General features: G+C 48.8%; 63 protein-coding genes and 6 tRNA genes (2 of these 69 cut by a window edge). 4 read left to right on the forward strand and 65 right to left on the reverse strand.

Annotated features, from left to right (window positions below):
* The 62 genes from ACZ52Z_RS07400 to ACZ52Z_RS07705 all read right to left on the reverse strand — a co-directional run.
* Positions 1-28: the 5' end (the start) of a DNA-directed RNA polymerase subunit alpha gene (locus ACZ52Z_RS07400; protein ID WP_464270114.1), read on the reverse strand. Its footprint begins 1,013 nt before the window's first position; the window shows 28 of its 1,041 coding nt (coding positions 1-28); its start codon is at positions 26-28; its stop codon lies beyond the left edge, outside the window.
* 20 nt (positions 29-48) lie between these two features.
* Positions 49-678, reverse strand: coding sequence for a 30S ribosomal protein S4 (gene rpsD / locus ACZ52Z_RS07405; RefSeq protein ID WP_464270115.1), 630 nt, complete (start codon positions 676-678; stop codon positions 49-51).
* Positions 679-758: 80 nt separating this feature from the next.
* Entirely contained in the window at positions 759-1,157 is a 399-nt protein-coding gene (gene rpsK, locus ACZ52Z_RS07410; protein WP_464270116.1) for a 30S ribosomal protein S11, read from the reverse strand.
* Between the two features lie 45 nt (positions 1,158-1,202).
* Entirely contained in the window at positions 1,203-1,571 is a 369-nt protein-coding gene (gene rpsM / locus ACZ52Z_RS07415) for a 30S ribosomal protein S13 (protein WP_464270117.1), read from the reverse strand.
* A gap of 39 nt (positions 1,572-1,610) precedes the next feature.
* Positions 1,611-1,724 carry a 50S ribosomal protein L36 gene (gene rpmJ, locus ACZ52Z_RS07420; RefSeq protein WP_464270118.1) on the reverse strand — a complete coding sequence of 38 codons (114 nt, stop codon included), beginning with the start codon at positions 1,722-1,724 and terminating at the stop codon, positions 1,611-1,613.
* A gap of 27 nt (positions 1,725-1,751) precedes the next feature.
* A complete protein-coding gene (infA, locus tag ACZ52Z_RS07425; RefSeq protein ID WP_464270119.1) occupies positions 1,752-1,988 on the reverse strand; it encodes a translation initiation factor IF-1 in 237 nt (78 codons plus the stop codon).
* Positions 1,989-2,110: 122 nt separating this feature from the next.
* A complete protein-coding gene (gene map, locus ACZ52Z_RS07430; RefSeq protein WP_464270120.1) occupies positions 2,111-2,899 on the reverse strand; it encodes a type I methionyl aminopeptidase in 789 nt (262 codons plus the stop codon).
* 10 nt (positions 2,900-2,909) lie between these two features.
* A complete protein-coding gene (secY, locus tag ACZ52Z_RS07435; protein ID WP_464270121.1) occupies positions 2,910-4,214 on the reverse strand; it encodes a preprotein translocase subunit SecY in 1,305 nt (434 codons plus the stop codon).
* Positions 4,215-4,218: 4 nt separating this feature from the next.
* Positions 4,219-4,653, reverse strand: coding sequence for a 50S ribosomal protein L15 (gene rplO / locus ACZ52Z_RS07440; protein WP_464270770.1), 435 nt, complete (start codon positions 4,651-4,653; stop codon positions 4,219-4,221).
* Between the two features lie 6 nt (positions 4,654-4,659).
* Positions 4,660-4,839 (reverse strand): 50S ribosomal protein L30, encoded by a 180-nt coding sequence (gene rpmD, locus ACZ52Z_RS07445; protein ID WP_464270122.1) that lies wholly within the window; start codon positions 4,837-4,839, stop codon positions 4,660-4,662.
* 28 nt (positions 4,840-4,867) lie between these two features.
* On the reverse strand, positions 4,868-5,380 hold the full coding sequence (gene rpsE / locus ACZ52Z_RS07450) for a 30S ribosomal protein S5 (RefSeq protein ID WP_464270123.1): 513 nt from the start codon (positions 5,378-5,380) through the stop codon (positions 4,868-4,870).
* A gap of 41 nt (positions 5,381-5,421) precedes the next feature.
* The gene (gene rplR, locus ACZ52Z_RS07455; protein ID WP_464270124.1) at positions 5,422-5,787 is read right to left on the reverse strand and encodes a 50S ribosomal protein L18; all 366 of its coding nucleotides are present in this window, start codon (positions 5,785-5,787) and stop codon (positions 5,422-5,424) included.
* 43 nt (positions 5,788-5,830) lie between these two features.
* Positions 5,831-6,370, reverse strand: coding sequence for a 50S ribosomal protein L6 (gene rplF, locus ACZ52Z_RS07460; RefSeq protein WP_464270125.1), 540 nt, complete (start codon positions 6,368-6,370; stop codon positions 5,831-5,833).
* 30 nt (positions 6,371-6,400) lie between these two features.
* Positions 6,401-6,799 carry a 30S ribosomal protein S8 gene (rpsH, locus tag ACZ52Z_RS07465; RefSeq protein ID WP_464270126.1) on the reverse strand — a complete coding sequence of 133 codons (399 nt, stop codon included), beginning with the start codon at positions 6,797-6,799 and terminating at the stop codon, positions 6,401-6,403.
* Positions 6,800-6,891: 92 nt separating this feature from the next.
* Entirely contained in the window at positions 6,892-7,077 is a 186-nt protein-coding gene (locus tag ACZ52Z_RS07470) for a type Z 30S ribosomal protein S14 (RefSeq protein WP_464270127.1), read from the reverse strand.
* Positions 7,078-7,138: 61 nt separating this feature from the next.
* A complete protein-coding gene (rplE, locus tag ACZ52Z_RS07475; protein ID WP_464270771.1) occupies positions 7,139-7,681 on the reverse strand; it encodes a 50S ribosomal protein L5 in 543 nt (180 codons plus the stop codon).
* A 27-nt stretch (positions 7,682-7,708) separates the two neighbouring features.
* Entirely contained in the window at positions 7,709-8,047 is a 339-nt protein-coding gene (gene rplX / locus ACZ52Z_RS07480) for a 50S ribosomal protein L24 (RefSeq protein ID WP_464270128.1), read from the reverse strand.
* Positions 8,048-8,097: 50 nt separating this feature from the next.
* Positions 8,098-8,466: a 50S ribosomal protein L14 gene (gene rplN, locus ACZ52Z_RS07485; RefSeq protein WP_464270129.1), complete on the reverse strand. Its 369-nt coding sequence runs from the start codon at positions 8,464-8,466 to the stop codon at positions 8,098-8,100.
* 59 nt (positions 8,467-8,525) lie between these two features.
* Complete coding sequence (gene rpsQ / locus ACZ52Z_RS07490) at positions 8,526-8,780, reverse strand: 30S ribosomal protein S17 (protein ID WP_464270130.1); 255 nt, start codon at positions 8,778-8,780, stop codon at positions 8,526-8,528.
* A gap of 47 nt (positions 8,781-8,827) precedes the next feature.
* Complete coding sequence (rpmC, locus tag ACZ52Z_RS07495; RefSeq protein ID WP_464270131.1) at positions 8,828-9,013, reverse strand: 50S ribosomal protein L29; 186 nt, start codon at positions 9,011-9,013, stop codon at positions 8,828-8,830.
* The gene (rplP, locus tag ACZ52Z_RS07500) at positions 9,010-9,426 is read right to left on the reverse strand and encodes a 50S ribosomal protein L16 (RefSeq protein WP_464270132.1); all 417 of its coding nucleotides are present in this window, start codon (positions 9,424-9,426) and stop codon (positions 9,010-9,012) included. The genes rpmC and rplP overlap by 4 nt, the downstream gene beginning before the upstream one ends.
* 72 nt (positions 9,427-9,498) lie before the next feature.
* The gene (gene rpsC, locus ACZ52Z_RS07505) at positions 9,499-10,149 is read right to left on the reverse strand and encodes a 30S ribosomal protein S3 (protein WP_464270133.1); all 651 of its coding nucleotides are present in this window, start codon (positions 10,147-10,149) and stop codon (positions 9,499-9,501) included.
* 54 nt (positions 10,150-10,203) lie between these two features.
* Entirely contained in the window at positions 10,204-10,536 is a 333-nt protein-coding gene (rplV, locus tag ACZ52Z_RS07510) for a 50S ribosomal protein L22 (RefSeq protein ID WP_464270134.1), read from the reverse strand.
* Positions 10,537-10,569: 33 nt separating this feature from the next.
* Positions 10,570-10,845 carry a 30S ribosomal protein S19 gene (gene rpsS / locus ACZ52Z_RS07515; RefSeq protein WP_464270135.1) on the reverse strand — a complete coding sequence of 92 codons (276 nt, stop codon included), beginning with the start codon at positions 10,843-10,845 and terminating at the stop codon, positions 10,570-10,572.
* 18 nt (positions 10,846-10,863) lie between these two features.
* The gene (rplB, locus tag ACZ52Z_RS07520) at positions 10,864-11,685 is read right to left on the reverse strand and encodes a 50S ribosomal protein L2 (protein WP_464270136.1); all 822 of its coding nucleotides are present in this window, start codon (positions 11,683-11,685) and stop codon (positions 10,864-10,866) included.
* A 53-nt stretch (positions 11,686-11,738) separates the two neighbouring features.
* Positions 11,739-12,029 carry a 50S ribosomal protein L23 gene (locus tag ACZ52Z_RS07525; RefSeq protein ID WP_464270137.1) on the reverse strand — a complete coding sequence of 97 codons (291 nt, stop codon included), beginning with the start codon at positions 12,027-12,029 and terminating at the stop codon, positions 11,739-11,741.
* Positions 12,026-12,649 (reverse strand): 50S ribosomal protein L4, encoded by a 624-nt coding sequence (gene rplD, locus ACZ52Z_RS07530; protein ID WP_464270138.1) that lies wholly within the window; start codon positions 12,647-12,649, stop codon positions 12,026-12,028. The genes ACZ52Z_RS07525 and rplD overlap by 4 nt, the downstream gene beginning before the upstream one ends.
* Positions 12,650-12,679: 30 nt before the next feature.
* Positions 12,680-13,312 carry a 50S ribosomal protein L3 gene (rplC, locus tag ACZ52Z_RS07535; RefSeq protein WP_464270139.1) on the reverse strand — a complete coding sequence of 211 codons (633 nt, stop codon included), beginning with the start codon at positions 13,310-13,312 and terminating at the stop codon, positions 12,680-12,682.
* A gap of 75 nt (positions 13,313-13,387) precedes the next feature.
* The gene (gene rpsJ, locus ACZ52Z_RS07540; protein ID WP_028585188.1) at positions 13,388-13,699 is read right to left on the reverse strand and encodes a 30S ribosomal protein S10; all 312 of its coding nucleotides are present in this window, start codon (positions 13,697-13,699) and stop codon (positions 13,388-13,390) included.
* Positions 13,700-13,712: 13 nt separating this feature from the next.
* Positions 13,713-14,903, reverse strand: coding sequence for an elongation factor Tu (gene tuf, locus ACZ52Z_RS07545; RefSeq protein WP_464270140.1), 1,191 nt, complete (start codon positions 14,901-14,903; stop codon positions 13,713-13,715).
* Between the two features lie 29 nt (positions 14,904-14,932).
* On the reverse strand, positions 14,933-17,011 hold the full coding sequence (gene fusA / locus ACZ52Z_RS07550; protein ID WP_464270141.1) for an elongation factor G: 2,079 nt from the start codon (positions 17,009-17,011) through the stop codon (positions 14,933-14,935).
* 125 nt (positions 17,012-17,136) lie between these two features.
* Positions 17,137-17,610 (reverse strand): 30S ribosomal protein S7, encoded by a 474-nt coding sequence (gene rpsG, locus ACZ52Z_RS07555; RefSeq protein WP_464270142.1) that lies wholly within the window; start codon positions 17,608-17,610, stop codon positions 17,137-17,139.
* Positions 17,611-17,640: 30 nt separating this feature from the next.
* Positions 17,641-18,012, reverse strand: a complete 372-nt coding sequence (rpsL, locus tag ACZ52Z_RS07560) for a 30S ribosomal protein S12 (protein WP_464270143.1) — start codon at positions 18,010-18,012, stop codon at positions 17,641-17,643.
* Between the two features lie 107 nt (positions 18,013-18,119).
* A complete protein-coding gene (rpoC, locus tag ACZ52Z_RS07565) occupies positions 18,120-22,184 on the reverse strand; it encodes a DNA-directed RNA polymerase subunit beta' (RefSeq protein ID WP_464270144.1) in 4,065 nt (1,354 codons plus the stop codon).
* Between the two features lie 81 nt (positions 22,185-22,265).
* A complete protein-coding gene (rpoB, locus tag ACZ52Z_RS07570) occupies positions 22,266-26,339 on the reverse strand; it encodes a DNA-directed RNA polymerase subunit beta (RefSeq protein WP_464270145.1) in 4,074 nt (1,357 codons plus the stop codon).
* Between the two features lie 203 nt (positions 26,340-26,542).
* Positions 26,543-26,926: a 50S ribosomal protein L7/L12 gene (gene rplL / locus ACZ52Z_RS07575; RefSeq protein ID WP_464270146.1), complete on the reverse strand. Its 384-nt coding sequence runs from the start codon at positions 26,924-26,926 to the stop codon at positions 26,543-26,545.
* A gap of 66 nt (positions 26,927-26,992) precedes the next feature.
* Positions 26,993-27,511, reverse strand: coding sequence for a 50S ribosomal protein L10 (rplJ, locus tag ACZ52Z_RS07580; RefSeq protein WP_464270147.1), 519 nt, complete (start codon positions 27,509-27,511; stop codon positions 26,993-26,995).
* A 248-nt stretch (positions 27,512-27,759) separates the two neighbouring features.
* A complete protein-coding gene (gene rplA, locus ACZ52Z_RS07585) occupies positions 27,760-28,467 on the reverse strand; it encodes a 50S ribosomal protein L1 (RefSeq protein ID WP_464270148.1) in 708 nt (235 codons plus the stop codon).
* A gap of 69 nt (positions 28,468-28,536) precedes the next feature.
* On the reverse strand, positions 28,537-28,962 hold the full coding sequence (gene rplK / locus ACZ52Z_RS07590) for a 50S ribosomal protein L11 (RefSeq protein WP_464270149.1): 426 nt from the start codon (positions 28,960-28,962) through the stop codon (positions 28,537-28,539).
* Between the two features lie 28 nt (positions 28,963-28,990).
* On the reverse strand, positions 28,991-29,557 hold the full coding sequence (nusG, locus tag ACZ52Z_RS07595) for a transcription termination/antitermination protein NusG (RefSeq protein WP_464270150.1): 567 nt from the start codon (positions 29,555-29,557) through the stop codon (positions 28,991-28,993).
* 15 nt (positions 29,558-29,572) lie between these two features.
* On the reverse strand, positions 29,573-29,845 hold the full coding sequence (gene secE, locus ACZ52Z_RS07600; protein ID WP_464270151.1) for a preprotein translocase subunit SecE: 273 nt from the start codon (positions 29,843-29,845) through the stop codon (positions 29,573-29,575).
* Between the two features lie 45 nt (positions 29,846-29,890).
* Positions 29,891-29,967 (reverse strand) — tRNA-Trp (locus ACZ52Z_RS07605).
* A 5-nt stretch (positions 29,968-29,972) separates the two neighbouring features.
* Positions 29,973-30,122 (reverse strand): 50S ribosomal protein L33, encoded by a 150-nt coding sequence (gene rpmG / locus ACZ52Z_RS07610; RefSeq protein ID WP_464270152.1) that lies wholly within the window; start codon positions 30,120-30,122, stop codon positions 29,973-29,975.
* 95 nt (positions 30,123-30,217) lie between these two features.
* Positions 30,218-31,408 (reverse strand): elongation factor Tu, encoded by a 1,191-nt coding sequence (gene tuf / locus ACZ52Z_RS07615; protein WP_464270153.1) that lies wholly within the window; start codon positions 31,406-31,408, stop codon positions 30,218-30,220.
* A 66-nt stretch (positions 31,409-31,474) separates the two neighbouring features.
* A tRNA-Thr gene (locus ACZ52Z_RS07620) sits at positions 31,475-31,549 on the reverse strand.
* A gap of 48 nt (positions 31,550-31,597) precedes the next feature.
* Positions 31,598-31,673 (reverse strand) — tRNA-Gly (locus ACZ52Z_RS07625).
* Between the two features lie 54 nt (positions 31,674-31,727).
* A tRNA-Tyr gene (locus tag ACZ52Z_RS07630) sits at positions 31,728-31,812 on the reverse strand.
* 72 nt (positions 31,813-31,884) lie between these two features.
* A tRNA-Thr gene (locus ACZ52Z_RS07635) sits at positions 31,885-31,960 on the reverse strand.
* Positions 31,961-32,212: 252 nt separating this feature from the next.
* The gene (gene qmoC, locus ACZ52Z_RS07640) at positions 32,213-33,421 is read right to left on the reverse strand and encodes a quinone-interacting membrane-bound oxidoreductase complex subunit QmoC (protein WP_464270154.1); all 1,209 of its coding nucleotides are present in this window, start codon (positions 33,419-33,421) and stop codon (positions 32,213-32,215) included.
* Positions 33,422-33,538: 117 nt separating this feature from the next.
* The gene (locus ACZ52Z_RS07645; protein ID WP_464270155.1) at positions 33,539-35,803 is read right to left on the reverse strand and encodes a hydrogenase iron-sulfur subunit; all 2,265 of its coding nucleotides are present in this window, start codon (positions 35,801-35,803) and stop codon (positions 33,539-33,541) included.
* 11 nt (positions 35,804-35,814) lie between these two features.
* Positions 35,815-37,065: a CoB--CoM heterodisulfide reductase iron-sulfur subunit A family protein gene (locus tag ACZ52Z_RS07650; protein ID WP_464270156.1), complete on the reverse strand. Its 1,251-nt coding sequence runs from the start codon at positions 37,063-37,065 to the stop codon at positions 35,815-35,817.
* Between the two features lie 187 nt (positions 37,066-37,252).
* Entirely contained in the window at positions 37,253-39,268 is a 2,016-nt protein-coding gene (gene aprA, locus ACZ52Z_RS07655) for an adenylyl-sulfate reductase subunit alpha (RefSeq protein ID WP_464270157.1), read from the reverse strand.
* 63 nt (positions 39,269-39,331) lie between these two features.
* Positions 39,332-39,757: an adenylyl-sulfate reductase subunit beta gene (gene aprB, locus ACZ52Z_RS07660; RefSeq protein WP_464270158.1), complete on the reverse strand. Its 426-nt coding sequence runs from the start codon at positions 39,755-39,757 to the stop codon at positions 39,332-39,334.
* Between the two features lie 393 nt (positions 39,758-40,150).
* A complete protein-coding gene (locus ACZ52Z_RS07665; RefSeq protein WP_464270159.1) occupies positions 40,151-42,304 on the reverse strand; it encodes an FtsK/SpoIIIE family DNA translocase in 2,154 nt (717 codons plus the stop codon).
* 245 nt (positions 42,305-42,549) lie between these two features.
* Complete coding sequence (nusB, locus tag ACZ52Z_RS07670; RefSeq protein ID WP_464270160.1) at positions 42,550-42,978, reverse strand: transcription antitermination factor NusB; 429 nt, start codon at positions 42,976-42,978, stop codon at positions 42,550-42,552.
* A gap of 76 nt (positions 42,979-43,054) precedes the next feature.
* Positions 43,055-43,522 (reverse strand): 6,7-dimethyl-8-ribityllumazine synthase, encoded by a 468-nt coding sequence (gene ribH / locus ACZ52Z_RS07675; RefSeq protein WP_464270161.1) that lies wholly within the window; start codon positions 43,520-43,522, stop codon positions 43,055-43,057.
* 25 nt (positions 43,523-43,547) lie between these two features.
* Positions 43,548-44,792: a bifunctional 3,4-dihydroxy-2-butanone-4-phosphate synthase/GTP cyclohydrolase II gene (locus tag ACZ52Z_RS07680; RefSeq protein WP_464270162.1), complete on the reverse strand. Its 1,245-nt coding sequence runs from the start codon at positions 44,790-44,792 to the stop codon at positions 43,548-43,550.
* 73 nt (positions 44,793-44,865) lie between these two features.
* Entirely contained in the window at positions 44,866-45,519 is a 654-nt protein-coding gene (locus tag ACZ52Z_RS07685) for a riboflavin synthase (RefSeq protein WP_464270163.1), read from the reverse strand.
* An 8-nt stretch (positions 45,520-45,527) separates the two neighbouring features.
* Positions 45,528-46,127, reverse strand: a complete 600-nt coding sequence (locus ACZ52Z_RS07690; RefSeq protein ID WP_464270164.1) for a tetratricopeptide repeat protein — start codon at positions 46,125-46,127, stop codon at positions 45,528-45,530.
* Positions 46,128-47,267, reverse strand: coding sequence for a DVU0298 family protein (locus tag ACZ52Z_RS07695; RefSeq protein ID WP_464270165.1), 1,140 nt, complete (start codon positions 47,265-47,267; stop codon positions 46,128-46,130).
* Between the two features lie 5 nt (positions 47,268-47,272).
* Positions 47,273-47,905 (reverse strand): tetratricopeptide repeat protein, encoded by a 633-nt coding sequence (locus tag ACZ52Z_RS07700; protein ID WP_464270166.1) that lies wholly within the window; start codon positions 47,903-47,905, stop codon positions 47,273-47,275.
* Between the two features lie 247 nt (positions 47,906-48,152).
* Positions 48,153-49,109, reverse strand: coding sequence for a bifunctional riboflavin kinase/FAD synthetase (locus tag ACZ52Z_RS07705; RefSeq protein WP_464270167.1), 957 nt, complete (start codon positions 49,107-49,109; stop codon positions 48,153-48,155).
* Between the two features lie 611 nt (positions 49,110-49,720).
* Between ACZ52Z_RS07705 and ACZ52Z_RS07710 the strand changes: the two genes are divergently transcribed.
* The 4 genes from ACZ52Z_RS07710 to ACZ52Z_RS07725 all read left to right on the forward strand — a co-directional run bounded on the left by ACZ52Z_RS07710 (position 49,721) and on the right by ACZ52Z_RS07725 (position 53,022).
* Positions 49,721-49,807: transfer RNA gene (locus tag ACZ52Z_RS07710), tRNA-Leu, on the forward strand.
* A gap of 114 nt (positions 49,808-49,921) precedes the next feature.
* Positions 49,922-51,028, forward strand: coding sequence for a tyrosine-type recombinase/integrase (locus ACZ52Z_RS07715; RefSeq protein ID WP_464270168.1), 1,107 nt, complete (start codon positions 49,922-49,924; stop codon positions 51,026-51,028).
* A 399-nt stretch (positions 51,029-51,427) separates the two neighbouring features.
* Positions 51,428-51,688 (forward strand): hypothetical protein, encoded by a 261-nt coding sequence (locus tag ACZ52Z_RS07720; protein ID WP_464270169.1) that lies wholly within the window; start codon positions 51,428-51,430, stop codon positions 51,686-51,688.
* A 168-nt stretch (positions 51,689-51,856) separates the two neighbouring features.
* Positions 51,857-53,022, forward strand: a protein-coding gene (locus ACZ52Z_RS07725) for an IS3 family transposase (protein ID WP_464269325.1) whose coding sequence is annotated in 2 segments (ribosomal slippage) — positions 51,857-52,112 and positions 52,112-53,022 — 1,167 coding nt in all. Because the reading frame shifts where the segments join, the coding sequence is not laid out codon by codon here.
* A gap of 624 nt (positions 53,023-53,646) precedes the next feature.
* Here ACZ52Z_RS07725 and ACZ52Z_RS07730 read toward each other — a convergent pair.
* The 3 genes from ACZ52Z_RS07730 to ACZ52Z_RS07740 all read right to left on the reverse strand — a co-directional run.
* The gene (locus ACZ52Z_RS07730) at positions 53,647-54,282 is read right to left on the reverse strand and encodes a Crp/Fnr family transcriptional regulator (protein WP_464270170.1); all 636 of its coding nucleotides are present in this window, start codon (positions 54,280-54,282) and stop codon (positions 53,647-53,649) included.
* A gap of 322 nt (positions 54,283-54,604) precedes the next feature.
* Positions 54,605-55,948 (reverse strand): SLC13 family permease, encoded by a 1,344-nt coding sequence (locus ACZ52Z_RS07735; protein WP_464270171.1) that lies wholly within the window; start codon positions 55,946-55,948, stop codon positions 54,605-54,607.
* Positions 55,949-56,120: 172 nt separating this feature from the next.
* Positions 56,121-57,372, reverse strand: partial view of an aryl-sulfate sulfotransferase gene (locus ACZ52Z_RS07740; RefSeq protein ID WP_464270172.1) — the 3' portion only. Its footprint extends 632 nt past the window's final position; 1,252 of the gene's 1,884 nt are visible here — the last part of the coding sequence; its start codon lies beyond the right edge, outside the window — the gene reads right to left on this strand; it ends in the stop codon at positions 56,121-56,123.

The following is a 57,372-nucleotide window of genomic DNA, read 5'->3' on the forward strand; positions in this document are numbered from 1 at the left end:
GATTATTATCCCGTAGTTCCTGTGCCATTGTTACCTGATCGCTAATGTTTACTTAGAGTAGAGTTCGACTATCAGTTGTTCCTGAATCGGCATGGTGATCTCTTCTCTATTGGGCATAGCCTTGACGGTTCCCTGCATTCCGGTCTGATCCAGTTCCAGCCAACTTGGAATACCGCGACGCACAGCCCCTTCCAGGTTATCGACAATCAGTTCGTTCTTTCGGCTTTTTTCCTTCAGAGTGATAACATCGCCGGGAGTTACCTGAAAGGATGGGATATTCACCTTTTTACCGTTGACGAGGAAATGATTGTGTCGGACAAGCTGACGCGCCTGACTGCGCGAGCTGGCGAATCCAATGCGATAGAGGGCATTATCCAGTCGTCTTTCCAGCATGATCAGCAGCATTTCACCAGTGACACCCTTAGCACGGTCGGCTCGCTCAAAATATCGCCTGAATTGGTCTTCCAGCATTCCATACATCTGCTTGACTTTTTGTTTTTCACGCAGCTGAATGGCATAATCAGAAGGCTTTTTAAACCGGTTTTGCCCGTGCTGGCCCGGTGGATAAGCCCGTCGCTCAAAAGCACACTTGTCTGAATAGCACCGGTCGCCCTTTAAAAATAACTTCAGGTTTTCGCGTCTGCACATTCTGCAGGAAGCGCCTGTATATCTAGCCAAGATCTACCTCCGTAATAAATGCTGTATAGGATGTACGTTATATACACAACACAGCCATGAACCTGAATGGTTCGATTCGCTTACACTCTTCTGCGCTTGGGCGGTTTACAGCCGTTATGCGGCAGCGGGGTTACATCAACGATGCGGGTAACATCGAGATCAAGGGAAGTCAGCGCACGAAGTGCTGCTTCACGCCCAGGACCAGGCCCTTTGACGCGCACTTCGACTTTCCTTAATCCATGTTCTTTGGCCTTGCCAACTGCATCGTTTAACGCATTTTGCGCTGCGAAGGGCGTTGATTTTCGAGACCCCTTGAATCCAATAACACCGGCAGTTGACCATGCAAAAGCATTACCCTGCCTGTCTGTAATGGTGATAATGGTGTTATTAAATGTTGAGTAAATGAAGATGATACCTTCAGCAATATTCTTTTTTTCGCGGCGCTTGCTTTTACCCGCCGCCTTACCGGCCTTTGCCATAATAACTCCGTAACCCTGTAATTAGAGCAGCCTGCTCATCCGCAGCTACTTTTTCTTAACAGCAGCGCCTCTCTTGGGCCCTTTCCGCGTACGTGCATTTGTCTTTGTCCTCTGCCCCCGGCACGGTAAACTCCGGCGATGCCTTCGCCCCCGGTAGGTACCAAGATCCATGTGCCGCTTGATATCCATCGAGACTTCACGCCGTTTATCACCCTCAACGACAAAATCACTCTCAATAATGGTTCTGATGCGTGTTACGTCATCCCCACTGAGGTCGTCGCTGTTCATCTGGTAAGGCAGATCAGCCTTATCAAGTATTTTTCGGGCGGACGTCAGGCCAATACCGTAAATATACGTTAAAGCCCGATCCATGTGTTTATTGCGTGGTAAATCCACTCCAGCTATACGTGCCAAGACAATTCTCCCTGTTAACGTCTCACTCTTTGGTCGAGTTTAACCTTGCCGCTGTTTATGTTTCTTATTCTTGCAGCTTACCCGTACGATTCCTTTGCGCTTAAGGACTTTACAGTTACTGCACATTTTTTTAACTGATGACCGTACTTTCATTGCTTTAACCTGACATCTATTAAAAGTTTACTTTTTCGCCTTTCCGCCTTTTGCCCGGAAGGTGACTCTGCCACGTGTTAAATCATATGGTGACAATTCAACGGTGACTCGGTCGCCAGGTAATATTTTAATGTAATGCATTCGCATTTTGCCGGATATATGGGCCAGCACTTTATGGCCATTATCCAGTTCAACCCGAAACATTGCGTTGGGCAACGGTTCAATGATCGTTCCTTCAACTTCGATGGCTTCTTCTTTTGCCATAGCCTCTTCACTCATTGTAATTTGGCCGAAAAGATTTGTTATATATCGAAAACAACAGAATTAATCAACTCTTTTCTCACCAGGTAGTTAAAAAACCGGACAACCCCACTACGGGGTTCTCCTCAAGGGCTCTGGGGTAAGGTGCTCAAAATGAGCGGGCCGTTGGTGGTGACGGCAACGGTATGTTCAAAATGAGCTGACGGCTGGTGGTCTTCTGTGACGACAGTCCATTGGTCGCCAAGTACCTTCACCTTAGCCGTTCCGAGATTAACCATGGGTTCAATGGCAAGCACCATTCCGGCTAGGAGGCGCGGAGATGGAAGTTTTTGCACATAGTTTGGAATTTCCGGCGCTTCATGCAGCTCACTGCCGATACCATGTCCGACAAATTGGCGCACCACAGAGAAACCATTACCTTCCGCATGGTTCTGCACAGCTCTGGAAATATCCGATATGCGATTTCCCACCTGAACCTGCTCAATGCCTTTATGCAATGCTGTTTCGGTAACCGTCAACAACCGCTGGATATCATCGGATATCTTCCCAACAGGCAGGGTAACGGCTGAATCGCCGTAAAACCCTTTGTAATAGGAACCGAAATCAACGGAGATGATATCTCCTTCACGCAAGACCACCTTTTTGGAGGGAATCCCATGTACAACCTGTTCATTGACAGAGGTACAAAGGCTTGCAGGAAACCCTCGATACCCTTTAAAGGCAGGTTCAGCACCATGGTCTCTGCAAAACTGTTCAGCAAGCCTGTCCAACTGGTAGGTGCTTACCCCAGGCGCAACCTCATCGCGCAACATTGAAAGAACGCCTGCAACTATTCCGTTGGCTTGGCGCATGATTTCCAGTTCGGCGACAGTCTTAACTGAAATCTTTTTGTTTGCTCCGCGTCCCCCAGCCATTATTCACACCTCAGCGTCTGCCTTTAATTCTGCCGGCTTTCATGAACCCATCGTAGTTACGCATAACCATATGGGATTCAATTTGTGAAATGGTGTCAATTGCTACACCAACCACAATGAGCAACGCAGTTCCCCCAAAATAGAAGGGGACGTTGAATTTACTGATCAACAGGGTGGGCATAACACAGATTGCACTCAAATAGATAGCACCAACAACAGTCAACCGGGTAAGGACCTTGTCAATAAATTCGGCCGTACGCTTTCCCGGTCTGATCCCGGGAATAAACCCCCCGTTCTTTTTCAGGTTTTCAGCTACATCATCGGGTTTAAAGGTAACCGCGGTGTAGAAGAAACAGAAGAAGACAACCATCACAACAAAGAGGATATAATAATAGATGGTCCCAGGTGAAAGAGCTGCCGATACCCGCTGTACCCAATCAATTTGAATAAAGGAGCCGATAGTCGCGGGAAACATCATGATTGAGGAGGCAAAGATCGGCGGAATGACACCGGAAACATTGATCTTTAACGGTAGATGCGATGCCTGGCCACCATAGACCCTTCGTCCTACCACTCGTTTCGCATACTGTATAGGAATGCGGCGTTGAGCAGTTTCAACATAGATAATGAAAGCCACGATAAAAAACATGGCCACCAGCATAAACGGTACGAAAATAACAGCCAGTTCACCTGCTTTTACCAGCTGGATGGTATTGCCAACCGCCGCTGGCATGCGGGCAACAATCCCGGCAAAAATAATAAGCGAGATGCCATTACCGATCCCCCTTTCGGTCATCTGCTCGCCAAGCCACATGATAAAAGCTGTGCCTGAAGTCAGGGTAAGCACGGTCATCAATTTAAACTGTAATCCGGTCTCGATGACGATGGGGGCACCACCAGGTCCACTCATCCCTTCCAAACCAGAGGCGATAAAAAATCCCTGGATAACGGACAGCAGGACAGTACCATATCGGGTGTATTGGGTTATCTTTCTCCGCCCGGATTCACCTTCCTTGGAAAGCGTTTCAAGCTGAGGTATAACAACCGTCAGGAGTTGGATAATAATGGAGGCCGAGATATACGGCATAATGCCGAGAGCGAAAATCGAGAAATTTTCCAGAGCACCCCCGGAAAACATGTTAAACATGCCAAAGAGTGTACTGGCATTCTGCTCGAAAAAGGCGCTTAAGGCCTCCCCGTTTATTCCGGGTGTCGGAATCTGTACTCCCATCCGGTAGACAAAAAGCATAAAGAGAGTGAACAACACTCTCTTTCGCAATTCAGGGATGGCAGCAGCACTGGCAAGACCGCTCATGCATTTACTCCTTTACAGTACCACCTGCTTCGGTAATTTTTTGGGCAGCACCTTTGCTGACTTTATCGACATCCACGGTCACGGCCTTGGAAATCTCACCGTTAGCCAGTATCTTTACAGGCCCCTTTCCGTCAACCACTCCTGCCTCAACAAGAGCCTGTCGATCAACGGTGGATCCCTCGGGAAAACGGTCGAGATCACTCAGGGAAACGATGCTGTATTCGGTTTTAAAAATATTGGTGAACCCTCGCTTTGGAAGACGACGGTGCAATGGCATCTGGCCACCTTCGAAACCAGGTTTCATGCTGTAGCCTGATCGAGACCGTGCACCTTTGTGTCCACGGCCGGAGGTTTTACCCAGTCCACTTCCATGCCCGCGGCCTACGCGCTTCCTATTTTTTCTGGCGCCTTCACTGGGACTGAGGTTATTTAATTTCAGCATTGGTTATTCCTCCACTCTCACCAGGTGGCTGACCTTATTTATCATTCCGCGGATTTCAGGAGTATTCTTGCGGGTTACGGTCTTGTGCATTTTGGTTAAACCAAGCCCAACAAGAGTAGCCCGAATTTTCTGTGTACTCCCAATACCGCTTTTGACCAGTGTCAATGTAATGGTATCACTCATGATATTAAACCTATATATCGTTACGGTCTTACGCTACCATATCCTCAACCTGCAAACCGCGCAGTTTAGCAATCTGCTCAGCTGAGCGCAATTGGCGAAGGCCTTCAATGGTCGCTTTAGCCAAATTATGTGGATTGTTCGATCCAAGACATTTGGTGAGGATATTGTTTACCCCGGCAGCTTCAAGGACCGCACGTACGGCGCCACCGGCGATTACACCGGTACCGTCGCCAGCAGGCTTTAACATAACACTACCGGATTTGAATTTGCCAATGACCTCATGGGGAATGGATACCTCGGTCAAGGCAACGCTCTCCATATCCTTACGTGCCTTTTCTATACCCTTGCGAATAGCTTCGGGGACCTGATTGGCTTTGCCCAGTCCGTACCCGACCTTCCCTTTTCCGTCACCAACGACAACAATGGCGCTGAAGCTGAATCTTCGTCCACCTTTAACAACCTTTGCCACTCGGTTGATGAAAACAATTTTTTCGATGAGCTCTTCTTGGTTTCCCTCTTTAGCTCGTTTAAAATCAGCCAAGAAACACCCCCGTAGGAATTATTGATTGATGAATAGTGAACTTAAAATTTGAGCCCGCCTTCACGGGCGCCTTCTGACAATGCTTTGACTCTTCCGTGGTAAAGATATCCACCACGGTCAAAGACTACCTCTTCAATACCTGCGGCCTTGGCCTTTTCGGCTACGATGAGCCCTACTTTTTTGGCCTGCTCACACTTCCCCTTCATTTCTGAAGCATCGAAATCTTTATTTTCGGTGGAAGCGGCAACAAGAGTAGTCTGCTGTATATCGTCAATGAGCTGCACATAAATATGCTTGTTGGAGCGGAACACGCGCATACGCGGTCTATCGCTGGTCCCCAGCAAGTGTTTACGAATACGGCGTATCCTTTTTTGACGTGCAGTAACCTTTGGGTTTGTTTTAGCCATGTTGTTACTCTTTCCGTTAAATAGTTAACCGGTCGACCATACCTTAGGCAGCGCCGGCCTTACCAACTTTGCGTACTATCCGTTCATCGATATAGCGGATACCTTTGCCTTTATATGGCTCAGGTTTCCTGATTTCACGTATTCTGGCGGCTGTGAGGCCAACCAGTTCCTTATCGATACCGGAAACAGTGATTTTGTTGTCCTTGTCGACTTCGGCTGTAATCCCTTCAGGCAGGACAAATTCGACTGGGTTGGAATACCCTACATTCAAGGTGAGGGTTGATTGCGCGAGATTAACACGGTAGCCAACCCCTTCAACGACAAGAATTTTATTAAATCCTTGATCAACACCAACAACCATATTGTTCACCAAGGACCTGGTCATCCCCCAGAATGCCATCACCTTTTTGCTTGTGCCTTTAGGAACAAATACGAGGTTGTTATCTTCTTCTGTGCAGGCAATCTCCGGGCGCAGGTTTCTTTCCAGCGTTCCCTTGGGACCTGTGACTTTAATGTGTGTACCTTTTATATCAACCTTTACCCCGCTGGGAACAGGGACCGGCTGTTTTCCGATTCTGGACATCGTAAACTCCTTGTCTGCAGAATTAAGCTGTTACCAGACTTCACAGAGCAGTTCGCCACCAATTCCGCGAGAACGTGCCTCACGGTCGGTAATAACGCCCTGTGATGTGGTGAGGATGCCGACACCGAGGCCGCTCATAACCTTGGGAATGCGGTCGGTGGATTTATACTGCCGCAGCCCTGGCTTACTGACTCTGCGAATACCGGTAATGACCTGTTCGCTGTTTGGCCCGTACTTGAGGTCGATTTTTAACGTTCCCTGAACACCTTGTTCTGTAATGTGGTAATCAGTGATGAATCCTTCCTCTTTGAGCACTTTAGCGACATTAACTTTTAGCTTTGACAGTGGCATTTCCACGGAGTCGAAACGTGCTTTCACACCGTTTCGAATGCGGGTCAGCATATCTGCCAACGGATCACTCATAGACATTGATTTTTTCCTCTTGTAAAAAGCATGTTACATGGCGGTGGCCAGTTAACCGGTTCTGTTACACCATTCTGGTTTTGACCACACCCGGTCATTTACCAACTTGACTTGGTAACACCAGTAATTTCGCCCTGTGAGGCAAGTTTACGAAAACAGAGCCTACAAATGCCAAATTTTCTCAAATACGCTCTCGGACGCCCACAAAGAGGGCACCTGTTATATGAACGGACCTTAAATTTAGGTTTACGTTTTGCCTTGGCAATGAGTGATTTTTTTGCCACTGCATCCTCCTGAAGAAAATGAATTATTTATGAAGCTGGATGATCGATACTCACATCCGGTCTACTTCTTCTTGAATGGCATCCCCATTGCACTGAGGAGGGCCCGCCCTTGCTCATCATTGTCAGCAGAGGTGACAATGGTGATATTGAGGCCTCGAATTTTTTCGATTTTATCGTAATCGATCTCCGGGAATATAATATGTTCGGTTATTCCCATTGAAAAATTGCCTCTACCGTCAAATCCCTTGCCAGAAATGCCGCGAAAGTCACGGACACGCGGAAGCGCAATATTAATCAGTTTGGTCAAAAAATCGTACATCTTTTCCCTGCGCAGGGTAACGCGAGCACCGATGGGCATCCCTTCTCGGAGCTTAAAAGTTGCGATGGACTTTTTAGCGCGGGTGACCACGGCTTTTTGCCCGGCGATCATTGTGAGTTCCGTTGCAGCTTTTTCTACTGACTTAGGATTCTGCACACCTTCACCAATCCCCATATTGAGTACAACTTTTTCAATTTTGGGGATTTCCATTTCACTTTTGAAATCAAACTGCTTTTGCAGTTCAGGTCTGATTTCAGTGAGGTACTGTTCCTTAAGTGTTCCCATCATGTACTCCGTAATCCCTGAGAATCCTTACGATTTAGCGTTTTCAATAGTTGCGTTACAGCTCTTACAGATACGCACTTTGGTTCCATCCTCGAGAATTTTTTTACCAGTGCGTACTGTTTCTGTACACTCAGGGCAAACGACCATGACATTGGAAATGTGTATTGAGGCTTCACGCTCAATGATCTGCCCAGGCTGTGTCGCATCAGTTGGTTTCTGATGTTTCTTGATCATGTTGATCCGCTCGACAACCACTCTATCTTTCCCGTGGTCGATTCGAAGGACTTTTCCAACACGGCCTTTATCTTTACCAGCAATAACTTCAACTTGGTCGTTTACTTTTAGACTCGTTTGTCCCTGACGCATTGTTCTATCCTCTATTCCCTCTTTCTCTTTACCCTTGAGATTCTCTAGTGTTACAGAACTTCAGGCGCAAGGGATATTATCTTCATAAATCCCAGCGAACGTAATTCGCGGGCAACAGGGCCAAAGATACGGGTACCGATAGGCTCCCCACTGCCACTCAAAAGGACGGCAGCATTTTCATCAAACTTGACAGTGGTATCTTCCGGGCGCTGGAGTTCTTTTTTTGTCCGAACGATCACGGCGTCCAAAACGTCGCCTTTCTTCACCTTAGCGTGGGGAATGGCTTCTTTGACGGTGACAACTATAATATCCCCAATGCTGGCGTAACGCTTCCGTGTTCCCCCAAGCACCCGGATACAGAGTACCTTTTTTGCGCCGGAGTTATCGGCAACATTTAACATGGTTTCAGTTTGAATCATGATTACACCTGAAAAGCAAATAATTAGCAGCTGCTAGCGGTCATTCACCAGTAACCCGGTTACACGGAACGTTCGATTATTGACCTTACCAGCCAGCGCTTGTTTTTTGATAATGGCCGACATTCTTCGATAAGTACAACATCGCCGATGTTACATTCGTTGGAGGCATCATGCGCCATATATTTGACCTGTCGGCGGATATATTTACCATATAATTTGTGCCGTACTTTCCGCTCAACAAGGACAACGACACTCTTATCCATTTTGTTACTGACCACGGAGCCCTGGCGGGTTTTTCTATTTTTTGCTGTCATCGCTTTATTCCTGTAGCCGTTACGCTCTCATCTGTTTGTTCTAAGACCTATTGTTTTTCTGCAATCACAGTCAAAACACGTGCAATGTCTTTTTTCAGTTGTCCAAGTCTTGCAGGATTTTCCAGTCGTCTGATGCCATGTTGGAACTGTAACTTGAAAAGATCTTCGCGAAAATCGAGCTCTTTCTGCTTCAGGTCTTCGAGACTTAACGCTCGTAATTCTTTGGTTTTCATACTGTCTCTCTCTTCAGAATGACCTTTGTCGGGAATGGAAGCTTGTAACTGGCCAACTTCAAGGCTTCAACAGCGAGCTCTTCGGGAACTCCTTTCAATTCGTAGAGTACCTTGCCAGGCCGTATGGTAGCCACCCAATACTCAGGAGAGCCTTTCCCTTTACCCATTCGCGTTTCAGCCGGCTTTTTTGTAATCGGCTTGTCAGGGAAGACGCGGATCCAAAGTTTACCACCACGTTTGATCTTTCTGTTTATGGTAATACGGGCGGCTTCAATATGTTGGGCAGTCATCCTGCCACACCCTACAGCTTTAAGCGCGTAGTCACCGAAAGCGATGGTAGAACCTCGTTGCCTCTGACCTCGCATTCGGCCTTTATGCTGTTTTCTATGCTTTACTTTGCGTGGACTTAACATTGTATTTTACCTGCATATGGAGTTATGCCTTCACATGTTCACATGAACGCTTGCTGAACCTGCTTCGGAGAATTACTTGTCTGTTTCCAACTCATTGTCGGCAAGTACTTCGCCCTTAAAAATCCAGACTTTAACCCCGATAATGCCATAAGTGGTCTTTGCTTCGGCTGTGCCATAGTCAATGTCAGCCCGCAACGTGTGCAGAGGCACGCGGCCTTCTTTAAACCACTCGGTACGTGACATTTCAGCACCGCCTAGACGACCTGAGCAGGAAATCTTGATTCCCTGTACACCAAATCGCAGTGCAGAGTTGATGGATTTTTTCATGGCCCGACGAAAGGCGATGCGGCGTTCGAGCTGCATAGCAATGTTTTCAGCAACGAGCTGGGCGTCTGCTTCTGGTCGGCGAACTTCTTGGATATCGATCAGGCAAGGTCGCCCGAACTTCTGCTCCAGATCTTTTTTCAGACTTTCAATCTCAGAGCCTTTCTTCCCGATAACGATTCCAGGACGGGCTGTGAAAAGCTTGACTTTAATCTTTTCTCCGGTGCGCTCAATGACAATACGGGCAATTCCGGCATGATATAAGCGTTTTTTGAGATACTTGCGAATAAGTTGGTCCTGATGAAGATTATTCGCATAGTCTTTATCCGCATACCAGATAGATTCCCATGAGCGGGTTATATTTAACCGCAAACCAATGGGATTGACTTTTTGACCCAAGGTGATCCTCCGTTCCCTCTAACTATTAATCACTAGTTGTCCTATTACTGTGCATCAGGTCTCTTCGACCACCACGGTAATATGGCTTGTCCTTTTTAAAATTCGAGTAGCTCGGCCCTGTGCTCTCGGTCGAAATCTTTTGAGCATCGGTCCGCCGTCGATGAGAATCTCTTTGATGTACAGAGTGTCTACATCGATGGCATCATTTTGATCAGCATTGGCCACCGCTGACTCAACAACCTTGCGGATGATGCGGGCAGCTTTCTTCGGCATAAACCGCAGAGTGGTAATGGCAGTTTCAACATCCATACCACGGACAACGTCTGCTACCAGTCGTGCCTTTTGCGGTGAAATACGTATATATTTGGCGACGGCTTTTGTTTCCATCGGTTAACTCCTTAGCGCTTTCTTCAAAAAGGACTATTTACGTCCTTTCCTATCCGCGGCATGACCATAGTATGTTCTTGTGGGAGAAAACTCTCCGAGCTTATGACCAACCATATTTTCAGTAACATAGACGGGAATAAACTTTTTCCCATTGTGCACTGCAAAGGTCAACCCAACCATTTCCGGGATGATATCAGAACGTCTTGACCAGGTCTTGATAACTTTACGCGATCCACTCTCTTGCGCGTGTTCAACCTTTTTCAACAGGTGGTCATCAATAAATGGGCCTTTTTTTATGGAACGTGCCATATCCAATTTCTCCTGTTATTACTTACGCTTGGTGACTATGTCACGATCGGAGGCTTTCTTTTTACGAGTCTTATATCCTTTGGTCGGGAGTCCCCATGGTGAAACGGGGTGCCGACCACCTGAACTTTTGCCTTCACCACCGCCCATGGGATGGTCAACCGGGTTCATGGCTACACCACGAACAGTTGGTCGCTTGCCTTTCCAGCGGTTACGCCCTGCTTTCCCGAGTTTTTGACTGCTGTGTTCAGAATTTCCTACTTGACCGATACAAGCGCGGCAGTCCTTATGAAATTTACGAACTTCCCCTGATGGCAGCTTGACCAGTACCTGGTGTCCATCCTTTGCCATCAGCTGTGCCGCAGCACCCGCAGAACGGACAAGCTGCGCGCCTTTGCCGATTTTCATCTCGATGTTATGAATAATCGTACCAAGGGGAATATTGATCATCGGCAGACAGTTTCCAGGTTTAATATCTGAGCTGGGACCGGCGGTGATGGTATCACCTACTGCAATTCCACTAGGAGCGAGGATATAGGTCTTTTCACCATCCGCATAGGTAAGTAACGCCAGATGCGCTGAACGGTTCGGATCATATTCGATCGATGTAACCTTGGCGGGAATGTCGACCTTATTTCTCTTCCAGTCGATAACCCTGTACTTTCTTTTATGTCCACCACCTTTATGACGGGTCGTGATACGGCCGTAGGAGTTTCTCCCCCCAGTCTTCTTCAGCGGACGAAGGAGACTTTTTTCAGGCGCTTTGTCAGAAAGGTATTCCTGTTTAACAGAAACGTAGTGACGTTTACCGGGTGATGTCGGTTTATGGGTTTTAATTGCCATTGTATTTCCCGTAATCGAATGTCTTCAGGTGTAAACCGATATGGTCAATTGGGTTAAAGCTCTTCAAGGAAATTGATTTCACCCTCTGAGAGAGTGACATAAGCCTTTTTCCAATCGTTTGTTCTACCAATTGATTTCAGTCCGACACGTTTTTTCTTGCCGCGCATGCTCGCTGTCTTGACATTGGCGACTTTCACATTGAACAACTGTTCGACAGCCTGCTTGATTTCAATTTTATTAGCACGCGGGTCTACTTTAAAGGCTACCTTTCCCTGAGTTTCCTGGAGAATATTACTCTTTTCCGTCAGGCAAGGTCCCTTGATTACATCATGTATTACCTTCATACCGTTAACCTCTCTTCCAGCTTCTCAAGACTGCTTTGAACCAGCATAAGTTTGGGGTATTTGAGGATATCGTATACATTCAGTCCCGCAACCGGCAGAATCTTATAACCTACCGTATTTCGTGCTGACTTGCTTATCACTTCATCGGCTTCGCCGGTGACTATCAGACAATTATCGAAGTGAAAACGATTCATCACTTCAACAAAATCCTTGGTCTTGATTCCGGTGAGGCCAAAATCGTCAATAACGATCAGGTTTCCTTCTCCGAATCGGGCACTCAAAGCCATGCGCAAACCTAGTTTCCTAACCTTTTTCGGAAGGCTGTAGCTGTAGTCCCGCGGTTTTGGCCCGAATACAGTGCCACCCCCTCTCCATATAGGTGAGTTCCTGGTCCCTGAGCGAGCGCGCCCCGTACCTTTCTGTCTCCACGGTTTCGCTCCGCCACCTCGCAATTCACCACGAGTTTTGGTAGAGGCGTTACCGCTTCTTCTATTTGCACGCTGCATGCACACTATGTCATGCAGAATGCCTTCCTTTACTTCAACACCAAACAGGTCGTCTTTGAGATCAATTTCGCCAACTTTCTCTGCAAGGTTATTTACGACATCACAAACTGCCATGATTATCTCCTTGTGAGCACCCCTGGTAAGTTATGCTTTTGTGTAGATGCTGAGCAAACCGTTTTTTGCTCCGGGAACCGGTCCTTTGACCAAGATCACATTGTCTTCTTCCCGTACGTCTACAACTTTGTAGTTTTTCTGCGTTACAAGCACATCTCCCATGTGTCCAGGAAGCTTTTTCCCTTTCATCACACGTCCAGGCCAGGCACTGCAACCAATTGACCCGGGGGCTCTGTGAAATCCTGAGCCATGGGAGGCCTTACCACCGGCAAAACCGTGCCTCTTCATAACACCCTGATATCCATGGCCTTTGGACTTGCCGGAGATATCAACCTGATCACCCCTTTTTACCACTTCCGCCGCGGTGATTTCCTGTCCGAGTTCATATGCGTCGGGGTTGTCGACTCTGAATTCCCGGATATGGTAGAATCCTTTCCCGCCAGAACGTTTGGCGTGTCCGGCTTCAGGCTTGTTGAGCCTGTTGCTCTTCTTTTCAACAAACCCAACCTGAATGGCGTTATATCCTTCCTTTGCCTCGGTTTTCTTCTGTAAAATCGTACAGGGGCCGGCCTCTATTACAGTGACAGGGATCGAGCGGCCGTGCTCGTCATAAATCCTTGTCATCCCAACCTTACGGCCCAGTATTCCATTTGTCTTCGGCATTTGTCTACCTGTGTTCTATTTACGACTTTCCATGCAGATGAACTTACCGCCTGTGTCAATACTCACTTGAACGAATCAGGGGATTTTGATCTCTACATCAACGCCCGCAGAAAGTTCGAGCTTCATCAAAGCATCAATGGTCTGCTGAGTCGGCTCAAGAATATCGAGAAGTCGTCGATGGGTTCTCATTTCAAACTGTTCTCGTGACTTTTTGTCAACATGGGGAGAACGCAGGACAGTATATTTATTTTTACTGGTCGGCAACGGTATTGGGCCTGCAATTGTGGCACCGGTCCGTCTTGCTGTTTCAACGATTTCCCGTGTGGAAAGGTCAAGCAATTTATGATCGTAACCTTTCAACCTGATACGTATCTTATCTGCCGGGATCATAGGACTCCTCTTATTCGATAATTTCGCTGACAACGCCAGCGCCTACGGTACGGCCGCCTTCACGAATGGCGAATCGGAGACCGGCTTCCATGGCGATGGGGGTAATCAACTCTCCAGTGATGTGTACATTGTCTCCGGGCATTACCATCTCCACGCCCTCTTCAAGTGTACAGACACCTGTTACGTCGGTCGTCCGAAAGTAAAACTGCGGACGGTACCCGTTGAAGAACGGGGTGTGACGCCCACCTTCTTCCTTGGTCAAAATATAGGCCTCAGCCTTGAACTTTTTGTGCGGTGTAATTGAACCGGGCTTGGCAAGAACTTGTCCGCGAACGATCTCTTCACGCTTGATTCCTCGCAGCAAGGCGCCAATATTGTCGCCAGCCTGCCCTTCATCGAGCAGTTTCCTGAACATTTCCACTCCGGTACAGGTGGTCTTGGCTGTATCGCGGATACCGACGATCTCTACCTCATCACCTACATGTATAATACCGCGCTCAACTCGACCGGTGGCAACGGTCCCTCGACCAGAGATAGAGAACACATCTTCCACAGGCATCAGGAACGGCTTGTCTACATCACGTTCAGGCTCAGGCACATAGCTGTCCACTGCCTCCATCAATTCCCAGATACAGGCGGTCTTTTCTTCATCTTCAGGATTTTCAAGGGCAAGCAGAGCTGATCCGCGGACGATGGGAATATCGTCGCCAGGGAAATCATATTTATCGAGCAGCTCACGAAGTTCCATTTCAACCAGTTCGATCAGTTCCTCATCGTCAACCATGTCGCACTTGTTGAGAAAAACGACCATTGCCGGAACACCAACCTGACGGGCAAGCAGAATGTGCTCACGAGTCTGGGGCATGGGGCCGTCATCAGCGCCTACAACCAGAATCGCACCATCCATCTGAGCAGCACCAGTGATCATGTTCTTGATATAGTCCGCATGCCCGGGACAGTCGACGTGCGCATAATGCCGACTTGTTGTTTCGTATTCTACATGGGCGGTTGCAATGGTGATTCCGCGCTCCTTTTCTTCGGGAGCCTTGTCGATCTCACTGAAATCGGTAAAGTTAGCCTGTCCCCTGGTAGACAGTACACGAGTGATTGCCGCGGTCAGTGTTGTTTTACCATGATCAATGTGGCCGATGGTTCCGACATTGACATGGGGTTTCGTCCGCTCAAATTTTTCCTTTGCCATTGCAGCTACCTCTTAAGCTGTATATCCGGTTAAAAGCCTTTAATTTTTTGTATAATAGCCTCGGCTTTCTTTGCAGGTACTTCTGCAAAGGCCGAAAACTGCATCGTGAATATCGCCCTACCCTGAGTTGCAGATCTCAAATCCGTGGAATAACCGAACATTTCTGACAAGGCAACGTCCGCCTTGACGACCTGCCGGTCTTTTTCTGCATTGACCCCGTTAATTTGGGCGTGCTTCTTGTTCAAATCATTGATGACTTCCCCCATATATTCCTCTGGGGTAATCACCTCTAAACTCATAATGGGTTCAAGCAACACCGGCTCACCTTCGCCGGACGCCTTTCGGCATGCCATTGTCGCTGCTATGCCAAACGCCATCTCTGTAGAGCGCTCTTCATCGTACGATCCGCCGACCAGCACAGCTTCCACATCCGTCAGCGGGTAACCAATCAGCGGACCGGAGTCCAGGCTGTCCAGCACACCCTTTTCAATCGCCTGGACAAAATTGGCAGGTATCGTCTTTTCATCGATCTGTGAAGAAAACGTTACCCCTTCACCTTTTGCCCTAGGTCGCAGCTCAATCACCACATGACCGTATTGATCCTTTCCAGTGGCCTGGGTCTCAAATCTGCCCTCAGCCGTGGCTGCTGCACGAAGGGTTTCACGATAGGCTACCTGTGGTTTACCTATGTTGGCAGCTACCTTAAATTCGCGTACCAACCGGTCGACAATAATTTCCAGGTGGAGTTCACCCATGCCGGAAATAATGGTCTGTCCCGTGTCCTCGTTGACAGAAACCTTAAAGCTCGGATCTTCTTTGGCCACCTTATCAAGGCTGTCTACCAACTTGCCCTCATCGGCCTTGGATTTCGGCTCAATGGCAATTCCGATAACCGGCTCAGGAAAATTCATCTGCTCCAGGACAATACTGTCTCCAGAGCTACAGAGCGTGTCACCGGTGGTGGTAAACTTCAATCCGACAATAGCGCCTATATCTCCGGCACCAAGCTCACCGACCTCTTCACGTTTGTTGGCGTGAAGTTTTATTAGTTTCGAGATTTTTTCCGTTTTCCGCTTCAGAGGGTTGTAGACTTTTTCGCCCACCTTGAAGCTCCCCGAGTAAACCCGTATAAAAGACAGGTTCCCGACAAACGGATCACTCTGCAGCTTAAAAACAAGACCACAGAATTTTTCGCTCCTATTCGTCTTGCGGATAAGGGGCGCACCGTTCTTATCCGTCCCCTCTACAGGGGGAACATCCGCAGGCGAAGGCAGGTACCATGTTATTGCATCGAGAAGTGGTTGCACCCCTTTGTTCTTAAAAGCCGACCCGCACAGAACGGGTACCAACTTCATGTTAAGGGTTGCTTCTCTCAATGCCCTGCGCAATTCGCCAGGAGCAATCTCTTGATCATTTAAGTATTGTTCCATGACCTCCTCATCGAAGTCGGCCAACTTCTCGAGGAGTGCCATTCTGGCGGCCGATGAATCTCCTATCAGTTCTTCAGGAATGCTCTCCACGGTGAACGTGTTACCCATGGAGGCTTCATCAAAAGTGAGCAGTTTTTCTTCGACCAGGTCAATAACCCCGACGAAGGTGTCTTCGGCACCGACCGGAATGGTTATAGGTACCGGCACGGCCCCCAGCCGTGTTTCCATCTGCTCAACACACCTGTCAAATGATGCACCGATTCGATCCATCTTATTGACAAATGCCAGACGAGGTATCTTGTATCGGTCCGCCTGTCTCCAGACAGTTTCCGACTGCGGCTCAACCCCGCCAACCGCACAAAAGACGGCTACTACACCGTCCAATACCCGCAGGCAACGTTCGACTTCAACAGTGAAATCTACATGCCCGGGAGTATCTATAATGTTTATGCTTGTCCCTTTCCATGAACAGGTTGTGGCAGCCGAGGTGATGGTAATACCTCGCTCCTGCTCCTGTTCCATCCAGTCCATGACAGCGTTTCCGTCATGAACCTCTCCCAACTTGTGGGACTTGCCTGTATAAAAAAGAATACGTTCAGTGGTCGTAGTTTTGCCCGCGTCAATATGGGCCATTATGCCGATATTGCGCACCTTGGATAACGAATGCGATCCTGCCACAACCTCCACCTGTATCCTTAGTAATCATCTTCTTCGTATTAGCCCAAAAAAATGTGGACCCTTTTACAGTAATCAACCGCTGATGTCAACTTCTTTTTTTTCATCTGCCCGCAATGGGTGTTCACTTACCAGCGATAATGGGCGAAAGCCTTGTTCGCCTCGGCCATCTTGTGGGTATCATCCTTCTTCTTGACCGAACCGCCACGACTGGCGTAGGCATCAAGAATTTCAGCTGCAAGCTTCTGCGCCATGGACTGACCGGACCGGTTTTTCGCAAAACCGATAATCCAGCGAATGGCCAATGCATTGCGACGTTCAGGACGAACCTCAACCGGTACCTGATAGGTAGCCCCGCCCACACGTCGGCTCTTGACCTCAATGCGGGGACGTACATTTTCCATCGCCTCTTCAAAGACGGTCAACGGCTCCTCGTCAGCAACCTTTTGATCAACGATCTCCATCGCATCATAAAAGATACTGCGTGCAACGGTCTTTTTCCCGTCTTGCATCAACCCGTTGGTGAATTTTGAAACCAGTACGGAATTATACCGGGGATCCGGAGCGATCGGTCGTTTATCTAACAGTTTCTTTCTAGGCATTTTCTTCCCTTCTTCTCCCTAACGGTATCCCTACTTGGGCCGCTTAGCTCCATACTTAGACCGTCCCTGTCGGCGATCATTCACGCCAAGGGTATCCAAGGTGCCTCGTACGATATGATAACGCACACCCGGCAAGTCCTTTACACGGCCGCCACGAATAAGCACTACGGAGTGCTCCTGCAGGTTATGTCCAATACCAGGTATGTACGAGGTAACCTCTATACCATTGGTCAAGCGCACCCTCGCTACTTTCCGGAGGGCAGAGTTCGGCTTCTTCGGCGTTGTGGTATAGACACGGACGCACACCCCCCTCTTCTGTGGGCAGCTCTGCAGGGCCGGCGTATTCGAACGCTTTGTGGTCTTTTTGCGTCGTTTCCTGACAAGTTGATTAATTGTGGGCATTCAAACCACTCCTTTGTAAATATGCTTCATGCTTCATTATCATGAAATGGACACGAAAGGTAGGATATGTAAACTAAACGACGTGGAAAGTCAAGTTTATTTTCCCCTTATTCGTTTTCCTTTACCCGATATCGGTTCAAGCCGGTACCTGCTGAAATCAACCGGCCCATGATCACGTTCTCCTTCAACCCTGACAGATCATCTATTTTTCCTGCCATGGCCGCGTTGGTCAAGACCTTGGTCGTTTCCTGGAAAGAGGCTGCGGAAATAAAGGAATCCGTGGAAAGGGAGGCCTTGGTGACCCCCAGCAAAAGCGGTTCAGCTGAAGCTGGTTGGAGCCCTTCTTTCAACAGTCGTTCATTTTCTTCCTGAAACTTCCACCATTCAACCTGTTGATCAAGCATAAAGACCGAGTCCCCCGGGTCAGTGATCCGGATACGCTTGAGCATCTGTCGAACAATGGTTTCAATATGCTTATCGTTGATCTTCACGCCCTGGAGGCGATACACCTCCTGGATCTCGTTGACCAGAAACTTGGCGAGTTCTTCTGCACCAAGGACCCGTAAAATATCATTAGGCAGGATGGCCCCTTCCATCAGCCGCTCTCCGGCCTTAACATGGTCCCCTTCATGGACAGTGATGTGTTTGGCCTTTGGCAGCAGGTATTCCTTGGGTTCACCGGTTTCCGGGGTGACGATCACCCGTCGTTTCCCCTTGAGATCCTTTCCAAAGGTCACCCTTCCATCAATTTCAGTGATAACAGCCTGTTCCTTGGGCTTGCGAACTTCGAAAAGCTCGGCAACACGCGGAAGACCACCGGTGATATCCTTGGTTTTGGTCGTTTCTCTAGGAATTTTGGCAATGACCGTACCAGGGGCAATTTCAGCATGCTCATCAACGGTGATGATCGACCCGACCGGCAGAGGATATCGAGCCGCCAGTTCGCCATCAGGCAACTTAAGGGTTCTGCCACGTTGATCTTTAATCGTTACTCGCGGGTTCATTTGCTTGGTGCTTGAGCCGGGAGTGATCACCTTACTTGCCTTACCGGTGATCTGGTCAACACGCTCCTGCATGCTATCGCCTTCTAGGACATCACCATATTTGACCTTACCGCCTACTTCACTGACGATGGGAATGGAAAAGGCGTCCCAGTCAGCAATGATGGTCCCTGGATCAACCTTGTTCCCGTCCTCTGCCCTGAGTACGGCACCGTAAGGAATAGGGAAGCGTTCTCTGTCCACTCCCTGATCATCCAGCACGGAGACTTCCGCATTACGGTTCATTACCACCAGGTTCCCCTCGGTATTTCTAACCGAATGCAGGTCTTTATACTGGAGTAAACCGCCACGTTGAGTCCTGACCTCTGCCTGCTCTACCGCCCTGCTCGCTGTTCCGCCGATATGGAAGGTACGCATAGTCAGCTGGGTCCCTGGCTCCCCGATCGACTGGGCTGCGATTATGCCGACAGCCTCCCCGATGTTGACCATGTGACCACGGCCAAGATCACGGCCATAGCACATGGCACAGACACCTCGCTTGGCTTCACAGGTCAGCACTGAGCGAATCATAACCCTATCGACACCGGCGGCTTCAATCGCATCCACCTTGTCCTCGGTGATTTCCTCATCCATTTCAACAAGGGTTTCACCGGTATGCGGATCAATAACGTCCTCAAGCGCGACACGCCCAAGAATCCGCTCGCCAATGCGAACAATGACCTCCCCCCCTTCAATCAGGGGTTCGGCCATGACACCTCGCATGGTGGCGCAATCCCGCATGACAATGGTTGAATCCTGAGCAACGTCGACCAGCCTTCTCGTGAGGTAACCAGAGTTAGCGGTTTTCAGTGCGGTATCAGCCAGTCCTTTGCGCGCCCCGTGAGTGGAGATAAAGTATTCAAGAACGTTCAGTCCCTCACGAAAGTTCGCCTTAATCGGGGTTTCAATGATCTCGCCGGAAGGTTTCGCCATCAAACCACGCATACCGGCAAGCTGACGAATCTGATCCTTGGAACCACGTGCTCCTGAATCGGCCATGATATAGACGGCGTTAAAGCTTTTTATCTCCTGCACCGTACCGGAGAGATCCGGAGCATACTCCACCGCCATCTCATCCATCATTTCCTTGGTGATCTTATCCGTGGCCTTGGACCATATATCAATAATTTTGTTATATTTTTCTCCATCGGTGATCAATCCGTCAGAGTACTGCTGATCGACTTCCGCCGCCTCGACCTCAGCATCTTCGACAAACTCTTCCTTTTTCACAGGAATCATCATATCGTTGATGCAAATGGAAATACCTGCCTTGGTTGCGTATTCGTAACCAAGGTCTTTCAGGCGATCGGCAAGGATAACCGTATCTTTGGTGCCAGCGTGACGATATGTATAATCAATAAGGAACGCGAGTTCCTTTTTGGCCAGCTCCTTGTTCACCAGTGAGTAGGGAACTTGGTCAGGCAGCAACTCACCAACAATCATTCGGCCGATGGTTGTTTCGACGAGATTACCGCGAATTCTGATTTTAACGCGGGCCTGGAGGTGCGCTGCGCCGTGATCATAGGCCATCCGCGCTTCGGCAGGGGAGGAGTAGGCAGCACCTTCTCCGGGTACCCCGAATCGCTCCCTGGTCATGTAGTAGAGCCCTAGTACAATATCCTGACTGGGAATAATGATGGGATTCCCGTTGGCAGGCGAGAGGATGTTGTTTGTCGACATCATCAGCACCCTGGCTTCGACCTGGGCCTCTACCGACAGAGGCACATGTACGGCCATCTGGTCACCGTCAAAGTCGGCATTGAACGCCGCACAGACAAGTGGATGCAGCTGGATGGCCTTGCCTTCAATCAGCACCACCTCGAAGGCCTGCATTCCCAAACGGTGCAGGGTCGGTGCCCGATTGAGGATAACCGGATACTCCCGAACGATATCATCGAGGACGTCCCATACTTCTTTTGCCCCTTTTTCCACCATTTTCCGTGCACTTTTAATGGTGGTGACGTACCCCTTCTGCTCCAGCAGGTTGTAGATAAAAGGCTTGAACAGCTCAAGAGCCATCTTCTTGGGCAACCCGCACTGGTGAAGTCGCAGATGCGGACCGACCACGATGACTGAACGTCCGGAATAGTCAACACGCTTACCAAGCAGGTTCTGACGAAATCGTCCCTGCTTGCCTTTCAGCATATCGGAAAGGGACTTGAGCGGTCGCTTGTTCGGGCCGGTGATGGTCCTTCCTCGACGGCCGTTGTCAAACAGTACGTCAACAGCTTCCTGGAGCATACGCTTTTCATTACGGATAATAATATCCGGTGCATCCAGTTCGAGCAGTCTTTTCAATCGGTTGTTTCTGTTAATGACCCTCCGGTACAGGTCGTTCAGGTCAGAGGTGGCAAAACGGCCCCCCTCCAACGGCACTAAGGGACGTAAATCCGGAGGCAGAACGGGTATCACTTCCAGAATCATCCATTCCGGTCTGTTGCCGGAATCACGAAAAGCCTCCACAACATTAAGCCGTTTACCGTACTTTGCCCTTTTGGTGGCAGAACCCGTTTCCTTCATCTCGCGCCGCAGACTTTCAGACAGCTCTTTGAGATCAAGCCCCATGAGCATTTCACGAATAGCTTCGGCACCGATACCAACGCGGAACTCCCCGGGATAGTTGTCCAGCGCAGTCCGATACTGTTCCTCATTGAGGAGTGACCCGACCGGCAAGTCCTCAACCGTTGACGTGACTACGGCATAGGATTCGAAATAAAGAATCCGCTCAAGCTGCTTGAGCGTCATGTCTAGAATAGCGCCGATCTTGGAAGGCAAACTCTTGAGAAACCATATATGTGCGACCGGTGCAGCAAGTTCGATATGGCCAAGTCTTTCCCTTCGCACCTTGGACTGGATAACCTCCACTCCGCACTTTTCACAAACAACACCACGGTGTTTCATGCGCTTATATTTGCCGCAATTACACTCGTAGTCCTTTACCGGACCGAAAATCTTGGCGCAAAAAAGGCCATCTCGCTCAGGCTTGAAGGTTCGGTAATTAATTGTCTCCGGCTTCTTCACCTCTCCATGAGACCACTCTCTGATCTTCTCGGGAGATGCAAGCGATATTTTCACCTTGTTAAAGCTGACGGGACCTTTGGGCTTAGCAAAGAAGCTGAACAGTTCTTCCACGAATTCACCTATAGTTATTCAAAATTCAATGGCGGCAAAAACATATGTTTCGCCCCCTTTCACATACCTCTTGAACGAGAGCTACTCTTGCAGCTCCACATCAAGACAGAGTCCTTTCAACTCCTTCACAAGCACATGAAAGGATTCGGGGAGGCCGGTTTCAAGAAAATTGTTCCCTTTGACAATTTTCTCGTACATGGTTGTCCGTCCTTCGACGTCGTCGGATTTAACGGTCAAAAATTCCTTAAGGGTATACGCCGCACCATACGCCTCCATGGCCCATACTTCCATCTCGCCGAGGCGCTGACCACCAAACTGGGCCTTCCCCCCAAGCGGTTGCTGGGTAACCAGGGAGTAGGGTCCGGTAGAGCGGGCATGAATCTTATTGTCAACCAGATGGTGCAATTTGAGCATGTACATGATGCCCACAGTCACCTGGTTGTCAAAGGCCTCACCAGTCAGCCCGTCATACAGGGTGGATTGTCCCACTTCATCGACACCGGCATCGACCAAGAGTTGACGTATCTCAGCCTCTGAAGCGCCGTCAAAAACCGGGGTGGCCATATGCAGCCCTTCACGACATTTTCTTGCCATATCAAGCAGCTGATCATCATCAAGGTCAGCGACCAATGCCTGATACTCGTCAGCTGAATAAATTTTTTCAAATTCCTTTTTCACCAGGTCAAGCTCGAACTTGCGGGCAAAGTTGTAAATTTTTTCTCCAAGTTTCTTGGCTGCAAAACCGAGGTGACATTCCAGTACCTGACCAACGTTCATTCGCGAGGGCACCCCAAGAGGGTTCAACACGATGTCTACGGTTGTGCCGTCGGCAAAAAACGGCATATCCTCTTCAGGTAGGAGCCGGGAGACGACGCCCTTGTTGCCATGTCGACCGGCCATTTTATCCCCAACGGCAAGTTTACGCTTTGTCGCTACGTAGACCTTGACCATTTTGACAACGCCTGGCGGTAAATCATCGCCTTTTTCCATACGCTCTGCAACCCCCTGATATCGGGAGCGTACCAGGGCGGCCTGATTGTTATAGCGGGAGAAAATGGCGTCGATTTCCTCGCTGTATTTTACTTTTTCGGCAAAATCAAGCGAGGAGAGGGCTGAAAATTCAACTTGCTCGACCACTTCATCCGTCAACTGCTTGCCCAGCTTGAGGATCACCTGCCCTGATTTATCATAGATATCACTTTTGGCGGTTCGACCGACAAGCACAGCTGCCAAGGCATTGCGGACCCCGTTTTTCAAACTTTTCAGTTCGTCTTCCATATCCCGATTGAGGCGCTCAATTTCCATCTCCTCAATCATCAGGGTACGTTCATCCTTATCCACTCCTTTCCGGGAAAAGACTTTCGCGTCTATGACTACCCCTTCAACCCCGGGAGGTACACGCAGAGAGGAATCTTTGACATCACCAGCCTTCTCACCAAAAATGGCCCGCAGCAACTTCTCCTCAGGGGAAAGCATTGACTCTCCCTTGGGGGTGACTTTCCCGACAAGCATATCTCCCGGGCCCACTTCCGCTCCAATACGGACGATCCCGGATTCGTCGAGATTACGTAACCCTTCTTCGCCAACATTGGGTATGTCCCTGGTGATCTCTTCTTTGCCCAACTTGGTGTCTCGGGCCATGGTCTCAAAGATCTCGATATGCACGGAAGTGAAGGTGTCTTCCCTGAGCAGCCGCTCGTTGACGAGGATGGAATCCTCAAAGTTGTACCCGCGCCAGGGCATAAAGGCGATGGTTACATTCTTGCCAAGCGCCAACTCTCCCTTTTCACAGGAAGGACCGTCGGCAAGCACAGAACCGCGTTTGACCTTCTCACCGGGAAAAACCAACGGCTTTTGGGTAAAGCAGGTGTTCTGGTTGGACTTTTTGTATTTGGAAAGCCTGTAGACGCCTACCCCGGTTTCAAATCCATCGGTACCGGGCTCATCGTAGCGAACAACGATCCTGCACGCATCCACTTCCTCTACAATACCATCACCGCCTGCAAGCAGACAGGCTCCGGAATCACGGGCAACATATTTCTCGACTCCGGTTCCCACCAACGGAGAACCAGTCTTGAGCAGCGGTACTGCCTGCCGTTGCATGTTGGATCCCATGAGTGCACGGTTGGCATCGTCGTTTTCGAGAAAGGGGATCAACGACGCGGCAACAGAGACCAGCTGATTAGGCGCCACATCCATCATAGTCACATCACTGGCAGGAACCATGGAGACCTCATTCTCCTGGCGCGCAATGAGGTAATCAGTGGCTATCCGGCTGCCCTCCATTTCAACTTTCGCAGGAGCAATGGTATGCTTTTCCTCCTGGGTTGCAGCGAGATATTTATAGTCTTCAGCAACAAGACGATCCTGAACATAGCGATAAGGCGTCTCGATAAACCCATAAGGGTTGACTTTGGCATAGGTAGCCAGAGAAACAATGAGGCCGATATTAGGCCCTTCAGGGGTTTCTACCGGGCAAATTCGGCCATAGTGGGTAGGATGGACGTCTCGAACCTCGAAGCCGGCACGCTCGCGAGACAAGCCCCCGGGACCAAGTGCAGACAGGCGACGTTTGTGAGTCACCTCTGACAACGGATTGGTTTGGTCCATGAATTGCGACAACTGGGAGGTTCCGAAAAACTCCTTAATGGCTGAAGTGACAGGCTTCGGGTTGACAAGATCATGGGGCATGAGGGTTTCAATCTCTTGCAGGGTCATGCGTTCCTTGGTAGCACGCTCCATGCGTACAAGTCCCATTCGGTATTGATTCTCGCACAGCTCCCCAACTGTGCGTACTCGCCGATTCCCCAGATGGTCAATATCATCCCCATCTTTGAGTTCATCCTTGATGCGAACCAGGTGATGAACACCCTCAAGGATGTCCTCCTTGGTAAGGGTCCGATGTTCTATGGGGGTGTTCAATCCCAATTTGGTATTGATCTTATACCGGCCGACTTCCGAAAGATCATAGGTGCCGGGATTGAAAAACAGGTTCTCAAAAAAGGATTGAGCCACTTCCAGTGTAGGAGGACTTGAAGGACGAAGGCGACGGTAAATCTCAATCAATGCCTCATCGGTGTCTTTCACCTTATCCATAAAGAGAGTTTTACGGAAAGATTCGCTGACATTGACGCCATCAATAAACAGCACCTCAAATGAAGTGACGTGTTTTTCTTCTAACGACTCCAAGAAAGTAGCGGTAACAGGTTCGTTACAACGACCAATGACCTCTTCAGATTTGGGGTCGAGAATATCGGTGGCAAAGTATCGATCAACCAGGAACTCAGCTTCAACGGCAACTTCCTCGATACCTGCGTCAACGATTCGCTTGGCAAGGGCTTTTGAAATTTTCCGGCCTTTTTTTCCAAGAACCGATCCGTCCTGAGGATGGATGAGGTCATCGGTGAGTCGCTGACCGGTAAATGTTGCGGGATTAAATCGGATACTGAATTTGCCGTCCCGATAGTAAACAGTGTCAAAATTGTAAAACTCTCTGAGCAGGGAAACGTCGTCATATCCAAGGGCCTTGAGAAGTACAGTGACAAGCAACTTGCGTCTTCGGTCAATCCGCACATACAGCATGTCTTTGATATCAAACTCAAAATCAAGCCATGACCCTCGAACAGGAATAATTCTGGCAGAGTAAAGCCGTTTACCTGAGGAGTGGGACTTACCGTTGTCATGGGTAAAAAAGAGCCCGGGAGAGCGTTGCAGCTGGTTAACGACCACACGCTCGGTCCCATTAACGACAAAAACGCCATCCTGTGTCATCAGGGGCAGAGCGCCAAGAAAAATTTCCTGCTCTTTAATATCCCTGACGGATTGAACCCCGGTTTCCTCATCGACATCAAAAGTAATCAGTCGAACCGTAATTTTAACTGGAACCTCATAGGTCATACCCCGTTCGACACATTCAGCAACAGTGTATTTTGACTCGCCAAAAGAATATCGTACGAATTCCAGGGAGCAAAGACCGTTAAAATCAGTTATGGGAAATATATCCTGAAAAATAGCCTGTAAACCATGATTTTGTCGCTGGTCGGGCTCAACGTCACGCTGGAGAAAATGTTCATAAGATTCTCTCTGCATGGCTATCAGATGGGGTGGCTCGACTACATGGCTTGTTTTGGCAAAACTTTTACGTACTCTTTTCATCGCTTACCTCGAAATTGTCCGCGAAATTCAGCAATCTCTCGATAGATAAAATTTAAATTGCTGATATTACGAGTATATTTCCCCGTGTCTTTCTTTCGTACCACAAACGCAAGAACGCTACAGGATAGAGCATCCCGTAGCGTTACCTGCTATGTTCGATTTGTTGCCGGGGCTACCCCCGGTCAACACGAATGAATATACTTTTATTTGATTTCGACAGCGCCACCAACGCCTTCAATCTGGGACTTGATCTCTTCGGCTTCTTCTTTGGTGACACCTTCCTTGATAGGAGCAGGAGCACCTTCAACCAAAGCTTTCGCTTCCTTCAGACCGAGGGAGGTAATAGCGCGTACCTCTTTGATAACTTTAATTTTCTGATCGCCAGCAGACGTCAGTACAGCATCGAATTCGGTTTTTTCTTCAGCAGCTCCGCCTTCATCTGCAGCAGCACCGCCCGCAGCGGCTACAGCTACCGGAGCAGCGGCGGATACACCAAATTTTTCTTCGAGTTCTGTAATGAGCTCAGAAAGCTCGAGAACGGTCATATTTGAAATGAATTCAATTACATCTTCTTTTGTTACAGCCATTGTCATTCCTCCGGACAAAATGTTCGCGTAAATTAAAAATTATCAGTTCTGATAAACAGATGACAATCAGTTTTCTTTCTGCTCTTTGATGGCTTGGAGACCATATACGAGTTTCTGCGGAATACCGTTGAGTACCCGTACAAAGCCTGTCGGTACGGCAGCCATTGTTCCAAGGAGTTTACCCAGCAGTTCCTCTTTGCCAGGCAGCTTAGAAAGGGCAACAACATCCTCGGCACTCAGGATACTTCCTTCAAGCCCTGCAGATCGTATCTCCAGCGCTTGGTATTCTTTACTGAATGTAGCCAACGCTTTTGCAGGGCCAACGGGCTCTTCAAAGCTAAAAGCTATAGCAGTGGTACCGGTAAAAGAGTCTGAGAGTCCTTCGTAGTCAGTTCCTTTAACTGCCAATCGAAGCAGAGTGTTTTTTGCGATCTGAAACTGCGTGTCGTTCTCACGCAGTACGCGGCGCAACTTTTCCAGTTCCGTGACTTTCAGCCCACGATAGTCGGTAACTACCGCAAACTTAGCCTTGGAAAAGGTATCGTTGAGCTCACTGACCAAACTGGTCTTTTGGTTGCGATCCAACGTATGTACCTCCTAATGGTCACGGGAGTGTCAAAGTTACAGATGGAGAAAATGACAAGACGTATTCAAGATACTTGCGTATCAAATGGTCTCGGCAGGAAACCCACATGCGCGGATCATTAAACTTCCGTACCTGCTGTCTTTGACCTTCCCTGGGTTAATACTGAAACACAGGATGTTGTTCAACATCCTGTGTGATGCATTTTTGTACTGCTCACTCTTTATTTGGCGGCAGTCAAGGGCATTTTTTACCCTTTAAGCAGCGAGCGAACCTGAAGAGGATCAACTCTGAATCCAGGCCCCATGGTACTGGAAATGCTGATGGTCTTCAGATAGATACCTTTGCTTGAGGACGGTTTCAACTGAATGAGTTTGTCCACAAACGCAGTAATATTTTCCTGTAGTTTATCCAGCCCAAAAGATGATTTGCCTACAGCCGCATGGACAACACCAGCTTTATCCACTCGAAAATCGACCTTACCCATCTTCACTTCCTTGACGACGCGATCGATATCGAAGGTTACGGTGCCAAGCTTGGCGTTAGGCATGAGGTTTCTGGGTCCGAGAATTCGTCCAATCTTACCGACCTCACCCATCATATCGGGGGTGGCGATAGTTTTGTCGAACTCTAACCAACCTTCCTTAATCTTTTCGACCAGTTCGGAGCTCCCGGCATAATCGGCACCGGCTGCAAGCGCTTCCGCCTCTTTTTCCCCTTTGGCAAAGACAAGTACGCGTACTTCTTTTCCGGTTCCGTGGGGCAGGATAACGCTTGAGCGAACCATCTGGTCTGCGTGTCGAGGATCGACGCCAAGACGCACGGCAATATCAACTGATTCGTCGAATTTGGCATAGCGTGCTTTAAGCATACTTTCTATGGCCTCATTGAGATCATAGGCTTTCAGCGGCTCTCTGTTGGTAATACTGTTTTTATAATTTTTTCCGCGCTTAGGCATTCTATTCACCGTAAATTAGATTCTCCCTGGCACAAGGTGAACTGTGCAGGTAAAACGAACCGGTCATTATCACTTAACGACCGTGATTCCACAACTCCTGGCAGTACCTTCGACTATACGCATAGCCTGTTCAACAGTATACGCATTTAAGTCGGGCATTTTAATTTCTGCAATCTCCTGGATCTGCTGTTTAGTGAGTTCGGCAACACGTTCCCGCTTGGGATTACTGGACCCTTTGTCGAGCCCGGCAGCTTTCAAGAGAAGAACTGACGCAGGAGGGGTTTTGGTGATAAAGCTGAAGGACCGATCATTGTAGACAGTAATGACTACAGGAATGATGGTATCTCCGGCTCCTTGGGTTTTGGCATTAAAGGCCTTGCAGAAGTCCATAATATTGACTCCGTGCTGACCGAGAGCCGGACCAACCGGTGGCGAGGGGTTTGCCTTGCCTGCCGGTATCTGCAGTTTTATGTATGATTGTATTTTTTTTGCCATGCTTTACTCCTACACTGTACGCTCGATGCTAATTCTTACTCACCTGGATATATTCCAACTCAACAGGCGTAGACCGTCCGAATATAGACACCATAACTTTGACACGACCTTTATCAGGATAGACTTCTTCAATAACGCCTTGAAAGTTAGCAAAGGGTCCGTCCACGACTCGCACCGTATCACCTTCGGCAAACACCACCTTGGGCTTCGGCTTGCTTGCTCCCTCTTCTATCCTTCCAATGATCTTCATCGCCTCTTTGTCCGTTAAAGAGGGGATGCGTTTAAACAACTCTTCTCCGCCGGATAACGCTTGATTAGCGTTGACACCGACAAACCCTGTCACACGCGGCGTTTCCTGCACTGTATGCCACGTCTGCTCGTTCATTTCCATGTTCACAAGTATGTACCCGGGAAAGAACTTCCTTTCAGAGGTTTTCCTCGCGCCTTTCACCATCTCAACTACCTGCTCCGTGGGGACGAGCACTTCACCGAACATCTCTTCCTGGCCAGCGTTCCTGATCCGTTCCTCCAGGGTCGCCTTTACCTTATTTTCAAATCCGGTGTGGGTATGGACGATATACCAGCGCTTAGCCATGGTCTTGTCGGGGAATTAGTTAAGAAGAGAGGTAACGAATTTGCCAAGCAGCAGGTCGACTAATCCGAGATAAAGAGAAATAACAACAACCAGAACGATGACAAAACCAGTCAGGCCTGCTGTTACCTTTTTTAACGGCCAAACGATTTTATTAAATTCAACCTGGACTTCCTGCACAAAGGATCGTATTCCGGATGGTGTGAAGCTTGCTTTTTTCTCCGTCCTAGCGGCCTCTTTTTTACTGACAGGCTTAGACTTGGCACTCCGATTTTTTTTCTTTGCTGTCATTATCTTTGACGGATGATAGTCTTTGAATTCGACGCCCAAGAAATATGGCAGGCCAGGAGGGATTCGAACCCCCAACCCCCGGATTTGGAGTCCGGTGCTCTACCAATTCGAGCTACTGGCCTGCGCTTTACTTGGTTTCCTTGTGAGGAGTATGCGCTTTGCAAAACGGACAATATTTTTTCAACTCCAGCTTGTGTGGAATGGTCCGCTTGTTTTTCGTGGTGGTATAATTTCGCTGCTTACACTCTTGACATGCAAGCGTGATGTTATCTCTCATGATAGGTCCTGATAGAGTGACTACAGCCGGGACAATGCCCGGCTGTAGAATTCTCACTGCGCTTCGACCCTCCGTGCGGAGGACTGAACGTTGTATTATTCGATGATTTCGCTAACAACACCCGCGCCAACGGTACGGCCACCTTCACGAATCGCGAATCGAAGGCCTGCTTCCATGGCAATAGGGGTGATCAACTCTCCGGTGATATGGACATTATCCCCAGGCATTACCATTTCCACGCCCTCTTCAAGCGTACAGATACCAGTCACATCTGTTGTCCGAAAATAAAACTGTGGTCGGTAGCCGTTAAAGAACGGAGTGTGGCGTCCGCCCTCTTCCTTGGTCAGGATATATGCTTCAGCCTTAAATTTTTTATGTGGGGTAATGGAGCCGGGCTTGGCAAGTACCTGCCCCCTGACGATCTCCTCGCGCTTAACACCTCGAAGCAGAGCACCGATATTATCCCCGGCCTGCCCTTCATCAAGCAGCTTACGGAACATCTCCACGCCTGTACAGGTAGTCTTCGTGGTTTCACGGACACCGACGATTTCAACCTCATCACCTACATGGATGACCCCTCGCTCAACACGTCCGGTAGCAACAGTACCACGACCGGAAATGGAGAAGACGTCTTCAACAGGCATAAGGAAGGGCTTGTCTACATCACGCTCAGGCTCCGGCACATAACTGTCTACCGAGTCCATCAACTCCCATATACAGGCGGACTTTTCCTCATCTTCCGGATTTTCCAGGGCAAGCAGGGCAGAGCCGCGGACAATAGGGATGTCATCACCAGGGAAATCGTACTTATCAAGTAACTCGCGAAGCTCCATCTCAACCAGTTCGATAAGCTCTTCATCGTCTACCATGTCGCATTTATTGAGAAAAACGACCATAGCAGGCACACCTACCTGACGTGCAAGCAAGATATGCTCACGGGTCTGGGGCATAGGCCCATCATCAGCACCCACAACCAGAATCGCCCCGTCCATCTGGGCAGCACCGGTGATCATATTTTTAATGTAGTCGGCATGACCCGGGCAATCCACGTGGGCATAATGACGGTTTTCCGTCTCATACTCGACATGGGCGGTGGCAATTGTAATACCACGCTCTTTCTCCTCGGGAGCCTTATCAATCTCGCTAAAGTCGGTAAAATTAGCCTGTCCCTTGGTAGAAAGCACTCGAGTGATTGCTGCGGTCAGCGTTGTCTTTCCATGGTCAATATGGCCGATGGTCCCAACATTGACATGAGGCTTCGTCCGCTCAAATTTTTCCTTTGCCATTTCACGTCTCCTCGGACAAAATTTCAACTTGACTCAGCCGACCTAATAGCGCCATCGACTGATACATGGAGCCCACGACCGGACTTGAACCGGTGACTTCCTCCTTACCAAGGAGGTACTCTACCACTGAGTTACGTGGGCCCAGAATCTTTTGGTATGCACAATAAAGCCCCTGAATTATTTACTTACTGGAGCGGGAAACGAGACTCGAACCCGCAACCCTCAGCTTGGAAGGCTGATGCTCTACCAATTGAGCTATTCCCGCTCACAAGCAGCAAACAAAAAGGAGCCTACTAACTGCTTATTGCTAATCACTAGATGGTGGAGGGGGGAGGATTCGAACCTCCGAAGGCTTCGCCGACAGATTTACAGTCTGTTCCCTTTGACCGCTCGGGAACCCCTCCACTCTAATTATATGTACAAATCAGGCGAGACTGCCTGATGCCATGCTGACGCTGCACCTGATGTACTCTATCTGGAGCTGGCGATGGGACTTGAACCCGCAACCGCCTGATTACAAATCAGGTGCTCTACCAGTTGAGCTACGCCAGCATGAAGTCAGGCATTATAACGAGTATTTCTAATTCGTCAACACTTTTTTAATTTTTCTATCATCACCCTGCGCTAACCGAGCATTTCGTGCCCGACTATTCCAAGAATAGCACTACAGGCAAGGCGCACTGCACGTCACCGAGACGTTGTTAGCAACAGGTCCAACTCTTTATCCGATAACGCCCTAAAAGACAACAAAAAAAAGCCGGAAGCGAATAGCTTCCGGCTTTTGTACATATAAACCGATCGAGTTTACTGATTGAGTGGATTCTTCACGTATGCAGATTCACGATACCTTTCAAATGCCATAGCAAAGGTCCTGTATGCGATATGGGCAAATTTGGTATAGGGCAGATACAGAAACAGCATCGCGACAGATACCAGGTGCAGGTAATACATAACATAGCCCAGGGAGGGAATACCTACCAGACGAAGCAGTTCTGCTCCTAACCCTGTCACACCGACACCGGCAATCATCCAGATAAGGAACCAATCATAAAAGGTATTGGCGGCTTTTCCGGCCGTTTCCATCCGAGTCCTGTTCATCCACAGAATACCAATTCCGACCAACATGGCCACAGCAGAAACATTGGCCAGCAGTTTTATCGGATTCCACATGGAAATCGGTCCGTGCATTGAAGGGATGAATATCCCGATGACATCCTGTGTGAACGCGGAGTAGACGGTGACGATAAAGAGGCCGATAAAGGCAAGCACCAGAGGTAGATGGCCTTTGACACGATCGGTATTGACCGTGCACTCGCGAAACCGATTATGACTCATGATTTCTTTCAGTGAGGGCCACAGAAAATCTTTGACAAACAGGGTCACGGAAGGTCGATAGGAAATCTCGCCTATACCGAGATTTTCTTCCATTTTTCTCCACATGGTGGAGATTCCCTTATAGAGCGAATAAACAGCAATACCAGCAGCAGTAAGAAAAATGATGTCGATAAAGAGGACATTTTTGGCCAGCAGGCGGAAGTCCCAGTGACCAAAAAAGTGAGTATATCCTACATGGGCAAACTGTTCTCCGGTGGGAATGTGCATTCCGCCGGAGATGATCCACATCAGAAATATTACCACAGCAGGGATACCGATAAGCATCGGCAGATTTTTAGCGCTGCTACACAATTTTGCCAGCCCACTCGGCCATCCGTAATGCTGGTAGGCATAGGCGCGTATGGCACCGAGCACATCACCAGGTTTAGCGCCTCGGGGACAGGCTTCCGAGCAATCACCACAATGGTGGCAGAGAAATACGTTGGGATCGGCAAGGAGTTTATCCTTCATCCCCCACTGGGCCAGAATCATTTCTCGCCGAGGGAAAGGGTCGCCATCTGAGGAAAGCGGGCAAGCTACCGAACAGGTGGCACACTGATAACACTGTTTGAGCGTATCACCACCGGCCTCCTTCATGGACTTAATAAAATCAATATCTGGCTGTACGTTCATAGACATTTTATCCTCCTGTTATGAAATATGCCAAATCACATATCTTCATTACTGTAAAAAACCAAACGATATAAAAACTCTGCCGAATGCCTGCGGCCAATCGGCAGAGCAGGTAACAGGGGATTAGAAGCCCTTGAATGGATTCGGTCCCATCTCTATGATTTCTTCAACAAACTCATCGATGATAGCTGGAACCTTGTCATAATCGGAAATAGCGATCTCTCGAACGCCACAACGCTCGGGCTCAAGGCCAAGTGAACCAAGGGTTTCACCAATATTATCCATTCGTTTGGTTGCAATTTCTGACCCCTTGACAAAATGGCACTGGTAATCATCACCATATTTACAACCGAGCAGCAGTGCACCGTCCATACCTGAAGACATGGCGTCCTTGATCCATACCATGTTGACCGAGCCAAGGCAGCGCACCGGAATGAAGCGAACCAGCGCATTCATCTTGTTTCGGTGCATTCCTGACATATCGATGGCAGGATAGGCATCGTTTTCACAGACGAATACAGCAATCCTGAGTTTATCCTCATCGTCATCCGGTACTTCAATGGATTTGACCATGGACCCGATCATGTCGATGCTGTAATCGGCAAAGTTGATGATACGTTCAGGGCAGGCACCCATACAGGTACCGCAACGGCGACAACGGGTCGGATTGGGCAGCGGGGTACCTTTATCGTCATCATCAAGAGCGCCAAACGGACACTCCTCTGTACACCGTTTACACTGGGTACAGCGGGACATAAAAAAGTCGGGGTAGGTCATGTCCCCAGAACGCGGATGAACAGAGACACCGCGATTTGCAGACTCAATACACTGGATGGCCTTCAAAGCCGCACCGGTGGAATCATCGATGGTCTCTTCCATAGTTTCCGCTTTCCGTACGCCACCGCAGGTGTAAACACCGGTTCGGCGAGTCTCATAAGGGAAGCAGATGAAGTGTGAATCAGCATACCCGTTAAAAAGGTCAAGATCCTGGAAAGCCGGTCCCTGTCGATAAGCCAGGTTAATCACCGGTTCGTGAGCGGTTGTAGGCTCCATACCGGCAGCCAGCACGACCATGTCAACATCAAGGGCCAAATCCTCACCAAGTAAGGTATTCTCAGCGGTAACAGTGACGCCGCCTGCATTTTCCTCTACTTTGGTAACAGCAGCCTTGGTCATGAACACGCCATCTTTGGCTTGCATGGCTTTGTAAAAAAGCTCGGCATTGCCTGGGGTGCGCATGTGCTGATACAGAATAAATGCCTGACCGTTCTCCGGATTGTCCTCAACCACATAGTTCGCCTGTTTTAGGGCAACCATAGAGGTAACGGAATTACAGAAAGGAAAATCTTTGTCGCTTTCTTTGGCACCTGGACTAAGCACAAAGGCGACTTTTGCTGGAACAGCGCCCTGCTTGGCCAATTTTTCAAATTCCGCATTGGTAACCACCTTGGAGATATTTCCATATCCCAAGTGCTCAAATTGAGAAACGTCGGCAGGCTTCCACCCGGTAGCGAGTACTACTGCGCCATAGGTCTCCCCGTCCGGGTTGATTTTCGTATATTTTACAAGGCCATCGTTGGGATCTTCCAACTCTCCCTTTTCGATTTTTTCCTGTTGGTCTACGGTTACCTTTTCCGGAGCATCCCACTCGCTTTTTTCATTTGTGGCTTTGAGGGTGACATTGAAGTTGCCAGGAGCTCCGGCGATTCGAGCCACCTCAGTGCCGGTCTTTATCGTGATCTTGGCATCTGCCTGTACATCAGCCACCATCTGATCAATAGTAGGCGCTTCAAGCTCGGCATATGGATAGGCGGAAGGAAACATTTTTCGCCAACCAAGCGCTTTACCGCCGAGAACTTCTTCCTTCTCTACGATGGTTACTTCGTAACCTGCTTTGGCAGCCTCTTTGGCTGCGGTTATACCGGCGATCCCTCCACCCATAACAAGGATACGCTTGTTAATGGTCTCCATCAGGTAGGGCTCAGGCAGAGCCGTTTTCTTGGCTCTTGTTACCGCCATACGGACATAGTCTTCTCCAGTCTCCTGGATAAACTCTTTTTCTGTATCAGAAAACGCTTCTCCATCTTCAGGCTCGCCCACGGACCAGGCGACATGCTCGCGAAGATTGCCGCGTATGGTGATGGTATCATCACCAAAATTAAATTCGTCCTGCATTACGCGCGGCGAACAGGCACATATAACCACGGTATTGACTCCGTTGTCGGTCATGTCCTGCTGAATCATGGCGCGACCGGCATCACCGCAGAGGCACGCATGTTCTTTTAATTCAATACCGGTTTCAGAGGCAGCGTCTTTTAATCCATCTACATCAAGAACGTCGCCGATACCACACCCGGTGCACAAATATCCACCATATACTTTATCCATTGTCTATCCTCCTAGCGTCCAATCTGAATTGCCTTAAGCGCTGCTGCAGTAGAAGACTGGCCGCTGGAGTGAACATCAACAGCAGCTTTCGCACAGCCGGCGGAAATCAAGCCTTTTTCCGGCTCGGAAACGATGAATCCATTTCCATCGAGAGTCAGGCCGAAATCCTGGCCATTAGTAATAGCGGGCTTCATCCCTGTGGCCAGTACACACAAATCTACCTTCTGCTGGACCTTATTACCGCTCAACGCGTCCTCGGCAATAACAGTTACGCCACCATCACCTTCGGCAATAATGTCAGCAACTTTGCCCTTGATGAATTCGACATTTTCATCGGCCATAAATTTTTCACGGAACGTCTCGTATTTACCCGGAGTTCGCAGATCGATGTAGAAGACGTAGACCTTGGCTTCCGGATATTGACCACGAATGTAGGAGATCTGCTTGAGCGTTGCCGTACAGCAGATATAGGAGCAGTGCTCCATATGGTTTTCGTCGCGAGAACCGGCACACTGAACAAACGCAAAGGATTCAGGTTCTTTACTATCGCCGGGGCGGAGTATTTTACCCTTGGTAGGACCGTTGTCAGCTGCCAGGCGCTCCATCATCATATTGGTGATGATGGCCGGAGAAGAACCGAATTTAAGGTTATCGATCTTATTGGCATCATATGGATCCCAACCGGTTGACCAAATAATGGAACTGACATTCAGCGTGAAGGTCTTAGGCTGCATTTCCGTGTCAACGGCATCATATTTACAGGCGGCCTTGACAGCTTCGAGGCAATCGGCGGAACAGGCATCCTTATCCAGCACATAGCGACGGGGAAACGCCATTTCATGCGGCAGGTAAGCGGCCTTCACCTTATCCATGCCGAAGTTGAACGGATTGTCAATTTCAGCTGTACAGGCGTCAGCACAATCGCCACAGGCAGTACAGTTGGAATTGATGTAGCGGGGAGCAGTCTCGAGCTCTACCTCAAAATTCCCAGGACCACCGGATACCGCCTTGACGGTTGTCATGGTATAGGTTCTGATCTTCCGGTTATCCTTGATGCGTTTGAAGTTGATTTCAAGTCCGCAAGTCGGCGGGCAAAGCTTAGGAAAGTATTGATTCAACTGTGCCACACGTCCGCCGAAGTAGGGATTTTTATCGATAAGAAATACATCATTACCGACTTCCGCAGCTTCCAGGGCAGCTGTCAGGCCGCTGATGCCGCCGCCAACAACCAGTACTGCACCATTTCCTGCAGTGTCACTCATGCCAAACCTCCATAACTGCTGATAATTAATGAAAGGAGTTTTTTGTTTCAATTGATCCGAAGAGAAGAGTTACCCTATCTTCTGTATCAACTCAAACAAAAATACACGGGTAATACAAAAAATCTCCAGACCCCATTAAGAGGAGTCTGGAGATTTTATAGGTCACACAATCAATAACTGATTGAGATTAGATCCATGGATCGGTCTCAATGATATTGATGCAATCAACCTTCTCACACTTCCATTCCTTGGTTGCAGGATCGAAGGTGGAGTTAACGAAAGCCTTCCAGTTTTCGTCATCACAGGTTGGGTAGTCAGAGCGATAGTAGAAGCCCGGATAGCGGGATTCCTTACGGAACTCGATGTGACGGATATGGGTTTCAACACACCAGATGCGGTGGTAGTTTTCCCATGCACGCATCAGTTCGTGCAGGTCGCCGGCTGCCATCTTCTCAGCATCTTCACGCAGCATCTCAAGGAGATCCAGACAGATGTTGAGCAGCTTACCGGAGGTCATGTAGTAGGTAGCAACACCACCACCGTACTCATCGGTAGCCTTCATCAGACGCATCATCATACCTGCAGGCTTGCAGTAATTGGGGTTAACGTCTGCTGCGGTGGAAGCATCAACAAACTCGTAGTAGCGCTTAACCGGTGCGTAGATCTCATCTGCCAGTTCCTGAGCGGTCTGAGCCAGTTCAGGAGTGAAATCAGCGTTGTCACGGCAGTACTTAACCATCTGCTTAGCTACGATACGACCTTCAGCATGGGATCCGGAAGAGAACTTGTGACCGGAAGCGCCAACACCATCACCAGCGGTGAACAGACCGTTAACGGTGGTCATACGGTTGTAGCCCCACTTGTACTGATGGGAACGAGGACCGTCTACTTCAGGTACCCAGTCTTCGTTAGGACCAGAGGTCCAGATACCGCAGCAACCGGAGTGAGAACCGAGCATGTACGGTTCGGTCGGCATGATTTCAGAACCTACTTTTTCAGGCTCAACATTCATACCAGCCCACAGACCGGCCTGACCAACGGACATATCCAGGAAGTCTTCCCATGCTTCTGACTCGAGGTGTTTCCAGAACTTCTTAACAGCCTTTTCGTCTTTACCAGCAGCGCGCTGATCTTCAAGGAAGGCATTCAGAGCAACGTCTGTAGCCATGTAGATCGGGCCACGTCCAGCTTTGAGCTCATTGATCATCAGGTGGTTACGCAGACAGGTCGGGGTAACGGCAGAAGCACCGTAAGGCATGTACTTCTCAAGTTCTTCCTTTACTGCGTCGGTGTTAGCGTAGAATTCGCCCAGACCGTTCTGTACTTTCGCTTTGAACAGCAGGAACCATGCACCAACCGGACCGTAACCATCTTTAAAACGGGCAGGGGTGAAACGGTTTTCCATCATGGTCAGGGTAGCGCCAACCTGTGCACACATGGTGTAGGTGGAGCCTGCATTCCATACTGGGTACCACGCACGACCTTTACCTTCACCGGTTGAACGGGGACGGAAAATGTTAACCGCACCACCGCAAGCTACCAGAGCGGTCTTGCACTTATAGACGTGAACTTTGTTTTCACGGGTGGAGAAACCAACAGCACCGGCGATGGTGTTCTCTTTGTTTTTGTCGAGCAGCATCTTCACGATGAATATACGCTCGTGGATGTTGTCTTCACCAAGCGCTTTTTTCGCAGGCTCAGCTACGATGCACTTGTAGGACTCACCATTGATCATGATCTGCCATTTACCGGTACGTACAGGGGTTCCACCTTCACGCAGGGTCGGAGCAGGCTTGGCGCCGTCAAGGTTCTCGCCTTCATCGTTCTTCTTCCAAACGGGCAGTCCCCATTCTTCGAACAACTTAACAGACTCATCAACGTGACGACCGAGGTCGTAGATGAGGTCTTCGCGGACAACGCCCATGAGGTCGTTACGTACCATTTTTACGTAATCTTCAATGGCGTTCTCACCGATGTAGGTGTTGATCGCGGACAGACCCTGAGCAACAGCACCAGAACGCTCAAGAGAGGCTTTGTCGCAAAGAATGATTTTCATTCCTTCCGGAGCCCATTTGCCGATTTCAAAAGCTGTACCGCAGGCAGCCATACCGCCACCAACGATCAGTACGTCACACTCATGCTCTACAACTTCCGGATCCACTACAGCAGCGAGTTCGCCCAGCGGCTTATTTGGTAATGCCATAATTCTATCTCCTAATAGATTTATCTAGAATAGAGTTATCAATTCATCCCTTACCAAGCTGACTTATGCCAGTTTGGTAGGTGTGGGCAGATCGCTCTCAAGAAGCAGACACTCGTCGTCCAGGTTTGCACCTTTCTCACCAGGATACTCGTTGGCAGCACCTTCAGCAGTCGTACGAATGGGGAACTTGAAGCGCTTCATGTTGCCATTACGGAACTTGACTGTCCACATGATGGAGTCAGAAGAACGCATCGGGTGAACCAGACCACCCATAGGTACAAAGTCATTATAACCACGAACAAAAATTGCACCCTGCGGACAAATCTTCACGCAAGAGTAGCACTCCCAGCATGCATCTGGTTCCTGATTGTACGCCTTCATTTCCTCAACGTTGAGAACCATCAGGTCGTTTGGACAGATGTACATGCAGGCAGTCTTGTCGCCGCCCTTGCAACCATCACATTTTGAAGGATCTACGTAACTTGGCATTAAACTACCTCCTCACTTGTTTTTTCCTTTTGGAGCCCGATACTGGGCTTCCATTAACCTCTAGCTTGATATTTCGAAGAAAAACAGATTCATAAAGCTTACCAACCTATTTCCCGTCGCAACCCGCAACCAGTAACTTGTTAATTTTACTCTTTTTTAACGCTACAATTTTGTGGGGTTAAAAAATGAACAGCCACTCATTAAAGGTGAACTGCACATTTAATTTGTTGCCTGCTCATTGTCAAGAAAAATCGTCAAATCAAGGCTGAACAGCAAAATTTATAAAAAGCATCAGAAATATGGATATATAATCGTTTTTCTCCTCACTCCTTCTTTTTTTTTTCCCAAAAAAACTGCTTTTTTTTCTTTTTTTTTAAAAAAAAGGTTCCTCGATTATTCCACCTCATAGGATGATCTCGCCAGTACTTCTCTGGGCCTTGAACCATCAGCAGGACCGACAACACCCTCCCGCTCCATGGTCTCGATCATACGTGCAGCCCGGTTATACCCCACCCGCAACCTCCGCTGTACCATGGAAATCGATGCCTGGCCGGTTTCAGTGACAACGGCTACCGCCTCATCATATTTTTCATCATACTCTTCAGCGGGAGCCGCCTGATCAGCCGGCTCCTCTTCAACACTTTGCAGTACCGAATCGTCATATTCCGCAGTTCCCTGGTCCTTGAGAAAACTGATGAGACGTTCGGTTTCCTGTTCGGAAATAAAGGCCCCATGTATACGTTGCAGCTTGGCGGCTCCTGGCGGGAGGAACAGCATATCCCCCATACCGAGCAGGTGCTCTGCTCCTGAGCTGTCCAGCACGGTACGCGAATCCACCTTGGAAGAGACCTTAAAGGAAATTCGGGTGGGAAAATTCGCTTTGATCAACCCTGTCAGCACGTCGACAGAAGGTCGCTGCGTCGCCAGGATAATGTGCATACCAGCCGCCCTGGCCATCTGTGCAAGACGGGCAATGGAGGTCTCCACATCTTTAGACGCAACCATCATCAGGTCTGCCAGCTCATCAACGATGATCACTATATACGGCAGTTTTTCTTCTGCGATCTTGTTGTAGGAGTGAAATGACTTCACCCTTGCCTCCTCAAGCAGCCGATAACGCCGTTCCATTTCCCGTACCGCCCACATCAGTGCCCGTGAGGCCATCTTTGCCTCTACCACCACAGGATGCAGAAGGTGGGGAATATCCTCGTAGACCGATAATTCAATACGTTTGGGATCGATCATCAGCAGACGGACATCCTCAGGCGTGGCCTTAAAGAGAATCGAAGCAATAAATGCGTTGATGGCAACGGATTTCCCAGCACCTGTAGCACCGGCAATGAGCAGATGAGGCATTCGGGCAAGATCGGCAACCACTGAACGGCCGATAACATCGAACCCAAGGGCCAGGGTGAGCATAGAACGGGAGTTCCGGTACTCCTGCGACAAGAGTATGTCACGAAGAAAGACCATTTTCCGCCGCGGGTTAGGAATTTCAATACCAATGGCAGCCTTCCCCGGGATGGAGCCGACAACACGAACCCTGTCCGCCTTGAGCACCATGGCTAAATCATCGGCCAAGTTAACTATTTTATTTATCTTTACCCCAGGTGCCGGAGAAAATTCATACGTAGTAACTACCGGGCCCGGTGAGATCCCAACAACGTTGCCCTCAACACCGAAATCCTGTAATTTCGCAGCAAGAATCTTACTGATTTCCATGTAATACTCACGACTGACCTGCACATCATCCTGAACACTTTGCTCCAAAAGCGTGATCGAAGGAAGTCGGTACTGCCCGCTTTTCAAAGGCTTAAGCGAGAACTCCTCTCCTTCTTCGCTCTTTTCCGGCTCACGAAGAACCGGTGGATGAACAGCCGGGGCCACCTGTGCAGTTACTGACTCCAGAAGAGGTGCTGGTTTCGGCACCTGAACAGTCCGTCCCCCATCATCCTCCTGGGTTCGCCATTTTCCTATCCTCCTTCGTAATCCAGCAAGGATCCGTAACCCGCTGTACAGGCTCCACTGCATCGTTCCCAGCAAAGAAAATCGTACAGCCGCAGTGAGCGACAGGATAAACACCATTGTCAACAACAGGGCAGAACCTACCGTTCCGAGCGTTCTATTGAGCACGGTCCATACAAACAATCCCACAAATCCACCTGGCGGGAGAGCTGCGGCACCGTTCCAATGACTATGCATCTCCAGAAGGCCTGCAGCAGAAAACAAAACACCTGTCACTCCGGCTACAAGGAAGGGAAGGCGATTGACTTCAGACCAGCCAAAAAGAAACGCGCCGGAAATGTAGCAGAGGATAACCACAGGAAAAAATGCAGCAAACCCTATGAAAGAAAAGAGATAATGGGCTGTAAAAAAGCCAAAGGTTCCGCACCAGTTGCGAGAGGGTTCAAGAACCACCTGCCCGGTTTCAAACACTGGCAACAGATAACTGACGAGGCAAAGCAGGAGAAATACAGCCAGAAAAAAGAAACTGATCGCCGCCGTCTCTCCGAGTATGCCGGTTTCGCTGCGTGCTGAACGTACCATTACCTGTATGACTTCTCCGATGTTCTGGTGGATTGGATTCAACTGAAAGAACGGAGATGCCCGCTCCGGTACCGACGAAACGACCTCCTTTTTTCATCAGGCTGGTCGTAATGAATATGGCGCCCTCCGTACATTGCTCGACGGTGTACACTATTTGACAAGAAAAATCAAAAAGTCCACTCAGGGAAGGAACAGCTATCAGGTAACAACAGAGTGAAAAACAAAAAGTGGAATGAAAACACCGCCTATTGCTGGGCGGTGATGGATGCTTTGACGGAATCGAGAATACCGTTGATAAAAGCGATGGATTCTTTTACGGAATAGCGCTTGGCGATTTCAAGAGCTTCGTTAATAGCGACCTGGTTGGGCACGTCTTCACCATGCTGCATTTCATAGATGGCGATGCGCAGGATATTTCTGTCCACCAGGGACATTCTCTCCACCCGCCAGTTGTGGGAATGCTCGGCAATCAGACTGTCTATGGCCTCCTCGCAGCCGCAAAGCCCCATTACCAGTTTTCGCCCGTAGGGGAGTGCTTTTTCATTGGTTTCAAAAACACCGCAGAAGATATCTAACTCCTCAGAGACTGCTTCAGGGGCGTTTGAGCGCCCCTGAAAATCATGGCCATACAAAAACTGAAGGGCCAATTCCCTGGATTTACGTCGTAATCCCATTCTGCTCCTCTCTCTATCGTACCATGACGCTCATTCCGGGGATACGTTTTGCCCCTTCCTCGTACTCTGTGCCAGGTTAACCGACAACTTGGAGAAGGTTAGCCATTTCCAAGGCGGCAATCGCCACATCAGACCCCTTGTTGCCGGCTTTGGTCCCGGCTCGCTCAATAGCCTGCTCAATGGTTTCGGTAGTAAGTACACCAAAGAGTATCGGGATGCCCGTTTCCAGCATCACCTGGGCAGAACCTTTGGCTACCTCCCCGGCAACATAATCAAAATGAGGGGTTGCTCCGCGGATGACAACACCAAGGCAGATTACTGCATCATATCGACCTGATTTTGCCATTCTCTGCGCTGCAAGGGGAATTTCAAAGGCACCAGGAACCCGGGCGACATCAATATCATCAGTATTCACACCCGATCTCACCAGGCTATCCAGCGCACCTTCGAGTAGTTTTTCGCATATAAACGAATTGAACCGAGCGACAACTATGCCGATCTTGCGCCCGGCACCCTGTAAATCCCCTTCAAAATAATTAGCCATCTTTTTTCCTGTCTCGTGTCAACGTTTAAGGCTCATTCTGAACATACCCGATGGGTAAGTCGCCGTAGAGTTCAAGAATGTGCCCCATCTTGTCCCGCTTGGTGCGCAGGTATTTCTGATTTTCCTTATCACCGGGGATTTCTATGGGAAGTCGGTCAACAACTTGGAGACCGTACCCTTCAAGACCGATAATCTTCTTGGGGTTATTGGTCAGCAGACGCATTTTACGCACCCCGAGATCGCGTAGCATCTGCGCCCCCATACCATAATCACGCAGGTCTGGCTTGAATCCGAGCCGGGTATTAGCCTCGACCGTATCGAGTCCGTCAACATCCTGAAGTTCATAGGCCTTGAGCTTATTCACCAGCCCGATACCCCTTCCCTCCTGACGCATATAGAGGATAACGCCCTTTCCTTCCTGTTCAATCATTCGCATGGCGGCATGCAACTGCGATCCACAGTCACAGCGTGCAGAACCAAACACATCTCCGGTCAGACATTCCGAGTGCACTCGTACCATGACTGGCTCATCAGGAGAAATATCACCCAAAACCAGAGCCACATGCTCATCATGATCCACCTGGTTGGTATAGGCAATGATCTTGAACTGACCGGCATGAAAGGTCGGCAGCCGAGCTTCTGCCGCTCGCTTGACCAACATCTCTTCCCGCAGGCGGTAGGCAACAAGATCGGCAATGGTCGCAATCTTGATATCATGTTCCTGAGCAAAGACCTCGAGGTCCGGCATCCTGGCCATGGTGCCGTCCTCATTCATGATCTCGCAGATGATTCCGGCTGTCCGCATACCGGCAATACGTGCCAGATCAACAGACCCTTCGGTCTGGCCGGTGCGTACCAGGACCCCTCCCTTCCGTGCCCGCAGAGGGAAAATATGCCCCGGGCTGATGATGTCTCTCGGGGTGGCATCCCGTGCCACTGCTGCCTCAATGGTTCTCGCCCGGTCTGCAGCGGAGATGCCGGTGCTGACACCGGTCCGTGCTTCGATGCTGATGGTGAAGCCGGTGCCATAGGGCGACTGGTTATTGGGTACCATCATAGGAAGACCCAGCTGTTCAATGATATCCGGGCTCATTGCCAGACAGATCAAGCCCCGCCCGTATGTAGCCATAAAATTTATGGCCTCAGGCGTAACCGCCTCTGCGGCCATGCAGAGATCACCTTCATTTTCACGGTCTTCATCATCCACCAGGATAACCATTTTCCCGGCTTTAATATCCTTGACTACTTCTTCAATTGAACTGACAGCCATCGTGTGCTCTCTCTCGGGGCTCCAAACCACACCCCGACTATTCTCTCTATTGTTCTTGCTCTGTATGCCTGACCTACAGAAATCCATGGGCCGCAAGAAAGGCGGTACTGATGTTGCTTCCCCCTCCCTGCGGAGCGTTTCCTCCGGCAAGCAGTTTTTCCACGTACTTGCCGATAATATCCACCTCAATATTGACCTTGTCCCCCTGCTTAAGTTCACCAAGGGTGGTTACTGATAAGGTGTGTGGAATAATAGATACCGAGAATCGGGAATGGTCGCAACTATTCACTGTCAGACTGACACCATTTATAGTTATTGACCCCTTTTCGATAACATATTTGGTTAAACCGGGATCCAGCGCAAAGGTGAACAGAGTAAAGCCCCCGGCATTTCTGCGCTCTTCAACGATTCCCATGCCATCAACATGTCCGCTGACGATATGCCCCCCCAACCGGTCGCTTAAACGAAGCGCACGCTCAAGATTGACCCTTGAGCCAACGGCAAGGGTACCCAGCACCGTACGGGAAAGGCTTTCCGGTGAGACATCGGCTAAAAATCGCTTGCCGGTTATATTACGGGCTGTCAAACAGGTGCCGTTCACTGCAATAGATTCCCCTTCTTCAGGATCTGTCAGGGCAAAGTCTGCTTCCAACGCAAAAACCATCCCACCACCGGCATTGCGCTTTTCAGCAACTGTTCCAAACCCCTGCACAATCCCGGTAAACATGGTCTAACCTATTCCAGTTCTTCCGCGCGGCGGGCAAAATCTTTTGCCAGGCGCTCGTGTTTAAAATTGGCATGGATGCTGGAAATGGTGCGATAGGTGTCGGCGGCCTTTGCTTTTTCACCGATTTCTTCATACAGCTCACCAATAGCCGCCAAAACTTCCACCACACCTTTGGGATTGCTGGTCATCCGATAATGTTCCACCATATCAAACAGCAGCTCAAACGCCTTTTCTGCTTCCCCTAATTGCCGGTAGGCGGCGGCCATTTTCTTATGCAGCGAAACCAGTGAGAAGGAGTCATCTTGTTGCTCGCATATATCAGCAGCTCGCTGGAAATGCTTGATCGCCATGTCATATTCTTCACGGGCCAAACAGGTGTCGCCAAGCCGGTCAGAGGCATTGGCCACTCCCTGCACATCCCCTTTTTCCTCGAATCCGAGCAAGGCATTGTGAAAGGATATGATCGCCTGGGTGTAATCGCCACCGGAAAAATGTTTTCTTCCGGCCATATAATCCATTTTTGCCGGATCTTCCGTACTGTTTCCGGCGGCTGTGTTCTCAGCCATAGGCTTGAGGGAATTCAGGGGTTGGATAGAATCACTGACCATTTACTTCTCCTTATGAATGTTCTCTATTGCTACTGCTGCCACCTCTGCGACTGTAGACTGTACCGGCTCGCCTTGATCAAATAAATTCACAGGGCTTTGGTCCTGCTGGAGCGGCATAAGTTGGAAGCCAGCCTCTGTCGCGGCGATCCTTCCGAGTAGGCGAGCAGTATATGCCCGGACTTCCGGCTGTTCATGGTTGAGGAGGTTGAACAGCGAGTAAAAGGGCGTCTTGCGAATCAGGTCGGGACGACTGACAGCTATCTCACCGAGCCCCCACAATACGGAGCCGATGGTTCCAGGGTCTGCAAGAAAATTGTAGAGGTGACGGGTAAATGCGCCATAGATATCGGGCCTGCAGGCGATAATTGCACCAATGGCTTCCACCATTCCCCATGAGCTGGAGGCGGAGTCAGAGCAGGCCTCAAACAACCTATGCAGTAAATCGGCTACCGGTCCAGGCTCCCGAGTCGAAACCCGGGCACATACCGTCCCTAGCGTCCAGGCAACCCGGTAGCGCCCAGCCAGATCAGGTGCATACAGCAGGCGCTGCAGAAACCGCAGGGTTCGCCTGTCGTCAAAACTGAGGTCAACCAGGCTGTCTATATCTCCCTGCTCGACCAGTTCTTTCACCAGCCGTTTATTTGCCTTTTTCTTTTTTCGTTTAGGATCCCGTTCCGGTTCCAACGCCGGCGGACCGCCTGTTTGCGGCACGGCATCACCCTGCGCTGAGGCAGCCTGCGCTTGCTGATTGTAGTGGTAACGTTCAACGATTTCGGCCAACTGTTTGTGCAACCGCACAAAAAACAGGACACCACGGACGGCGCGCCCATCCAGATTACGCTTGGGGATAACCTGATGCGTGACGTCATCATAGTCTTCTATGCGCCCTGTGAGGTAGTCTTCCTCGGCTACCAGCTCCCAGGCCAGGTCCCACTCGTCATTACACGCATTGACAAGGCATTCCACCATGGCCGCTCCCACGTTATGGCCGGTTGCATCGCAGACATACACTGCCCCGCACTCGCATTTTCCCATGGGGAACTCATTCATCTTTCGCTGCACAGCCTCGGTCGGCCGCCCGATATCCATTCCACAAAACGGACACCAGGGCTTGACATTTGCTTCGGCTTTACTGCCCATGGCAACTACCCGAGCTTCTCGTCAAGCGCTTGAACAAACCGTGAATCAATGGAATACCCAAGTTCCTTTGCTTTTTCGAGATTTTGTTTTGCCTCCTGGTAATCGCCTTTGAAATAGAGCGCAACTGCCAGGTTATTCCGAGCCATTGCTGAATCAGGTTCCAGGGTAACGGCTTCGCGCGCCGCCTCGACAGCCTTGGCGTCTTCTTCGTTCATGGTGTAGGCGGAGGTCAGATTGATCCACGCTGTCAGCAATTTAGGGTCGATCTGAATGGCCGTACTGTAGCACTTGATCGCTTCGGCAACATTATTTTGGTGCTGCCGAATGAGTCCGATGTTTACGTGCGCCTCAGCCATTTTGGGTGATATTTTCAAGGCCTGCTCATTAAGTTCAAGGGCTTTGTGGGTATCCCCCTGGTCAAAGTAGATGGCGCCCAGATTGATCATGCTTTCCATCGAGTGGTTATCCAGCTCAATGGCTTTTTTAAGTTGAGCAATGGCATCCTCTATTCTGCCAGCCTGACGATATACCAAGCCCAGATGGTGCCTGGCCATAACGTTGTCCGGCTTTTCTTCGACTACTTTCTCCAAATCGCTGATCACGGTTGCCAAATCAGCTTTTTTCTCCACCTCAGACATAAAACGACCCTTTGTAGATTAAATAATAGTGGAAGGAATACCCCGCTTGGTTGCATTCCCTGTCTCATTGAGTGTCGACAACGCGGTGTACTCACCTGCGCGATGGCCCTTTTCACCTAAGCAATCAGCCAAAGAGAGCAGCGTACATTATAGGCATATTGCAAAAGGAAGCAAGCCCGGTTGCAACAATATTCCATAACGACCATTGGCCGATAAGGGCTGCACCCCCAGTATCTGCAGCCTAGTTTCAGGGTTGATGGGCAATCAGTTTCTTTTCTCTGGCTTTTGCCAGCACCTTATGGGCAACGGCAATATCTTTTCCTATCTGCCGCACCAGCTGTTCAGGCCCATCAAAGGCTATTTCCGCACGAAGATGACGCAGGAGATTGATTTTCAGTGGTCGACCGTATATATCCGCATTGAAGTCAAAGATATGTGTTTCCGCAACCAGCTTGGTATGGCCAAAGGTCGGATTATGACCGATGTTGGAGACCCCGCCATACTGCTTCCCATCGTAAATCACCTGGGTTACATAGACACCGGTTTTAGGACAAAGGTCCTCCTCGGAAATACACAGATTGGCTGTGGGAAAGCCAAGTTTCCGTCCCCGTTGCTGGCCTGGTTGTACAACACCTCGAATCTGGTAGAACCGACCCAGCAGCTTTCGCACATCCCGCATTCTTCCGGCCGTAACCAGCTCTCTGATTCGCGTGCTGGATACGATCTCTCCACCCACGTACTGCGCATTCACTACATTCACCGGGAAATTCTTTCTGCGGCCCTGTTCTCTCAGAAAAAGCGTGTCTCCCTCGCGGCCTTTTCCTAAGGCATAGTCATAACCGACAACCAGACTCACCATCCCTATTTTCCCTAGCAGAACATCATCCAAAAAGTCCATTGCTGTGATGGCAGCCACTTCACGGCTGAAGGGGATAATAACGAGGATGTCAATGCCAGCGTTTTTGATGAGCTCGACTTTCTGACGGGTCGTGGATATCAGGCGAATCCCTCGAGGACTCAACACTTTCAACGGATGCGGATCAAAGGTGACCGCCACGCTGGTTCCATTATCCAGCCGGGCGCTTTCAACTACGCGCTCAAAAAGCACCTTATGCCCCAGGTGCACACCGTCAAAGTTGCCGATGGTCACATGCGCACGCTCAAACGGCTCGGCTATATCGTGCAGATCAGTGTAAATTTGCATACGCCACCATTCACAGCCAGTTGTCTGAGAAAATTGACGTGAGGCGATAATGAAACACCTTAGACATCTTTCGCTCAGCCATTGCTTACCAACCGTTTTTTACCTGTCATACCCTGAAGCGAATCTCTTTTTCTCTTCCACCCCCTCGGAATCTGCCAGGTGCAGGATATTCCACATGGATGGCAACCCCCATTGGTATCGTCGAAAGGTATACATCTGGTGGTCATCGCCGTTACAAGGCTGTCTTCGAGTTCTGAGTCTGCTAGCTACAGTAAGAGCCAATGGCTGCGAGGCAACCCCAGCCGAGCATTTTTCTCCATCACTCAACAGTAAAAAAAGGAGTCGCCAATTGCACCGCTCAAAAAAGAAGGCATATACCCTACTTTAAAAAAACTAGCAAACCCTTCATGCCATCCATACCACTCCGAGCACCCTGCTGGCCAAAAAAATAACCGTAAATTGAGAGCCTCCGCCGCACCCTCGTGCAGAGACAACCGAATATTCTACTCCCTCTGTAGAACCCCCTCCTGCTGGTTGAGCATTTTTTTTATTTTTCCCCTCAAGAAACGCTTGACAAAAACCCGTTCTGCGAGCATATTCTCCCACGCATTGCCGAAGTGGCGGAATTGGTAGACGCGCTAGGTTCAGGGTCTAGTGAGGGTTCCCTCGTGGGAGTTCGACTCTCCCCTTCGGCACCATAAAAAAACAAGGCTTTATCCTTTAATTTCAAGGATAAAGCCTTTTTTTGTGCTTTTTGATGCCTCCCCGCAGCCTGCGTAATCTTGCTATCTTTAGCCCTTTTATGGTAAGTTTTGCTAAAAAAATGGAGCAAAAATGGAGCAAAAATGGCGCGGATCCAAAAACGGAAAAACAAACGAGGAGTGAGCTACCTGGCGACCATTCGGCGAAAAGGCTTTGAAACCGTTGCCAGAACTTTTGATACTAAAGGCGAAGCACTCGCTTGGGCTGCTACTGTTGAGCAAGATATGCTGGACCAACGGTATCAAAACCCACGCAAAGCTATGAGGACCACCCTCGGAGAAGCCTTAGAACGATATCTAACCACCATCTCATCAAAAAAAGCAATCAATACGCAGAAGCTTGAGGAAAGCGCTGCACGCCGATTAGTGGAGCAAATTGGAGCGAAAACACCCCTTGGTATGATTTCCTCCCAAACCGTAGCTAGGTACCGAGACCTTCGCCTCCAAGAGGTATCTGCCTATTCCGTTCGCCACGAACTCTCCTTACTTTCTCACCTTTTCACCAAAGCAAAAAAAGAATGGGCCATTGCGGTTGAAAACCCTGTGTCTGACATTGAACGCCCTGCCCCGCCGAGAGGGAGAACCCGATTCTTAACCGATCTTGAAGCCTCAAAGTTGCTTGAGTCCTCCCGTAAAGCAAGAAACTACCGATTTTATTATTATGTCCTCACTCTGCTGCATACCGGCATGAGGTCTTCCGAAGCCGCCGGGTTGTACTGGAATCAGGTGAACCTGAAAAAAAGAGTCATCTATTTGCCAGAGACAAAAAATAAAGATCCACGTTGGGTTCCGGTAACCAAAGAACTTGCTAGAGAATTAAAAAACTTAAGAAACTTAAGCAAAGCGGGTAATGACGATCCTGTTTTCCTGGACGCCAGTCGATTGCAGGGTGAACGAGCGAAGGCTCGGCCTGGAGTAAAATTCAGAGAAGCTTTTGATGTAGCAAAGAAAAGAGCCGGCCTGCCTGATATTCACATGCATGACCTCCGACACACAGCGGCAAGCCACCTAATTATGTCAGGGGTAGACATCCGCACCCTTGCGGACATACTTGGTCACAGAACTTTGCAGATGGTGCAGCGATACACCCACCTCCTCCATGACCATAAGTTAGCTGCAATAGATAAAATTGGTCTACTGGGCCAGTCAAAGGATTAACGTAATGCCAGCAAGCAATCTACCTCTACTATCCTTCAAGCTGAGTCAAGACCTTTGTCGAAAAGCAACTACGTTTGCCTTAAGCCTCATAACTCCTATAAAATTTCTCAGCACGTTTTTTCCTCCTCATGCCTATCATTTAACCACTCAGCGACTGGGTGTATAAGAGAGGGCGCAGTTGGGAAACAAACAACCGAAAGAGGCTTTCGTAAACGAAGACCGAGTCAAAGAGCTAGAAGCTTAACAAAGTCATTTCGGCGAATCAATACTGCAGATTCTCCGAAACAGCTACTATCCGGATAGCCCTTAAAAATCTCGGTTTCAACGATCATTTAAAGCAACGCCGCTCCTCCTCGCTGGATTTTGAGTACCGCGAAATACATCACTCAAGTAACCGTATTGAAAATTAAATTACGAATTAAACATCATTTTTATTCCTTTTTTGCTCCAATTCACCCTGCAGTCACCTTTCTTCATGCAAACGCCAGTATAGATCCGATGTCGCAGCTGGAAATTCAAACCTTCGACATGGCAAGGTTAATAGACGGTGAAAATGCGGCGGTTAACCTTTTTCCATTTCCGAAGTTACCCCCTAATGAAGGTAATCTGAACAAGATTATGATGCCGAAAACGGTAGCAGGTAACCCATTTGAAGTATGACTTAATCTTATTCAGCAATTTCTGCGGAACATTAAACTGCTCCAGAAACTACGATCTTTAGTAAGCGTCAAAAGAAGTACACCCCGGTCTACACAATTCTCTGATGTGGTAGGAATTTAGTGGACACTTCCTTAGGAGTGAAATATCAAATCTTGAGGGAGGAAATCCATGAGTAAACGATCAAGACGTAACTACACAGATGAATTCAAAAATGAAGCGGTGAAACTGGTCACCGAGCAAGGCTACTCTATAGCAGAAGCTGCACGTAATTTAGGTGTGAACGCAAACCTGCTTGGCCGGTGGAAGAGGGAATCGGAGCAGCCGAATGATGATAATCAATCACCAGGTCAGCTGACAGCAATGCAAGCCGAACTCAAACGCCTTCGCAAAGAAAACAAGCAGCTCAAAATGGAGCGTGAAATTTTAAAAAAGGCAGCGGTCTTCTTCGCAAAGGAAAAGGAGTAAGGTATCAGTTTATCGATGCCGAGAAGAAGGCCTACCCAATCTCCAACTTGTGTGATGTAATGGGCGTGAGTCGCAGTGGTTATTACTCTTGGTGTTCAAGGGGTAAATCAAATCGCCAGAGAGAGCGAGAACGGCTCATCCCCAAAGTAAAAGTAATTCATGAGCGCGCCAGAGGCTCATATGGGGCAAGGAGGATCTCTGAGGAGCTAACCGCGACAGGTGAATCCTGTGGGCGAACCAAAGCCGCAACCCTTATGCAATTGGCTAATATTTCAGCTAAGCAGAAAAGGAAATTCAAAGCGACAACAGACAGCAAGCATAATCTTCCGGTAGCCCCAAATTTACTCAAACGCAATTTTGCCATTTCTCAGCCAGACAGGGCTTATTGCTCTGATATTACCTATATTTGGACTGCTGAGGGCTGGCTCTACCTTGCTGTTGTAATTGATTTGTATTCCAGAAGAGTTGTTGGTTGGTCTCTCAGCAAAAGAATGAAAAAACAGTTGGTCATCAATGCTTTGCAAATGGCAATTTTCCGCCGCCGCCCCGAGCCAGGACTTATTTTTCACTCAGATCGGGGCAGTCAGTACTGTAGCCATAGTTTTCAAAAACTTCTCACTACAAGCCAGATGAAAAGCAGCATGAGCCGCAAAGGAGATTGCTGGGACAATAGTGTCGCGGAAAGTTTTTTTGGCAGTCTCAAAACTGAGCGAATTTTTGATTATCCCTACCCGAACAGGGAAGAGGCAAAGAGTGATGTGATTGATTACATTGAGATGTTTTACAACAGCAATAGACTGCATTCTTACCTGGGCTATCTCAGCCCTGCAGAATTCGAAAAACAAATGGAATTTAAAAAAGCCGCCTAAGAAAAGTGTCCATTTTTACTTGACCACGTCAATAAAAGGTGGGGTAGAATTTGCGCTTACAATAATACTAGCATTACCTTTTTGCAGAAAATCTTGGGGGAGGAGGTGGCGGATTGTTGGCAATCATTTTGTGGAACCATCACGCTGAAGGAACCCATGCAATTAGCGCCAGGACGGGTTACCAGTATCACGTTTTAGAGCAGGAAATTGGGCGGCTGAAATTGACAGAGCGAATGGAAATAACTGGTTGATGGGATTCAGCCATCACCCCCTACCAGAGATGTGCTATATGGCAGCATGGCTATCATGGCAGAAAGAATGCCTTAGATGCCTCCAGGTTATTCCCAATCAAATGAAATAATAACAGGGGGGGGCAAACCAGAATGGCACTAATTTAGGCATTAATAATGAAAACCGTCACCAGCTATCTGCTTGTTATTGCATCTGTATGAAACTGAAATTAATCTTAAACTTGTAGCATTCTGGATAAACCACAAATTTTATCAGAAAAATACAGAAGGCTTCTGGTTCATAAACAATAGTAGAAAACTTAAGTTTGAGTGTCGTTACGGGCCTAAGAGATGTTCTTTAGAAAATTCTTCTCTGCGGCTACTTCAGATCAAATCAGACCCTGATGTTATCCATTCCGTCCCTTTGCAGTATATCGAGATCTTTCACCCAGATTTTACCCCGCTCCGTCTCTATTGCTCCAAGGTCGCGGAGAACTGCCATGGCTCGTATCGCTGATTCCGTCGTTGTCCCGGCGAGCTCGGCAATTTCAGCATTTGTAAAAAAAAGTGGGGCTCCAAATTTAGTGGAAAGGGTCTTGAGCACACGCATAATACGGAACTCAACTTTTTTTTCCATCTGGTCGAAGATTCTGGAGATGGTGCTATCCAAGGCCGGTGCCACATAGGAGATGATATGGATGAGAAATTCAGGATGTGATTCGATGAACTGCATATATTGAGCCCGACTCATTTGCAGACAACGGGTGTCTTTTGCCGCCTCGGCGATGAATTGCCGTGGCTCTTTCATGAATGGACTCAAAATGTTGTATGGCTCGCCCTTCTTGGCGAGCAGGAAGGTGATTCGCTTACCGCTCTCAGAGATTGCGCTGACTTTCAACAGTCCGCAGGATACGATATAAATTTCACCTGTGTTTTTGTTACCCTGCGAAATGATGGTTCCCTTCGGGTAACAACACTCCCTGGTCGCTTCTGCAAGCGCGATCAGGGTCTTTTCTTCTGCCTCCCTCAAGAATCTGGAGCTCCGGAAAAGCTCTATTTTCCCCTCTGTACTCAGCTCAACCATGCATTCCCAAAGTAGCTCCGGTGGTTTTGGTTTTTCCGCTTCGATTTTTTGCAGCTTGGACGGTAAGGTGATGTGAAATGTACTCAATTATCTAAGAAATGGAAATAGTAGAGAGGAATCGGCAGCAGGGTTTTGCCGTGATATGGCCCCCCCTGCTGCTCGAAAAAAAAGAGGCTCACTCCGCCTGAATATTTCACGTGTAAATATTCAGGCTTGCACAGGAAGCGGCACCTCCTGTTCTGCAATTATGACAAAGACCCATTTTTATTTAATAAACGCCAATTATCTTCCAGTATCCTACGCCGACGGTCATGATACAGGTGATGCTCAGCAACATTTTCCCGCCATACCCGAGAAAAAAATCTTTCATGGTGATATAACCGTAAGAAAAAACAATAAGTACCAATACATATTCGTATGGCAGAAGCACCTGCTCAAGCCCCTGAACAAAGGAGAAGACACCGATGTTCGGCTCAAGCCCGACATTTTGCGCAATCTGGGCGGCCGGCATGGTAAGTGTAGCCTGTCCAGCGAGAGGAGTCAGAACGAAATTCACGAGGACACCAAAAAGCCATAACATACCGAGGGTGTACGCCTTAGCTCCAGAAAGTAGCGGCGTTACAGAATTTGCAATATATGCCCCACCGCCGCTAGCCGCCCCGGCCATCCCAATGGACATACAGCCGGCCACAAAGAGGAAAAGCGGATAATTGACGTTAGAGAGTTGTTCCTTTTTTCCAATACCGAGTATCGGAAGATAAAAAATTGATGCAGAGATACAGAATATCCAGCCTATGTATTTGGTGTTTTTCGCACAGAGCACAAGTGTCAGGATAATAACGACTGAAGAGAAAACTTCCTGCCAGGTTATCTTGCCCAATTCTTGGAGTTTGCTTTTAAAATATTCTTTGGTCTCTAACTTTTTCTCAGGTTTGAACAAAACAAGGACAATTATCGTAGAAAGAAAAAAGAAAATAGTCTGCGGTATCATGAAAAGCTTTATATACTCCATGAATTCGATTTGCAGTCCCGATGTCCCCCACGGGAAATATGCCTGATTCAAATAGTAATTATATGCAGAATTCAGTGCTGCATACGACGCAGCAATCATCAGGCCGGCGCCTGCACGTGAACCCGGACTGAGATCGAGTGATTTACACATGCCATAAACAAAGGTTGCGATGACAATGGTCCGTGTCGCGATATCCGGAATCAAAAAGCAGAGAACAAAGCCTATGAGCATGATACCAAAGACGAGCCCTGCAAAGCTTTTCCCGGTCACGGTGAGTATGCCGTAAGAAATCCGGTTGAGTAGCTTCGTCTCTTCCAGCGCCAGAGATAACATCATGCCACCAATAATGATGTAGGGTATATGCATAGTTAAAGGTTTGAATGCAACAGCAGGTTCTATACCAACTACAAAAATATAGAGTAGCGGAAAGAGGAGAGAATAGATAACCATTGGCAGCAGGTCTAAAGCTGCCAGCAAAATAGGAAATAAGGTACAGACAAAAAACAGTTTAATTTCCAGGGTGAAAACATCCGTCGTCGGGATGAGAAAGATAAGGATCGGGACGAGGAAAGCTATCGTCCATTTTACTCTGATAGACATGGCGCGGTCCTTTTATTTCAAGAAAATGATTTATATGAAAATAGATCGAAGCTCCAGGCGTACTATTGACGCAGTGCGGATTTTCATTATTTCTTTGTGGCTGAGGCTTATGGTCCAGCCATGCTGGTTATGCCCCCCCCTCCCCGATACGATATCAGGGAGGGGGATTCTATTACATCAGAATGGAAACACCAGTATCGTATTTTTTGTCGTTAATGATCAATTTGACAGCAAGCTTTCCTTTGCTGAGTCCGATTTTGCTAACATTCATCTTCAAGTCTCGATCATCATCTTCAAGAAATGCACCGGAGCACATGGCGAGGTGCCAGACGGCAGAGGTGTTGATGAAATAGTTGTGGCTCTTTTCCGGGCCTTCAAGACAGAGCATCACAAGGGTGCCACGTTCAAATTTACCATGGAATACCAATCGGTCCTCATCTTCTTCAATGATAATATTGTGCCATGAATCCGGTTGCTCAATGACTTCTTCTGCCTCAGCAACTGTGTCGAACTCTGGCGTGACATCAAGGTTGCCAAGCAGCTGTCCCGGACCGAAGGAGAGGTTGTCGCCGTCGTGGTAGATCGGCAGCTTTTCAGCCCGGTAAAAGTTGCCTTCTGTTTCCATTTCATAGAGGACAATGCCATCTTTTTCCTCCACGGTAATAGAACGGAGTTCGACAGCAGGATCACTAGTATCGAGAAAGGGGCCCAGTTCGTCTGCGGCAACACCGTCTTTAAAGCCAACGCCACCAGAATGAATCATGTAGTGGCCATCCGCATAGTATTCAACATTACAGATGTAGGGGGAGAAAAACTCCTGTCCCCGTTCCTTGCCGTACTGCCAAACCTGTTCGATCTCCATTTTGTCTGTATCGATACGGTAGCGTACGCCGCGGGAGAAATTTTCGCGGTTTTTGATATAGTCGTCTTTTGATTTTGCCCGGTATTGACCGTTATCAAAACACATTACGTCACCTTCCGGAGTAATCAGGCATGCATGTTGTTCGTACTGCCAGTCAAAATTTTGGACATCGCCTACAGGGGTAAAGAAATATTTGTCAACGAGTTCCTGGGGCCAACCTTTGGGGTCGCCCAACATCCAGTTCAGTTTCCCTGTCTCATAATCGATGTTAATGATGATATCCTGGTGCCGCCCGGAAAGGGAAAGCGAGTGGGTCTTCTTGTCGTACCAGACTGCGTTGTTGTGGAACCAGTCATGGGCATCCTGAGAGCCAGATCCACCGACATCCTGAGGAATTACGTCCTTGTAATCCCAGGAGCGTAGTATCTCGCCACTGTTGCGATCAACGAGCACACACATATCTTCCACAGTATCAGAAGAAAAGTCCTGGGTTAGGATCAACAGGTTACCATCCTCCATTTCAAACTGGTCATGGTGGTAATTACCTGGCAGTCTATACTCC

Source organism: Desulfogranum aggregans (assembly GCF_055398265.1).

Bases quoted from the DNA above. Each gene is read 5' to 3' on its own strand.
- rpsK (WP_464270116.1), bottom strand. From the start codon at position 1,157: ATGGCAAAGGCCGGTAAGGCGGCGGGTAAAAGCAAGCGCCGCGAAAAA.
- rpmJ (WP_464270118.1), bottom strand. From the start codon at position 1,724: ATGAAAGTACGGTCATCAGTTAAAAAAATGTGCAGTAACTGTAAAGTC.
- infA (WP_464270119.1), bottom strand. From the start codon at position 1,988: ATGGCAAAAGAAGAAGCCATCGAAGTTGAAGGAACGATCATTGAACCG.
- map (WP_464270120.1), bottom strand. From the start codon at position 2,899: ATGGCTGGGGGACGCGGAGCAAACAAAAAGATTTCAGTTAAGACTGTC.
- secY (WP_464270121.1), bottom strand. From the start codon at position 4,214: ATGAGCGGTCTTGCCAGTGCTGCTGCCATCCCTGAATTGCGAAAGAGA.
- rpmD (WP_464270122.1), bottom strand. From the start codon at position 4,839: ATGAGTGATACCATTACATTGACACTGGTCAAAAGCGGTATTGGGAGT.
- rplR (WP_464270124.1), bottom strand. From the start codon at position 5,787: ATGGCTAAAACAAACCCAAAGGTTACTGCACGTCAAAAAAGGATACGC.
- rplF (WP_464270125.1), bottom strand. From the start codon at position 6,370: ATGTCCAGAATCGGAAAACAGCCGGTCCCTGTTCCCAGCGGGGTAAAG.
- rpsH (WP_464270126.1), bottom strand. From the start codon at position 6,799: ATGTCTATGAGTGATCCGTTGGCAGATATGCTGACCCGCATTCGAAAC.
- rplE (WP_464270771.1), bottom strand. From the start codon at position 7,681: ATGGGAACACTTAAGGAACAGTACCTCACTGAAATCAGACCTGAACTG.
- rplX (WP_464270128.1), bottom strand. From the start codon at position 8,047: ATGCGTCAGGGACAAACGAGTCTAAAAGTAAACGACCAAGTTGAAGTT.
- rplN (WP_464270129.1), bottom strand. From the start codon at position 8,466: ATGATTCAAACTGAAACCATGTTAAATGTTGCCGATAACTCCGGCGCA.
- rpsQ (WP_464270130.1), bottom strand. From the start codon at position 8,780: ATGACAGCAAAAAATAGAAAAACCCGCCAGGGCTCCGTGGTCAGTAAC.
- rpmC (WP_464270131.1), bottom strand. From the start codon at position 9,013: ATGAAAACCAAAGAATTACGAGCGTTAAGTCTCGAAGACCTGAAGCAG.
- rplP (WP_464270132.1), bottom strand. From the start codon at position 9,426: ATGTTAAGTCCACGCAAAGTAAAGCATAGAAAACAGCATAAAGGCCGA.
- rplV (WP_464270134.1), bottom strand. From the start codon at position 10,536: ATGGAAACAAAAGCCGTCGCCAAATATATACGTATTTCACCGCAAAAG.
- rpsS (WP_464270135.1), bottom strand. From the start codon at position 10,845: ATGGCACGTTCCATAAAAAAAGGCCCATTTATTGATGACCACCTGTTG.
- rplB (WP_464270136.1), bottom strand. From the start codon at position 11,685: ATGGCAATTAAAACCCATAAACCGACATCACCCGGTAAACGTCACTAC.
- ACZ52Z_RS07525 (WP_464270137.1), bottom strand. From the start codon at position 12,029: ATGAAGGTAATACATGATGTAATCAAGGGACCTTGCCTGACGGAAAAG.
- rplD (WP_464270138.1), bottom strand. From the start codon at position 12,649: ATGGCAGTTTGTGATGTCGTAAATAACCTTGCAGAGAAAGTTGGCGAA.
- rplC (WP_464270139.1), bottom strand. From the start codon at position 13,312: ATGCCGAAGACAAATGGAATACTGGGCCGTAAGGTTGGGATGACAAGG.
- tuf (WP_464270140.1), bottom strand. From the start codon at position 14,903: ATGGCAAAGGAAAAATTTGAGCGGACGAAACCCCATGTCAATGTCGGA.
- rpsG (WP_464270142.1), bottom strand. From the start codon at position 17,610: ATGCCTAGAAAGAAACTGTTAGATAAACGACCGATCGCTCCGGATCCC.
- rpsL (WP_464270143.1), bottom strand. From the start codon at position 18,012: ATGCCCACAATTAATCAACTTGTCAGGAAACGACGCAAAAAGACCACA.
- rpoB (WP_464270145.1), bottom strand. From the start codon at position 26,339: ATGAAAAGAGTACGTAAAAGTTTTGCCAAAACAAGCCATGTAGTCGAG.
- rplL (WP_464270146.1), bottom strand. From the start codon at position 26,926: ATGGCTGTAACAAAAGAAGATGTAATTGAATTCATTTCAAATATGACC.
- rplA (WP_464270148.1), bottom strand. From the start codon at position 28,467: ATGCCTAAGCGCGGAAAAAATTATAAAAACAGTATTACCAACAGAGAG.
- rplK (WP_464270149.1), bottom strand. From the start codon at position 28,962: ATGGCAAAAAAAATACAATCATACATAAAACTGCAGATACCGGCAGGC.
- nusG (WP_464270150.1), bottom strand. From the start codon at position 29,557: ATGGCTAAGCGCTGGTATATCGTCCATACCCACACCGGATTTGAAAAT.
- secE (WP_464270151.1), bottom strand. From the start codon at position 29,845: ATGACAGCAAAGAAAAAAAATCGGAGTGCCAAGTCTAAGCCTGTCAGT.
- rpmG (WP_464270152.1), bottom strand. From the start codon at position 30,122: ATGAGAGATAACATCACGCTTGCATGTCAAGAGTGTAAGCAGCGAAAT.
- tuf (WP_464270153.1), bottom strand. From the start codon at position 31,408: ATGGCAAAGGAAAAATTTGAGCGGACGAAGCCTCATGTCAATGTTGGG.
- qmoC (WP_464270154.1), bottom strand. From the start codon at position 33,421: ATGTCTATGAACGTACAGCCAGATATTGATTTTATTAAGTCCATGAAG.
- ACZ52Z_RS07645 (WP_464270155.1), bottom strand. From the start codon at position 35,803: ATGGATAAAGTATATGGTGGATATTTGTGCACCGGGTGTGGTATCGGC.
- ACZ52Z_RS07650 (WP_464270156.1), bottom strand. From the start codon at position 37,065: ATGAGTGACACTGCAGGAAATGGTGCAGTACTGGTTGTTGGCGGCGGC.
- aprA (WP_464270157.1), bottom strand. From the start codon at position 39,268: ATGGCATTACCAAATAAGCCGCTGGGCGAACTCGCTGCTGTAGTGGAT.
- aprB (WP_464270158.1), bottom strand. From the start codon at position 39,757: ATGCCAAGTTACGTAGATCCTTCAAAATGTGATGGTTGCAAGGGCGGC.
- ACZ52Z_RS07665 (WP_464270159.1), bottom strand. From the start codon at position 42,304: ATGGTACGTTCAGCACGCAGCGAAACCGGCATACTCGGAGAGACGGCG.
- nusB (WP_464270160.1), bottom strand. From the start codon at position 42,978: ATGGGATTACGACGTAAATCCAGGGAATTGGCCCTTCAGTTTTTGTAT.
- ribH (WP_464270161.1), bottom strand. From the start codon at position 43,522: ATGGCTAATTATTTTGAAGGGGATTTACAGGGTGCCGGGCGCAAGATC.
- ACZ52Z_RS07680 (WP_464270162.1), bottom strand. From the start codon at position 44,792: ATGGCTGTCAGTTCAATTGAAGAAGTAGTCAAGGATATTAAAGCCGGG.
- ACZ52Z_RS07685 (WP_464270163.1), bottom strand. From the start codon at position 45,519: ATGTTTACCGGGATTGTGCAGGGGTTTGGAACAGTTGCTGAAAAGCGC.
- ACZ52Z_RS07690 (WP_464270164.1), bottom strand. From the start codon at position 46,127: ATGGTCAGTGATTCTATCCAACCCCTGAATTCCCTCAAGCCTATGGCT.
- ACZ52Z_RS07695 (WP_464270165.1), bottom strand. From the start codon at position 47,267: ATGGGCAGTAAAGCCGAAGCAAATGTCAAGCCCTGGTGTCCGTTTTGT.
- ACZ52Z_RS07700 (WP_464270166.1), bottom strand. From the start codon at position 47,905: ATGTCTGAGGTGGAGAAAAAAGCTGATTTGGCAACCGTGATCAGCGAT.
- ACZ52Z_RS07705 (WP_464270167.1), bottom strand. From the start codon at position 49,109: ATGCAAATTTACACTGATCTGCACGATATAGCCGAGCCGTTTGAGCGT.
- ACZ52Z_RS07735 (WP_464270171.1), bottom strand. From the start codon at position 55,948: ATGTCTATCAGAGTAAAATGGACGATAGCTTTCCTCGTCCCGATCCTT.